At 46.0% G+C, this 57,671-nt stretch carries 52 protein-coding genes; 35 read left to right on the forward strand and 17 right to left on the reverse strand.

The window, feature by feature from the left end; translation table 11 throughout:
- The first annotated feature begins 382 nt into the window (after positions 1-382).
- The 8 genes from dnaA (at position 383) to SDE_RS00050 (ending at position 10,690) form a co-directional block, all read left to right on the forward strand.
- Complete coding sequence (gene dnaA, locus SDE_RS00015) at positions 383-1,957, forward strand: chromosomal replication initiator protein DnaA (protein WP_011466489.1); 1,575 nt, start codon at positions 383-385, stop codon at positions 1,955-1,957.
- A 187-nt stretch (positions 1,958-2,144) separates the two neighbouring features.
- Positions 2,145-3,248, forward strand: a complete 1,104-nt coding sequence (gene dnaN / locus SDE_RS00020; RefSeq protein ID WP_011466490.1) for a DNA polymerase III subunit beta — start codon at positions 2,145-2,147, stop codon at positions 3,246-3,248.
- 48 nt (positions 3,249-3,296) lie between these two features.
- A complete protein-coding gene (gene recF / locus SDE_RS00025; protein ID WP_011466491.1) occupies positions 3,297-4,400 on the forward strand; it encodes a DNA replication/repair protein RecF in 1,104 nt (367 codons plus the stop codon).
- Between the two features lie 36 nt (positions 4,401-4,436).
- On the forward strand, positions 4,437-6,863 hold the full coding sequence (gyrB, locus tag SDE_RS00030) for a DNA topoisomerase (ATP-hydrolyzing) subunit B (RefSeq protein ID WP_011466492.1): 2,427 nt from the start codon (positions 4,437-4,439) through the stop codon (positions 6,861-6,863).
- A 170-nt stretch (positions 6,864-7,033) separates the two neighbouring features.
- Positions 7,034-7,507 (forward strand): GyrI-like domain-containing protein, encoded by a 474-nt coding sequence (locus SDE_RS00035; protein WP_011466493.1) that lies wholly within the window; start codon positions 7,034-7,036, stop codon positions 7,505-7,507.
- Positions 7,508-7,723: 216 nt separating this feature from the next.
- Entirely contained in the window at positions 7,724-9,664 is a 1,941-nt protein-coding gene (locus SDE_RS00040; protein ID WP_011466494.1) for an acetoacetate--CoA ligase, read from the forward strand.
- Positions 9,665-9,714: 50 nt separating this feature from the next.
- A complete protein-coding gene (locus SDE_RS00045; protein WP_011466495.1) occupies positions 9,715-10,098 on the forward strand; it encodes a DUF4870 domain-containing protein in 384 nt (127 codons plus the stop codon).
- 76 nt (positions 10,099-10,174) lie between these two features.
- Complete coding sequence (locus SDE_RS00050) at positions 10,175-10,690, forward strand: RDD family protein (RefSeq protein ID WP_011466496.1); 516 nt, start codon at positions 10,175-10,177, stop codon at positions 10,688-10,690.
- Positions 10,691-10,760: 70 nt separating this feature from the next.
- Here the strand turns inward: SDE_RS00050 and SDE_RS00055 are convergent, their stop codons facing one another.
- The 5 genes from SDE_RS00055 to glyQ form a co-directional block, all read right to left on the reverse strand.
- Entirely contained in the window at positions 10,761-12,200 is a 1,440-nt protein-coding gene (locus SDE_RS00055; protein ID WP_011466497.1) for a two-component system sensor histidine kinase NtrB, read from the reverse strand.
- Between the two features lie 52 nt (positions 12,201-12,252).
- Positions 12,253-12,669, reverse strand: coding sequence for a DUF6524 family protein (locus tag SDE_RS00060; RefSeq protein ID WP_011466498.1), 417 nt, complete (start codon positions 12,667-12,669; stop codon positions 12,253-12,255).
- A gap of 2 nt (positions 12,670-12,671) precedes the next feature.
- On the reverse strand, positions 12,672-13,394 hold the full coding sequence (locus SDE_RS00065) for a lysophospholipid acyltransferase family protein (protein WP_011466499.1): 723 nt from the start codon (positions 13,392-13,394) through the stop codon (positions 12,672-12,674).
- A gap of 113 nt (positions 13,395-13,507) precedes the next feature.
- Positions 13,508-15,580 (reverse strand): glycine--tRNA ligase subunit beta, encoded by a 2,073-nt coding sequence (glyS, locus tag SDE_RS00070; protein WP_011466500.1) that lies wholly within the window; start codon positions 15,578-15,580, stop codon positions 13,508-13,510.
- The gene (gene glyQ / locus SDE_RS00075; RefSeq protein ID WP_011466501.1) at positions 15,577-16,533 is read right to left on the reverse strand and encodes a glycine--tRNA ligase subunit alpha; all 957 of its coding nucleotides are present in this window, start codon (positions 16,531-16,533) and stop codon (positions 15,577-15,579) included. The genes glyS and glyQ overlap by 4 nt, the downstream gene beginning before the upstream one ends.
- Positions 16,534-16,845: 312 nt before the next feature.
- On the opposite strand from glyQ, the gene SDE_RS00080 reads away from it, so the two are divergent.
- From SDE_RS00080 to SDE_RS00090, 3 genes are all read left to right on the forward strand, one after another.
- Complete coding sequence (locus SDE_RS00080) at positions 16,846-17,733, forward strand: lysophospholipid acyltransferase family protein (protein WP_011466502.1); 888 nt, start codon at positions 16,846-16,848, stop codon at positions 17,731-17,733.
- Between the two features lie 64 nt (positions 17,734-17,797).
- Complete coding sequence (locus SDE_RS00085; RefSeq protein ID WP_011466503.1) at positions 17,798-18,328, forward strand: hypothetical protein; 531 nt, start codon at positions 17,798-17,800, stop codon at positions 18,326-18,328.
- A 493-nt stretch (positions 18,329-18,821) separates the two neighbouring features.
- Complete coding sequence (locus SDE_RS00090; protein WP_011466504.1) at positions 18,822-19,310, forward strand: TIGR00645 family protein; 489 nt, start codon at positions 18,822-18,824, stop codon at positions 19,308-19,310.
- Between the two features lie 17 nt (positions 19,311-19,327).
- On the opposite strand, the gene SDE_RS00095 is transcribed toward SDE_RS00090, so the two are convergent.
- The 5 genes from SDE_RS00095 to def all read right to left on the reverse strand — a co-directional run bounded on the left by SDE_RS00095 (position 19,328) and on the right by def (position 25,214).
- Positions 19,328-20,776 carry a TrkH family potassium uptake protein gene (locus SDE_RS00095; RefSeq protein WP_011466505.1) on the reverse strand — a complete coding sequence of 483 codons (1,449 nt, stop codon included), beginning with the start codon at positions 20,774-20,776 and terminating at the stop codon, positions 19,328-19,330.
- Positions 20,777-20,814: 38 nt separating this feature from the next.
- Positions 20,815-22,248, reverse strand: coding sequence for a Trk system potassium transporter TrkA (gene trkA, locus SDE_RS00100; RefSeq protein WP_011466506.1), 1,434 nt, complete (start codon positions 22,246-22,248; stop codon positions 20,815-20,817).
- A 36-nt stretch (positions 22,249-22,284) separates the two neighbouring features.
- Positions 22,285-23,622 (reverse strand): 16S rRNA (cytosine(967)-C(5))-methyltransferase RsmB, encoded by a 1,338-nt coding sequence (gene rsmB / locus SDE_RS00105; RefSeq protein ID WP_011466507.1) that lies wholly within the window; start codon positions 23,620-23,622, stop codon positions 22,285-22,287.
- 27 nt (positions 23,623-23,649) lie between these two features.
- The gene (gene fmt, locus SDE_RS00110) at positions 23,650-24,618 is read right to left on the reverse strand and encodes a methionyl-tRNA formyltransferase (RefSeq protein WP_011466508.1); all 969 of its coding nucleotides are present in this window, start codon (positions 24,616-24,618) and stop codon (positions 23,650-23,652) included.
- A 77-nt stretch (positions 24,619-24,695) separates the two neighbouring features.
- Positions 24,696-25,214, reverse strand: a complete 519-nt coding sequence (def, locus tag SDE_RS00115; protein ID WP_011466509.1) for a peptide deformylase — start codon at positions 25,212-25,214, stop codon at positions 24,696-24,698.
- 280 nt (positions 25,215-25,494) lie between these two features.
- On the opposite strand from def, the gene SDE_RS00120 reads away from it, so the two are divergent.
- The 7 genes from SDE_RS00120 (at position 25,495) to SDE_RS00150 (ending at position 32,539) form a co-directional block, all read left to right on the forward strand.
- Positions 25,495-26,553 (forward strand): LysM peptidoglycan-binding domain-containing protein, encoded by a 1,059-nt coding sequence (locus SDE_RS00120; RefSeq protein ID WP_011466510.1) that lies wholly within the window; start codon positions 25,495-25,497, stop codon positions 26,551-26,553.
- 177 nt (positions 26,554-26,730) lie between these two features.
- Positions 26,731-27,873 carry a DNA-processing protein DprA gene (gene dprA / locus SDE_RS00125; RefSeq protein ID WP_049762746.1) on the forward strand — a complete coding sequence of 381 codons (1,143 nt, stop codon included), beginning with the start codon at positions 26,731-26,733 and terminating at the stop codon, positions 27,871-27,873.
- Positions 27,874-28,148: 275 nt separating this feature from the next.
- Positions 28,149-28,715: an L-threonylcarbamoyladenylate synthase gene (locus SDE_RS00130; protein WP_041324979.1), complete on the forward strand. Its 567-nt coding sequence runs from the start codon at positions 28,149-28,151 to the stop codon at positions 28,713-28,715.
- A gap of 41 nt (positions 28,716-28,756) precedes the next feature.
- A complete protein-coding gene (gene hemF / locus SDE_RS00135; protein WP_011466513.1) occupies positions 28,757-29,668 on the forward strand; it encodes an oxygen-dependent coproporphyrinogen oxidase in 912 nt (303 codons plus the stop codon).
- Positions 29,669-29,693: 25 nt separating this feature from the next.
- Entirely contained in the window at positions 29,694-30,530 is an 837-nt protein-coding gene (gene aroE / locus SDE_RS00140; protein WP_011466514.1) for a shikimate dehydrogenase, read from the forward strand.
- Complete coding sequence (locus tag SDE_RS00145; RefSeq protein WP_041323943.1) at positions 30,470-31,798, forward strand: retropepsin-like aspartic protease; 1,329 nt, start codon at positions 30,470-30,472, stop codon at positions 31,796-31,798. The genes aroE and SDE_RS00145 overlap by 61 nt, the downstream gene beginning before the upstream one ends.
- Before the next feature lie 96 nt (positions 31,799-31,894).
- Positions 31,895-32,539, forward strand: coding sequence for a ceramidase domain-containing protein (locus SDE_RS00150; protein ID WP_011466516.1), 645 nt, complete (start codon positions 31,895-31,897; stop codon positions 32,537-32,539).
- Between the two features lie 39 nt (positions 32,540-32,578).
- On the opposite strand, the gene SDE_RS00155 is transcribed toward SDE_RS00150, so the two are convergent.
- Both SDE_RS00155 and SDE_RS00160 read right to left on the reverse strand, forming a co-directional pair.
- Positions 32,579-33,349 carry an SIMPL domain-containing protein gene (locus SDE_RS00155; protein WP_011466517.1) on the reverse strand — a complete coding sequence of 257 codons (771 nt, stop codon included), beginning with the start codon at positions 33,347-33,349 and terminating at the stop codon, positions 32,579-32,581.
- 57 nt (positions 33,350-33,406) lie between these two features.
- On the reverse strand, positions 33,407-33,964 hold the full coding sequence (locus SDE_RS00160; RefSeq protein WP_011466518.1) for a gamma carbonic anhydrase family protein: 558 nt from the start codon (positions 33,962-33,964) through the stop codon (positions 33,407-33,409).
- Between the two features lie 143 nt (positions 33,965-34,107).
- On the opposite strand from SDE_RS00160, the gene SDE_RS00165 reads away from it, so the two are divergent.
- Together SDE_RS00165 and SDE_RS00170 are read left to right on the forward strand one after the other, a co-directional pair.
- Positions 34,108-36,165 (forward strand): M3 family metallopeptidase, encoded by a 2,058-nt coding sequence (locus SDE_RS00165; RefSeq protein WP_011466519.1) that lies wholly within the window; start codon positions 34,108-34,110, stop codon positions 36,163-36,165.
- A 5-nt stretch (positions 36,166-36,170) separates the two neighbouring features.
- Positions 36,171-36,398, forward strand: coding sequence for a YheV family putative zinc ribbon protein (locus SDE_RS00170; protein WP_041324980.1), 228 nt, complete (start codon positions 36,171-36,173; stop codon positions 36,396-36,398).
- Between the two features lie 17 nt (positions 36,399-36,415).
- On the opposite strand, the gene SDE_RS00175 is transcribed toward SDE_RS00170, so the two are convergent.
- Complete coding sequence (locus SDE_RS00175) at positions 36,416-37,093, reverse strand: hypothetical protein (RefSeq protein ID WP_011466521.1); 678 nt, start codon at positions 37,091-37,093, stop codon at positions 36,416-36,418.
- A 722-nt stretch (positions 37,094-37,815) separates the two neighbouring features.
- Here SDE_RS00175 and SDE_RS00180 point away from each other — a divergent pair.
- A complete protein-coding gene (locus SDE_RS00180; protein WP_011466522.1) occupies positions 37,816-40,122 on the forward strand; it encodes a discoidin domain-containing protein in 2,307 nt (768 codons plus the stop codon).
- A 237-nt stretch (positions 40,123-40,359) separates the two neighbouring features.
- Here the strand turns inward: SDE_RS00180 and SDE_RS00185 are convergent, their stop codons facing one another.
- The gene (locus SDE_RS00185; protein WP_011466523.1) at positions 40,360-41,910 is read right to left on the reverse strand and encodes an MATE family efflux transporter; all 1,551 of its coding nucleotides are present in this window, start codon (positions 41,908-41,910) and stop codon (positions 40,360-40,362) included.
- Between the two features lie 132 nt (positions 41,911-42,042).
- On the opposite strand from SDE_RS00185, the gene coxB reads away from it, so the two are divergent.
- Genes coxB through SDE_RS00205 form a run of 4 tightly spaced genes read left to right on the forward strand, consistent with a single transcriptional unit; the run spans position 42,043 to position 46,369 of the window.
- Positions 42,043-43,179, forward strand: coding sequence for a cytochrome c oxidase subunit II (gene coxB, locus SDE_RS00190; protein WP_011466524.1), 1,137 nt, complete (start codon positions 42,043-42,045; stop codon positions 43,177-43,179).
- Positions 43,180-43,192: 13 nt separating this feature from the next.
- The gene (ctaD, locus tag SDE_RS00195) at positions 43,193-44,743 is read left to right on the forward strand and encodes a cytochrome c oxidase subunit I (protein ID WP_011466525.1); all 1,551 of its coding nucleotides are present in this window, start codon (positions 43,193-43,195) and stop codon (positions 44,741-44,743) included.
- A gap of 57 nt (positions 44,744-44,800) precedes the next feature.
- On the forward strand, positions 44,801-45,424 hold the full coding sequence (locus tag SDE_RS00200) for a cytochrome c oxidase assembly protein (protein ID WP_011466526.1): 624 nt from the start codon (positions 44,801-44,803) through the stop codon (positions 45,422-45,424).
- A gap of 30 nt (positions 45,425-45,454) precedes the next feature.
- Positions 45,455-46,369 carry a cytochrome c oxidase subunit 3 gene (locus tag SDE_RS00205; RefSeq protein WP_011466527.1) on the forward strand — a complete coding sequence of 305 codons (915 nt, stop codon included), beginning with the start codon at positions 45,455-45,457 and terminating at the stop codon, positions 46,367-46,369.
- Between the two features lie 4 nt (positions 46,370-46,373).
- On the opposite strand, the gene SDE_RS00210 is transcribed toward SDE_RS00205, so the two are convergent.
- Positions 46,374-46,622: a DUF2909 domain-containing protein gene (locus tag SDE_RS00210; protein WP_011466528.1), complete on the reverse strand. Its 249-nt coding sequence runs from the start codon at positions 46,620-46,622 to the stop codon at positions 46,374-46,376.
- Between the two features lie 28 nt (positions 46,623-46,650).
- Between SDE_RS00210 and SDE_RS00215 the strand changes: the two genes are divergently transcribed.
- The 10 genes from SDE_RS00215 (at position 46,651) to SDE_RS00260 (ending at position 55,335) form a co-directional block, all read left to right on the forward strand.
- Positions 46,651-47,418, forward strand: a complete 768-nt coding sequence (locus tag SDE_RS00215) for an SURF1 family protein (RefSeq protein ID WP_011466529.1) — start codon at positions 46,651-46,653, stop codon at positions 47,416-47,418.
- Between the two features lie 100 nt (positions 47,419-47,518).
- Positions 47,519-48,145, forward strand: coding sequence for a hypothetical protein (locus SDE_RS00220; protein WP_011466530.1), 627 nt, complete (start codon positions 47,519-47,521; stop codon positions 48,143-48,145).
- A gap of 9 nt (positions 48,146-48,154) precedes the next feature.
- Complete coding sequence (locus tag SDE_RS00225; RefSeq protein ID WP_011466531.1) at positions 48,155-49,339, forward strand: COX15/CtaA family protein; 1,185 nt, start codon at positions 48,155-48,157, stop codon at positions 49,337-49,339.
- Between the two features lie 65 nt (positions 49,340-49,404).
- Positions 49,405-50,316 carry a heme o synthase gene (gene cyoE / locus SDE_RS00230; protein ID WP_011466532.1) on the forward strand — a complete coding sequence of 304 codons (912 nt, stop codon included), beginning with the start codon at positions 49,405-49,407 and terminating at the stop codon, positions 50,314-50,316.
- A gap of 2 nt (positions 50,317-50,318) precedes the next feature.
- Positions 50,319-50,978: an SCO family protein gene (locus SDE_RS00235; protein WP_011466533.1), complete on the forward strand. Its 660-nt coding sequence runs from the start codon at positions 50,319-50,321 to the stop codon at positions 50,976-50,978.
- 427 nt (positions 50,979-51,405) lie between these two features.
- Positions 51,406-52,116 (forward strand): hypothetical protein, encoded by a 711-nt coding sequence (locus tag SDE_RS20990; RefSeq protein ID WP_011466534.1) that lies wholly within the window; start codon positions 51,406-51,408, stop codon positions 52,114-52,116.
- A gap of 73 nt (positions 52,117-52,189) precedes the next feature.
- Entirely contained in the window at positions 52,190-52,639 is a 450-nt protein-coding gene (locus SDE_RS20995; RefSeq protein ID WP_011466535.1) for a DUF7079 family protein, read from the forward strand.
- Positions 52,640-52,827: 188 nt separating this feature from the next.
- Positions 52,828-53,202: a PaaI family thioesterase gene (locus SDE_RS00250; protein ID WP_011466536.1), complete on the forward strand. Its 375-nt coding sequence runs from the start codon at positions 52,828-52,830 to the stop codon at positions 53,200-53,202.
- A gap of 27 nt (positions 53,203-53,229) precedes the next feature.
- Positions 53,230-53,724, forward strand: a complete 495-nt coding sequence (locus SDE_RS00255) for a hypothetical protein (RefSeq protein WP_011466537.1) — start codon at positions 53,230-53,232, stop codon at positions 53,722-53,724.
- A 24-nt stretch (positions 53,725-53,748) separates the two neighbouring features.
- Positions 53,749-55,335: a hypothetical protein gene (locus SDE_RS00260; RefSeq protein WP_011466538.1), complete on the forward strand. Its 1,587-nt coding sequence runs from the start codon at positions 53,749-53,751 to the stop codon at positions 55,333-55,335.
- A 102-nt stretch (positions 55,336-55,437) separates the two neighbouring features.
- Here SDE_RS00260 and fghA read toward each other — a convergent pair whose 3' ends face one another.
- Both fghA and SDE_RS00270 read right to left on the reverse strand, forming a co-directional pair.
- Positions 55,438-56,280, reverse strand: coding sequence for an S-formylglutathione hydrolase (fghA, locus tag SDE_RS00265; RefSeq protein WP_011466539.1), 843 nt, complete (start codon positions 56,278-56,280; stop codon positions 55,438-55,440).
- An 11-nt stretch (positions 56,281-56,291) separates the two neighbouring features.
- Positions 56,292-57,422, reverse strand: coding sequence for an S-(hydroxymethyl)glutathione dehydrogenase/class III alcohol dehydrogenase (locus tag SDE_RS00270; protein WP_011466540.1), 1,131 nt, complete (start codon positions 57,420-57,422; stop codon positions 56,292-56,294).
- Positions 57,423-57,671: the final 249 nt, after the last annotated feature.

Genomic DNA, 57,671 nt, shown 5'->3' on the forward strand with positions numbered 1-57,671 from the left:
CTGCCGTGTTATTTACCGCATCGCGCCTATACTTTACAGGTGCTCTAGAGCAAAGCTTGTGTGGTGTTTTGGTTAAAAATTCAAATGGGTTGTGGATAAGTTTTGTTTAAAGCAGTAAAATGTCCGTCTTCTTTAAGGTTTTTGGCGCGTAAAATAACATTGTAGGTGTTTCACGCCAATTTATACCTTGGGTCTTCTTTTTAGCGGTCCCTTTTATCTAAGTTTCATAGTGTAGTTGGTTGTTTATTCACCATATCTAATAGGGTGTGCGCAGTTGTCTCTGCCGATATTAGTCGGGGCTGGTTGTGTTGTGCTCTTGGCTCTACAGCTTTCGCTGTAGCAATGTTTTTGTTTGTCGTTTTAAAGTTATAAGTTTGGAGTTATGGAATTGCCTGAATCTGCGTGGGAGCAATGTGTCTCTAGTTTGCAAAGTGAATTGCCGGCACAACAGTTTAATACCTGGATACGCCCCCTGCGTGTGCAGCAAGCAGAAGCCAGTAATCAGCTCCACTTAATTGCGCCTAACCGCTTTGTATTGGATTGGGTGAACGACAAGTTTAAAAGCCGTATAGATGAGCTGTTGTCCTCCGCCGATCACCATCCTATTACTAGCGTAGAAATTAGTGTTGCGCCTAGACGTTCCACTAGCTTTGAAACCAACCAAGGTGTTGCTGCACGGCAAAAAAGGCAGCAAGAGGCGCCGCGACAAAATATAGCGTCAAGCCAACCCTCAAATAGTTATAGTCGGCAACCCCAGCAGCCAGCGGTTGAAATGCCAGCCGAGTCGCAAATGGCCCAGGTTGAATTATTGCCTGCTGCACCGCCAGCGCCACTTAATAATGGCTACAACACTGAATCTTTCGCGCAACCCTATAACGATAACCCTATGGGGCAGGGCAAAGTAGATAAAGTGGATGTAGAGGGCGGTTTACAGCACAAGTCTAATCTTAACCCTACCTTTATATTCGATAACTTTGTTGTGGGTAAATCCAACCAGCTTGGCTTGGCCGCTGCCACGCAGGTAGCAGAAAACCCCGGTGGTTCGTATAACCCGCTTTTTATATATGGCGGTGTAGGTTTAGGTAAAACTCACTTAATGCACGCGGTAGGTAACGCGCTTTGTGTGCGCAAGCCCGGTGCCAAGGTGGTTTACCTGCATTCTGAGCGTTTTGTTGCCGATATGGTAAAAGCGCTGCAGTTAAACGCCATTAACGATTTTAAACGTTATTACCGCTCGGTAGATGCATTACTTATTGATGATATTCAGTTCTTCGCAGGTAAAGAACGGTCGCAGGAGGAGTTCTTCCATACGTTTAATGCGCTTTTGGAAGGCGGTCAGCAAATTATTTTAACCTGCGACAGATACCCTAAAGAAATCAATGGCTTAGAGGAGCGTCTCAAATCCCGCTTTGGCTGGGGGTTAACTGTTGCTATCGAACCGCCAGAGTTAGAAACCCGCGTGGCAATATTAAAGCGCAAAGCAGAGCAGGTGGGCGCCCCTTTACCTAACGACGCGGCATTCTTTATTGCCCAGCGTATACGCTCTAACGTGCGTGAGTTAGAAGGAGCACTAAAGCGTGTGATAGCCAATGCCCACTTTACCGGCAGAGATATTTCGGTAGAGCTTGTGCGCGAAGCACTTAAAGATTTGTTGGCCCTGCAAGACCGCCTAGTAAGTATCGATAACATTCAGCGCGTAGTAGCCGAGTATTACAAAATTAAAGTATCGGATCTGCACTCTAAAAGGCGCAGCCGTTCAGTAGCACGGCCTAGGCAAGTGGCAATGTATTTAGCGAAAGACCTAACACACCACAGTTTGCCCGAAATTGGCGAAGCGTTTGGTGGGCGAGACCACACAACGGTTTTGCACGCATGCCGTAAAATTAAAGAAATGATCGAGTCGGACGCAGATATTAGAGAAGATGTTAAGAATCTTTTGCGTACACTCACCACCTAACGCTACCTGCGCTGGGTGCCCAGTGGTATCCTACGGGTTATCAAAATATCTAATATAAATAGCAACTTATATAAATAACATCTTAGTTGTTAGAGAGCTTAACCCTTAAGGTTAACCCGTAAAAAACGTAACGAATCTATAGCAGTATTACATAGCAATTTTTCAGGACATATAAAGGGAACCTCCCATGAAATTCATTGTTTCACGTGAAACTATTCTTAAACCACTACAGTTGGTTGCCGGTGTGGTAGAGCGTCGTCAAACATTGCCCGTGTTGGCAAACGTATTGATTGTATTAGAAGGCGAGCAGTTGTCGCTTACAGGTACAGACCTTGAGGTAGAGATTGTGGGCCGCGTAACTGTCGATCAGGCAATTAGCGAAGGCGAAATTACTGTACCCGCTAAGAAGTTCCTAGATATATGTCGTGCACTACCAGACGGTTCAGTTATTGAGTTTACGCTTGATGATCAGAAAGTTACTGTAAAAAGTGGCCGCAGTCGTTTTACGCTTTCATCTTTATCTGCCAATGAATTCCCAGCGGTAGAGCAGGGCAGCAACGATATTAACTTTAGCTGCGAGCAAAAAGAGGTTAAGCGCCTTATTGATCGCACTGCGTTTGCTATGGCGCAGCAAGATGTTCGTTACTACTTAAATGGTATGTTGTGGGAAGTGCGAGCAGGAGCTTTACGTGTAGTGTCTACCGATGGCCACCGATTAGCCATGTGTACTCGCCCAATCAATATAGATGTAGCAGAGCCAGTACAGGCAATTTTGCCGCGTAAGGGTGTTATTGAATTGTCGCGCTTGCTTAACGATTCAGAAGAAAATGTTGAGCTAACTATGGGCCCTAACCATATTCGTGCTACCACTACTGAATACACCTTTACCTCCAAGCTTGTAGACGGCAAGTTCCCAGATTACGAGCGCGTATTACCTAAGGGTGGGGACAAGATTGTATTGGGTGAGCGCGCTGTACTAAAACAAGCATTTGCCCGTACAGCTATTCTTTCTAACGAGAAATACCGCGGTGTGCGTCTTCTATTAGAAACTGGCCAGCTTACTATTATTGCTAACAACCCAGAGCAAGAAGAAGCTGAGGATCAAGTAGCCGTAGAGTATGAAGGTGACTCAATTGAGGTAGGTTTTAACGTTAGCTACCTACAAGATGTAACCAACGTACTAGATACAGACAAGATTAAAATGACGCTTTCTGATTCTAATAGCAGTGCTTTGCTAGAAGAGCCAGAAAACGCCGACTCTGTATATGTAGTAATGCCAATGCGTCTATAACCTATTCCGATAGGTTATTTTCCTCCCTTTAGTTCTTAGGCCGCTTTAGTGCCCCATCTCTCGAACTTAAAAGTACAGCAGTTTCGCAATTTGGGCTTGGTAGATATAACACCAAGCCCAACGCTCAACCTTGTTTACGGTGAAAATGGCTCGGGTAAAACCAGTCTGTTAGAAGCTATAAGCGTACTTGCTCACTGTCGATCCTTTCGTACCCACAAGTACAGACGTCTGATTCAAGACACAACTACAGCATTTACTGTGTTTGCCACGGTAGAAGGTAGTGACGCATTTAAGGTAGGTGTGCAACGCGAGTGGTCTGGCAAGAGCACAGCTAAGTTGGATGGTTTAAGTGCAAAGTCATCCGCTCAGCTCGCCACCAACTTACCTGTTCAGATAATAGATGCCCATACCTTTGCTTTGTTAGAGGGTGGCTCTAAAGCTAGGCGCAAGTTCTTTGATTGGTTAGTGTTTCACGTGAAACATGAATTCAAAACAGCTTGGGCAAACTACGTTAAATGTGTAAAACAACGGAATAGTTTGCTGCGACATGATAAAATAGCCTATTCCGACCTACGCCCCTGGGATGAGCAAATCGCAGGGTTGGCGGCTACCATAGATGAATGCCGTGTTGAGTGTATAACACCGCTTATTCAGGCGTTTAAAGCGCTTATGGGTGAGTGTAAGTTTGCGGATAACGTAGATTTAACGTTGGCTTATCAGCCGGGTTGGAAAGAGGGGGAGCTAAGCTTTCCAAAACAGTTAGAGCAGGCTTTCGCGCGTGATAGAAAACTAGGCTACACCATCTTAGGCCCGCATAAATCTGATTTAAAAATTACAGCTAATGGCTCGCCTGCAGTAGAGGTTTTATCTCGCGGCCAGCAGAAGGCAGTAATTAACGCTTTGCATATAGCAGAAGCGCAAGTTTACAAAACACAAATAGGGCGCACGCCGGTGTTCCTGTTAGATGATATGCCTTCCGAGTTGGATGCAAATCATATAGCTATACTCAGTGGCTGGCTAAGTAATTTAGGTGCGCAGGTATTTGTTACAGGGGTGGACGCGAATAAGTTAGCGTCTGTATGGCCCCTACAAAAGAACGAAGCAATAAAAATGTTTCACGTGAAACAAGGTGAAGTAACGGTTTCTCAATAATATTACCCACAGTGATGTAGGTTTTAGGAAAATAATATGAGTGAAGAACAACGCAATTACGACTCCTCCAGTATTAAGGTACTTAAAGGTTTAGATGCAGTACGCAAGCGCCCAGGTATGTATATTGGCGATACCGACGACGGTACTGGCTTGCACCACATGGTGTTTGAGATTGTAGATAACTCCATCGACGAAGCTTTGGCTGGCCACTGTAACGAGATTAAAGTTGTAATTCACCCTAATGAATCGGTAACCGTGTCGGACAACGGCCGTGGTATTCCTACCGAAATGCACGAAGAGGGTGTGTCTGCAGCAGAAGTAATTATGACTGTACTGCACGCAGGCGGTAAGTTTGATGACAATACCTACAAGGTTTCCGGCGGCTTGCACGGTGTGGGTGTATCGGTTGTTAACGCACTATCTGAAGTATTAACGCTTACTATTCGTCGTGGTGGCCAAGTATTTGAGCAGGTATATCACCACGGTGTTCCTCAAGCACCGCTTACAGTTATAGGAGAGACGGAAGTATCTGGTACCCAAGTTCATTTCAAACCCTCTGCAGAAACCTTTACCAATATCGAATTCCACTTCGATCAACTAGGTAAGCGCCTACGTGAGCTATCGTTCTTGAACTCTGGCGTGCGCATTGTGTTAATTGATGAGCGCAGCGGTAAAGAAGATGTATTTGAATACGAAGGTGGATTGAAGGCCTTTGTTGGTTACTTAAACCAGAATAAAAACCCAATAAACAAAGTTATTCATTTCTCTACCTTCCGCGAAGAAGACGGTGTAGGTGTAGAAGTAGCACTACAGTGGAACGACAGCTTCCAAGAAAACATATTCTGTTACACCAACAACATTCCACAGCGCGATGGTGGTACTCACTTAGCGGGTTTCCGTGCTGCATTAACGCGTAACCTAAACAGCTACATAGAATCTGAAGGCCTGCTAAAGAAAGAGAAGGTAAATACCACTGGTGACGACGCCCGTGAAGGCTTAACGGCGATTATCTCTGTAAAAGTACCAGACCCTAAATTCTCTTCGCAAACCAAAGACAAACTCGTATCGTCTGAAGTTAAAACAGCAGTAGAGCAAGAGCTAAGTAAATCGTTTAGCGAATACCTGCTAGAAAACCCGCAAGAAGCGAAGCAAATTGTGGGCAAAATGATGGAAGCTGCACGCGCACGTGAAGCTGCCCGTAAAGCGCGCGAAATGACCCGTCGTAAAGGCGCACTGGATATAGCAGGCCTGCCAGGTAAACTGGCCGATTGCCAAGAGAAAGACCCAGCACTTTCTGAAATTTACCTAGTGGAGGGTGACTCGGCAGGCGGTTCCGCCAAACAAGGCCGAGACCGTCGCACACAAGCTATTTTGCCGCTTAAAGGTAAGATTCTTAACGTAGAAAAAGCCCGTTTTGACAAAATGCTATCCTCGCAAGAGGTGGGTACCCTTATTACAGCACTCGGTTGTGGTATTGGTGCGCAAGAATTTAACCCAGAAAAACTGCGTTACCACAGCATTATTATCATGACGGATGCTGACGTGGATGGTTCGCACATCCGCACACTGTTACTTACCTTCTTCTTCCGTCAAATGCGTGAGCTTATTGAACGCGGCCATGTTTATATTGCGCAACCACCGCTGTATAAAATTGCCAAAGGCAAGCAAGAGCAATACTTAAAAGACGATGATGCGTTAACCCAATTCTTAACTAACGCAGCTATGGAAACCTCTGCATTACATGTATCTGCAGAAGCGCCACCGCTATCTGGTGCCCAGTTAGAAGCACTGGTTATTGAATACCGTAAAGTGATGAGCACCATCGAAAAGCTATCGCGCTTGTACCCAGATCACGTGTTAGAAGAAATGATCTACTTACCCGCGCTAAACAAAGAGTCACTTACCGACAAAGCAGCGGTAGATGCGTGGTGCGAGCTACTCACTGCCAAACTAGAAGTGCTAAACGCAGCCTCTAAAACACACCGCTACGTTGTTAACACCATCGAAAACAAAGAGCGCCACACCTTTATTCCAGAGCTAACTATTGTTGCGCACGGCGTTGGCCATAAAACCCGTTTAAATGAAGATTTATTCGGCTCTGAAGATTACAAAAGCATGCATAAACTGGGCGAAACCCTTAGCGGCTTAATCGAAGAGGGTGCTTACGTTGCCAAAGGCGAGCGCAAGCAACCAGTTAGCACATTTAAAGAAGCATTAGATTGGATTATGGCCGAATCCAAAAAAGGCTACGGTATTCAGCGCTACAAAGGGTTGGGTGAGATGAACCCCGAGCAGCTATGGGAAACCACCATGGACCCAGAAACTCGCCGCATGCTACAAGTAACAGTAGAAGACGCCATCGGCGCCGACCAAATCTTTACCTGCCTAATGGGCGATAACGTAGAGCCGCGTCGCGAATTTATTGAAACGAACGCGCTTTCTGTTGCTAACTTGGATGTGTAAAAACTATTAGAAAGTAATTTTTAATAGATGATATAAAAACTAAAGCCCGCTAAGCGGGCTTTTTATTGCCCCAATAAAAAATCACTAAGCAAATATAACTGCTAAGTTATCGTTAGTAATAACAGCAACACTGCCAATATCTACCGCAAAACGAGAACCGAGTGAGAGATATGAGTAATAAATACGAGTTAGTAGGTTTACCTAGCATCAAGGCAGCCGCTCTGCATTTAACTATCCCCAGAAGCGATGTAAGTGAAGAAATGGGGCCGGCTGTGAATGCGGTGTTAGGTGCTATTACTAATGCAGGCTTGTCGCCTGTTGGCCCAATGTTCGCCTACCATCTTTCGGTGTTTGATACGCATTTTGATTTTGAAGTTGGTTTTCCAATAGCCGATGATTTAGCACCAGTTGGAAAGGTAAGAACCATTGACTTGCCCGCGGTAAGTGCATTTAAAACAACCCATATTGGCCCATACACGGGGCTTTACGAGGCGTGGACTGCTTTCGGTGCCGAGTATAAAGCTAGGTACCCGCAGCAAACCCGCAAGCAACTATTTCGGGAAATCTATCGCGTGGGGCCAGAGACTACTTTAAATGAGACTAAATGGGAGACAGATCTATTTATCCCTATTTCTCACAGCTAACAACTTACGCATATTTAAAGGTGTTGGCTCTAGTTTGAAACCGGCAAAGATAAATATGCAGCCATCTAGCCAAAGCGAATAATCTGGGTTTATACTGCAGTGCAGCAACGGTGTTTTTGTAGTCTTTCGCCTTGCTGCTCGCAAATTTAATAAGTTTCTCCGTGTTTAGTGCCTGTAATAAACCTTTATTTGTGGCCACATTGTTAGGAGGTCCCCGTGCTTTGGCAACCCAGCGAAGAGCGCAAAGCGGCATGTACCATGTCGGCGTATATTCAATACTTAAATTCTCGCTACTCTCTAGGAATAGAAACCTACCCAGAACTACATCGGTTTTCGGTGGAGCGTGCTGCCGAGTTTTGGACTAGCCTGTTCGACTTCTTCGATGTGCAATACAGCGGTTCTTTACTGCCCGCCAATACAGATTGGGGCTTTAGTGAATATGGTTGGTTCCCCAATGTTGAGCTTAACTTTGCCGAAAACCTGTTACATAAGGGCAAACCACAACAGCGCGCGCTATACGGTATTTTAGAGTCGGGCGAGGTACAAAGTATTACCTATGCCGACCTTCGCAAAAGTGTTGCTGCTTTGCAGGCAGGTATTGCCGATAGCATTAAAGAAGATGACGTGCTGGCCTGTTATATGCCCAATATACCGGCCACAACCATAAGTATGCTGGCCGCAACAGGGCTGGGTGGTGTGTTTACATCAACGAGTTGCGACTTCGGTGAAGAGGGCGTTATAGACCGTTTTGGGCAATCGGAGCCCAAAGTTTTAATCGCGGCGCTAGCCTACCAATATAACGGTAAAAGATTCGATTTAACGCAAAAAATAGCGAACATCGTTAAAAAAGTAAAAAGCATCAAAAAAGTGATATTGGTCGACTTTTTAAACGATGCCGATCAAGACGCGGCCTTAGCTGCGATTCCCAATGCTCAAATGTGGCAACAGGTTGTAAACACCACTAGCGAGTGTGAAACGCCTAAATACGTGAAGCGAAAATTCGCAGACCCGCTCTACATAATGTATTCGTCGGGCACCACTGGCCAGCCTAAATGCATTGTGCATACGGTGGGCGGTGTGTTGTTGCAGCATATTAAAGAGCTGGGTTTGCACGCAGATGTGACCGAACAAAAGAATCTATTCTTCTTTACTACCTGCGGTTGGATGATGTGGAACTGGCTGGTTAGCGGCTTATTTTTTGGCGGCACCGTTACCCTATACGAAGGTAGCCCAACCAAGCCGACTATAATCGATTACTGTGCCTTAATAGATAAACTTAATATCAATATTTTTGGTACCTCGCCAAAGTTTCTTAAAGCTTTAGAAGGCGAAACAGACGGGCTAAAAACGCTAAATTTAGCGAGCTTAGAATCAATACTTTCTACCGGCTCACCCTTATTGCCCGAGCAATACGACTTTGTTTACCAACATATAAAGCAAGATGTAGCACTGGCGAGCATTTCGGGCGGCACTGATATTTTGGGCTGCTTCTTTTTAGGTAACCCTTTGCTACCTGTGTATAAAGGTGAGTTGCAGTGCGCAGGCTTGGGTATGGCGGTAGATTGCGTGGATGAAAATGGTGCTAGAGTAGAGCGCGGTAAAGAGGGTGAGTTAATTTGCCGGCAGAGCTTTCCCTCTAGGCCGCTCGGTTTTTTAAACGACGCCGACAACCAGAAAATAAATAATGCATACTTTAACCAAGTTGCGAACGTGTGGTATCACGGAGACTTTATTGCCATAACCGAACACGGCGGGGCGGTTATCTACGGCCGCAGTGATGCCACCCTAAACCCTGGCGGGGTGCGCATAGGTACCAGTGAAATATACCGTCAAACCGAAAGCTTTGATTACATACAGGATACTGTGTGCATAGGTAAGCAAGTGGACGGCGATGTTGATTTATACCTATTTGTTAAGCCCATGCCAAACCAGACCCTTACTGACGGGCGAATAACTGAGATTAAGCAGCGTATTAAACAAAACACCACGCCAAGGCATGTACCTAAGCGGGTAATAAGCGTGGTGGATATTCCTTACACGCGCTCAGGTAAGAAGATGGAGTTAGCGGTAAGTCGAATAGTTAACGGAAAAGAAATAACTAATATAGACGCTATTGCCAACCCAGAGTGTTTAAGCGAATATGAGCTGTACCGCTAGCAGGTGCAAAACCTGCTAGTACATTAACGCTAAACAACAGGGAGTGACCTATGAGCGAGTTACCAACATCGTCGAATTCAGAATTTAAACCGTGGGGTATGGAAGAAAACGTATTTATAATGTTGATGCATTTATCTCAGCTTACTGGCTTTATTATTCCATTCGGCGGCCTAATTTTACCGATTGTTATGTGGGCAACCAATAAAGACCAAAGCGAGAATATTAATAAACACGGTAAAGTAGTGTTGAACTGGGTAATTAGTTCTACTATTTACTGCGTTGTAGCCTTTATGCTAATTGCTCTAGTAATTGGTATACCGCTTTTAATTGGTGTGTGTATTACTAGCTTGGTGTTTATTGTTATTGGCGCTATTAAAGCAAACAATGGCGAGCTTTGGCCCTACCCAATTAGCATCAAATTTTTTAAAGTGTAACAATTCTAAGTTTGCAAAAAGCCCGGATTAATTCGGGCTTTTTTATATCTAAAATAAATTAAAAACGGAAACAGTAATGTCTGATAATGATATTTATAAAGCGCCTGAATCTAAATTGTTAGATGAAAATAATGTTAGTGAAATTGAGCTTGCTGGGCGCTGGTATAGGCTGGGCGGTGCAATAGTAGATAGCATTGCTTTTATGGCGGTATATATTCCTGTGATGATTGTGCTAGGAGTATGGGAAACCATTATAAGTGGCGAGAAGCCTACCTTTTTGCTAACGCTTACCCTAACCGCAATTGGTTTGCTTATTTTTGTTTGCCTAAACGGCTACTTTCTTTATACCAACGGCCAAACTATAGGTAAAAAACTGTTGGGTACTAAAATAGTAAGTGCGAGTACCCATGAGATATTGCCCTTGGGTAAAGTAATGAGCTTTCGGGTGTTGCCTGTTCAGGTAGCGTCTATAGTGCCGTTTATTGGCCCATGGATGAGCATTGTAGATGTGCTATTTATTTTTGGTAAGAGCAAACAGTGTGTGCACGATTTAATTGCCAACACCATAGTTATTAAAGTACAGCAAGATTAATAACCACACAGCCATAAAAAAGCCCGCATAGGCTACATACCTAATGCGGGCTTTTTTTGTTCTGTAATTTTTAACGCAGCAATAATTGAATATGGAACGTGCTGCCTACATTCTCATCGGACGTAACAGCCATTTGCCCGTGATGGTGCTCGGTAATAATAAAATAAGAAAACGACAAACGATTTTCTAAGTCACAACCATTCGAGATAGCTTCGTTCTGGTAGAAGGGCTCGAATATGGTCATTTGCTCGTCGCTTGTTAAGCCACGGCCATTGTGTTGAATTTTTATCCACATGGAATCGTAGAATTCACTTACCGAAATATTGATGCTCGGCTTTTCGCTCTTCTTGGGTGATTTAACCAACGAGTAACAGGCGTGGCGCAGCAAACTTAAAAATACCTGTTGCAGTTCTGAAATATGGCAAGGTACTTGGGGTAGGTCACTAGCGTAATTGCGTTCTATTTGAATATCTTTAAACTTCAGGCCATCGGTATCGGAGAACATAGAGCCTGCAATTAATACCGAGTGATCAATAATATTAGGTATAGAAGTAAGCTGCTTCTCTTGGCTTTCGCTGTTCGAGAATTCAAGCAGGTGGCTAATAATGGCCGACGCTTGACGGCTGTTTTCTTTAGCGTCGTCTAACCAGCGCGTAAGTGTGCGCGGGCTAATTTCTTCGCCACTAATATTTTCACGCAACTCGTGAATATCGCGCACAATGGCACGCAACGGTATATTAATGTCGTGCGCCATGGCGGCTGCAAGTTCACCCATTGCAGAAAACTTATCGCGTTGAATTAGCAAATTCTCGGCTTTGCTCTGTTGGGTTACATCGTCGACCAGTACCACAAGGCCTGTTTCGCGATGGCCTTTAAGGGCATAAATAGTAATATCGAAATAATACTGGCCGCGTTGGCTGTGTTTGATGGTGACGGTTTCACCTTTTTCTAACACCTCGTTAATTTGATCGGGTGTAAGGGTAATGGTGGGGTAAGCGTCCCAAAGGTATTTGCCTACAACTTTATCTGCTGGTATACCGGTGGACTTTTCTGCCCAGTTGTTCCACTGGGTTACACCCAGGTCTTTATTCAGTCCAATAAGCATTAGCGGCATAGAGTCTAAAATGCTTTTGGTGTAAGCCTCAGACGATTGTAAAAGCGCAGTGGTTTCTTTGTGCTGGCTTATTTCGCCTTCTAGCATTTGGTTGGCGCGTTGCAATAGGCGGTTAGATTCGTCTAAGGTTGCTGTACGCTCTATTACACGCTGCTCTAAATCGTCGCGTATTAATTTAAGTTCTTTGTTAGCTTTGTGGGCGCGGCGTACGCTAAAGAACAAAAATATAGCGGTAATTAACAATAATAAAATTAAAACGCTGCTCGAAAAGTTGGCAATGTGTTGCCACTTAGTAGAGCCATCGGGGTTTTTAAAATAATGCATAAACCCCGCATGCGCTTGGCAAGCGTAGGTAAATAAAAATAACTGGCTTGCTATAAACAAATACTTCTTCATAAATTTTTTACATCTTGTATGCAGTAAAAATAGGAGCTAACGCCTAGGTGGATTAATTATCGTCTAGATCATCCGTATCTACTTGGCCCGATAAGCGCCTGCGCACATGGGACCAAGACATGCCTAATGCCAAAATAGCAGCCAGCACTATTAGTATTAACCAAGTAATGACCGATATATTTTCAAGCGATAGCCAGCCTAAATCTATAAATAGCCATATAAGGCACCCAAACAAGGCGCCGGTTAAGCCAAGGCCAATGGGGCCGAGTGAACGAAGTGTTGCGCGCACATAAACTACCCAGCCTATGGTAAGTACTATGCCGCACAGTGCCACGGCGGCTGTAATAGATGGAAATAAATTACCGAACCAATGTGCGTAGGAATAGCCGGTAGGGTTATAGGTGGCTAACACCAATACCAAGGCGAATAAGAAGCGTAACCCGAAGCCACTCCAAGTAAATTTTTGCATAGTTAAGCCTGCTTTAACGGTAAGGTTTCCATGGTGGATTCAATCCAGTTTTCCACTTCGTCTATTACTTGTTTACTGGTTTTGCCGGCAGTAGAAATAGGTTGGCCTATGTGAATATCTATCATGCCGGCTATTTTGCCTTTTTTGCGGGCTGGCCAACAGGTGCCAGCATTGTGCGCAACCGGAATCACATCGGCGCCGCAGGCCACCGCAATATCTGCACCACTGCGCGCATATTTCTTGCGCTCGCCCGGTGCCAAGCGTGTACCTTCAGGAAAAATAATTAAGTTATAGCCGTCTTCTATGCGCTTTAAGCCACCGGCTTTTACTTGCTTGAGTGCCTCGCGCGGGTTGCTTCTATCTATAGGTATTGGGTTCAAACCCAATAAACCCCAACCAAAAAAAGGTATTTTTACTAGCTCCTTTTTTAATATGGTTGAAGACGGCCAAAAAATTGTTTGCAGAAAAAACGTTTCCCATGCGCTTTGGTGTTTAGACATAACCACTACAGGCGATTGGAGGTTTTTTATATTCTCTGCACCCACTAGTTTGTGGTTTATATTGCAGCTAATTTTTAGCCACCAAATAATAAAGTTTGTCCAAGTGGATATAATTTTGTGCCTTGCACGCGTAGGTAACACATAAAGCGTTAACGAAAGTGTGCCGTAAAATATAACGCTAAGCGCATAAACAATTGTGAAAACAGTATTGCGAACAGAAGACAAAATAATGCAATCCTTTATACAACCACAGCTAAATGGGAAGCGTACTTGCTGCTACTAAAAATCAATCAATAAAATAAGTGGCAAGCCACAGGGCCTACCACTGTATTTACTAATTACGCTTTAACCGCTAACAAAGAAATATCTGCTACGTGTAAAAACAGTTCACGCAGTTTGCTTAGCAGCGCTAAGCGGTTATTTCTTACGGCTAGGTCGTCGGTCATCACCATTACATCGTCAAAAAAGCTATCTACTGCTTCGCGCAAGCCTGCCAATGTTGTTAGGGCTTGCTCGTAGTTGCGCTCGGCTAACAGCGGGGTAACCGCAGTTTGCATTTTTTGCACTTGCTTGGCCAAGGCAATTTCGGCGGCTTCGGTAAGTAATGCTGCATCTACTTCACCGGCTACTTCAGCATCGTTTTTGGCCAAAATATTCGACACACGCTTGTTGGCCGAAGCCAGTGCAGCAGCTTGCGGCAATGAGTAGAAGCTATTAACAGCGTAAACACGATTGTTAATATCTAACGGCGTAGAAAGCTGTTTTGCACTTACTGCTTGGAATACTTCAGAAGGAATATTGGCTTCTTCGTACCAAGCTTTGAAGCGCTCAAGCATGTATGCCAATACATCTTCTACTACTGAGTCTGCTTTAGGCAGGTCGCTAAATTGGCCGGCGGCTTGAGTAATTAAATCACGTAAGTCCAGCTCGTAACCCTTTTCTACCAGCAAGCGCAACGCACCCAGAGATGCACGGCGCAGGGCGAAAGGATCTTTGGAGCCTGTAGGCGTTTGGCCAATGCCGAAAATACCGGTAATGGTATCTAACCTGTCTGCTAAGGCTACAATGGTGCCTTCGTCGCTAGCTGGCAGAGTATCGCCCGCAAATTTAGGCATATATTGTTCAACAATTGCCTGCGCAACAGTTTCGTTTTCGCCGTCGTTCAGTGCGTAACTGTAACCTGCAATGCCCTGCATCTCTGGGAACTCGTACACCATATTGCTTACAAGGTCAGATTTACACAGTTGCGCAGCACGCACCGCATTGCTTGCATCAATAGATAACTTGTCGGCGATATGCTGCGATAAACCGGTAATGCGTTGAGTTTTGTCGTAAATGGTACCTAACTTCGCTTGGAACACTACCGACTTAAGCTTTTCGCGACGAGCTTCTAAGCTGCTTTTCTTATCGGTTTCAAAAAAGAAGGCGGCGTCGGCTAAGCGCGGGCGAATAACGCGCTCGTTGCCGTCAATAACCTGCGCAGGGTCGGTACTTTCAATATTGGATACAGTAATAAAGTAAGGCAACAATGCGCCTTTGCTATCTACTACGTGGAAGTACTTTTGGTGCTCTTTCATTGAAGAAATAAGTGCTTCGGCGGGTACCGATAAAAACGATTCGTCAAAACGACCACCAAGTGCAACCGGCCATTCAACCAATGCGCTTACTTCGTCTAATAGGTCGTCGCTAATTACCGCTTCGCCCCCTAGGCTTTTAGCTTGCTCGGCAACTTGTTTGGCGATGGTTGCGCGGCGGTCTTCAAAGCTGGCCACTACCTTACCTTGCTCTAACAAAGTGCTGGCGTAGCTTTGTGCATTTTGAATAGTAATGTCGGTGTTGGCGTGAAAGCGATGGCCGCGGGTAACGTTGCCTGTTGCTTTACCTAGCAAGGTTGCAGGTAAAACATCGTCGTTTAGCAACATAATAGCCCAGTGCACAGGGCGAACAAATTCCGCTCGGCTGGCGCCCCAGCGCATGCGCTTGCTAATGGGCAAGGCCGCTAGGGATGCATTAACAATACCTTCTAGTAAGTCGGCTGCAGCTTCACCACCAGCTTTAGCATTTACTACCAACTTATCCGCTTTTCCGTCATTTTCGGTAGCAAGTTCGCTAACTTCGACGCCGTTTTTCTTGGCAAAGGCTTCGGCAGCTTTGGTGGGGGCGCCATCTTTAAAGGCTATAGCGGCGGGTGGGCCCCAAACTTTTAAATCTTCTACTGGTGTGCTTTGCGCTAAATCTTTTACCCATACAGCCAAGCGGCGAGGGGTAGCGTAGCTTTCTACTGCGCTATAGCTTAGTTTGGCGCTATCTAAACCGTTGCAAATACCTTGGGTAAACGCGTTAGATAAGGTTTTTAATGCCGTAGGTGGCAGCTCTTCGGTGCCAAGTTCTACTAAAAATTCATAACTCATGCTTTTTTCTCCATCTCAGCTTCCACTCGGGCTATTACTTCGTCGCGCAGTTTTGGGTCTGCTAACGGGAAGCCAAGTTTTAGGCGGGCATCGAAATAAGCTTGGGCAACATCGCGGGCCAAGGTGCGCACGCGCAAAATAAAGCGCTGGCGCTCGGTAACCGAAATAGCCTGACGCGCATCTAGCAAATTAAAAGCGTGAGAGGCTTTCATAACCATTTCGTAAGCGGGCAGGGGCAGGCCTTTTTCTATAAGCCGGCGCGATTCGGCTTCGCACACGTCGAAGGTTTGAAATAAAAACTCAACGTTGGCTTCCGAAAAGTTGAAGTGTGACATTTCTACTTCGTTTTGGTGGAATACATCGCCGTAGGTCACAATGCCGCCGTCTGGGCGCTTGGTCCATACTAGGTCGTAAATAGAGTTTACGTCCTGCAGGTACATGGCTATACGCTCAAGCCCATAGGTAATTTCGCCGGTAACGGGGTAGCACTCTAAACCGCCAACCTGTTGGAAGTAAGTAAACTGGGTAACTTCCATACCGTTAAGCCACACTTCCCAGCCCAAGCCCCAGGCGCCAAGCGTTGGCGATTCCCAGTTATCTTCCACAAAGCGAATATCGTGAATATTGGTATCTAGGCCCAAGTGTGCCAACGAACCCAAGTAAAGCTCTTGGATATTATCGGGCGAGGGTTTTAACGCAACTTGGAATTGGTAGTAGTGCTGCAACCGGTTTGGGTTTTCGCCGTAGCGGCCATCGGTAGGGCGACGGCAGGGCTGTACATAGGCAGTGTTCCAAGTTTCTGGGCCTATGGCGCGCAGGAAAGTAGCGGGGTGAAATGTACCTGCGCCTACTTCCATATCTAAGGGTTGTAGAACAACACAGCCTTGTTTAGCCCAGTACTCTTGCAGGGCCAGAATCAAACCTTGAAAGGTTGATACATCCGGTTTTGACACGTTAAATACTCCCAATCGGGTAAATTTTTGTCTTTAACAAGCGCGAAGTAACAGCGCGAAGACTTAAAGTGGGCACAGCCCTCAGAAAACCCGCGATTATAGCCTTTCAAGGCCTACTTCTACTATCCTCAATTCAATATAAGTAGTAAGTACTAACTACCTAGTTGTTGTTAACTGTGGCTTAGCCAATACTGAAAAAAGCCCTATGTGATGGCTCGCAAACCATGTTTTTTAAGTTTTTAAAATGAATAACGGTTTAAGCGGCGGGGGATAGCTGGCAAAATTGCGCAAATTTAATGTAACGCACAACTAATGACCCAGCTAAAAACCAAGCTTGTTGAAGCCACCGTAGCAGTATTAGGCAGCTTACCCCTTAGCGTTGCGCGCGGTATGGGGGCGGGCTTTGCGAAATTGTGCCTATTATTTAACGATCGCAATTCACGAGTAACGGCGCGCAATATTGCGTTGTGTTTTCCGCAATTAAGTAAGCAAGAGCAACGCGCCTTAGTGCGAGCAAGTATGTTGCAAACTGGCCGTTTGGCGTTCGAGATATTTTCTGTGTGGCGCTCCAACGAGCAGTGGCGCAATAAGCGCACGCTAGCCGTTTACGGCTTAGACAAGCTGCACGCCGCGTTGGATGAAGGCAAAGGCGTGATTGTTTTGGCGCCCCATATTGGCAACTGGGAAGTATTGGGTGCGTCGTTGCCAAGCATCGCGCCCGCGACTTGTATGTACCAACCGCCTAAACAGACATATTTAGAGCGCGTTATTGTTCGCAGTCGTGAAAATACCGGTATGACCCTAGTGCCCACCAACGCAAAAGGGGTAGCCAAGCTGCTAAAAGCGCTTAAAAGCGGCGAAATGGTAGGTATATTGCCCGATCAATGCCCAGATATGGGCGGCGAGTTCGCAGACTTTTTTGGCCACCCAGCCTATACCATGACGCTACTGCACGGCCTAATTCAACGCACACAGTGCAAAGTCGTTACTGGCTTGGCTAAGCGCGTAAACGGTGGGTTTGAAATTCACTACCTAGACCCCGACCCAGCTATCTACGACCCCGACTTAGCCGCAAGCTTAAACGGCTTAAATAGCTGTGTAGAAACCTGTGTTGACCTGTGCCCAGAGCAATACCAATGGGAATACAAACGCTTTAGAAAAACCCCGCCCAGTGGGCAGAAGTTTTATAAAAACATCTAATCTAGCGGCTATAATCACCGAAAATAGACTTTTATTTAAGAAAAATTACAAGCAGGGAGCACATATGCATATTCTAATTGGTTTAATCACGGCAATTGCAGGATTAGTTTGGGCGTTGCACAGCCTGCAGAACGCAGGTGTAAACCTTAATGGTTTTAACCCTTTCTATTGGATGCGCAGGCGCAAATGGGAAAAAAGCTTAGGCACCAAGCCAATACATCGCTTAACAGACCCAATGGAAGCAGCGGCACTACTGGTAACGGCAGTAGCGTTAAAAGAAGGGGAGTTATCGCGAGATGCTAAGGCCGATTTAATTAATTTGTTTGCTACAGAATTTAGAATAACAACTGATCAAGCAACCGAGTTATACGGTGCATCGTGCTATTTGCTAAAAGATGTAATGGATATAGATGCAGAAGTTAAAGCAGTACTCAGCCCAAGCATTGAGCAGTTTCAATCTCATCATAAAACAAGCTTTTTGAGCATGCTAAATAGCGCCGCAAACTTCGAAGGCCAGCCTAACGCAAATCAAAAAGTACTTATCGAAAAGATTATCGCCCAAATTGAAGGGCCTGTTGACGGTAAGTCTTGGTAACAACCCACTAAGCTCTAATTAAACTCAAGGGTGGGCACCGCCCACTAATCCCGTCCCGCCTAGTAATTTACTGCGCGCGATAACTGTTGTTTCCATCAAATTTGCTAGATCTAAAACCTCGTGTACGTTAAGGAAAACTAACGCATGAGGGAGGCAAAATGGTCGCTGAATTGGTGGAGTTACTATCTGTAGTGGAAGGGTTGGACCCGATGTTTGTTATCGCATTTATGTTGTGTTTGCATTTGCTACTAAGTAAACACCGTGGCTGAGCGTCAATACAAGCGAACCGGTGAAATTAGTGTTGAATACCGCCATGGTAGGCAGTGCTTAACCCTACGTTGGCGTGGTTTTGAGAGGTGGTTTGGCTGATAGACGTAGTTGTAGTGACACCTATGTGCTGTAGGTTTATTATCGCGCGTTATTAAATAAAGTAGTGTTGGGCTGCGGCAGTGGTTTAACGACTTATTATTGGCAATATATATAGAGGTAAAACGTGGAAAAGTTTATTGAAGTAACAATGTACCGTTCGCGCTGGTTACTGGCGCCTATATATTTGGGCTTGAGCTTGGCGGTACTGGCGTTGGCCATTAAGTTTTTTCAGGAGCTAATACACCTACTTTTGCATGTGATAGACCTTAAAGAAGCCGATATGATTTTGGTGGTGTTGAGTATGATCGACATTGCCATGGTAGGCGGGTTGCTAGTTATGGTGATGATGAGTGGCTATGAAAACTTCGTTTCACAGCTAAATATTAGTGAAGATGAAGAAAAGCTAAGCTGGTTGGGCAAAATGGATTCTTCATCACTTAAAGCCAAAATTGCCGCAAGTATTGTGGCTATTTCGTCTATCCACCTGCTTAAAGTATTTATGGCGGCGCAAACAATTCCAAACGATAAGTTGCTTTGGTATGTGGTTATACACTTAACTTTTGTAGCGTCCGCGTTTGCTATGGGGTTTTTAGATACTATTACTAAAAAATAAAAAGGCTTTAAAATCGCCTATCTTCGCCAAAACATCGGGGTAAATAACACTAAAAGGGTGAAAACCTCTAAACGCCCCAACAGCATGGCAAAACACAACACCCACTTGGCGGCAGAGTTTAAGTCGCCATAGTGGGAAGCCACACTGCCCAAGCCCGGGCCTAAGTTGTTCAAGCATGCACCCACAGCCGTAAATGCGGTTACGAAGTCTAGATCTGTTGCCAATAACACAATGGTCATTGTGAGGTAGGCTATTACGTAAATTGCAAAGAAACCCCAAACCGCCTCTACGACTCTGTCTGAAACACTTTTGGTGCCTATTTTTATGGGAATAACCGCGTTCGGGTGGATCAACCGGTGAATTTCGCGCACCCCTTGTTTCATAATGAGCAGTACCCTCATCATTTTGATGCCCCCACCCGTAGAGCCTGCGCAGCCGCCCATAAAAGCAAACATAAAAATTAAAAAAGGTAAGAAGGTGGGCCACAGAGAGAAATCCGCAACGCCAAAACCGGTGGTGGTTAGCACCGAGATTAGCTCGAAGCTGCCTTTTATGGCGCTTTCGCTAAGGCCGTAGGTACCTTTGCCAAATAGATAGCTCACAGTAATAAACACGCCTAGCAAAATCATGGATGCGTAAAATTTGAATTCGGGGTCTTGCAGGTAATGGCGTATGGTTTGCGCCTGCCACGCGTAAAAGTGCAGCGCGAAGTTAACCCCAGAGAGCACCATAAATACCATGCAAATAAGCATAATAAGTGGGCTGTCGAAATAGCCAATGCTTAAATCGTGGGTGGAAAAGCCACCAATTGCGACGGTGGCAAAAGCGTGGCCTATGGCGTCGAACAAGCTCATACCGGCGGCCCAATAGGCGAATAAGCAGGCGAGGGTAAGGCTTACATAGATAAAGAACAGCGCCTTGGCGGTTTCGGTGATGCGCGGGGTGAGTTTGCTGTCTTTTACTGGGCCTGGGGTTTCGGCGCGGTACAACTGCATACCACCAATACCTAGCATAGGCAGTACCGCCACGGCGATAACAATAATACCTATGCCCCCCAACCACTGCAGTTGCTGGCGGTAGTAGAGAATAGATTTAGGTAAAAAGTCTAAGCCGGTAAGTACTGTGGCCCCAGTGGTAGTGAGGCCAGAAAGAGATTCAAACACCGCGTCGACGGCGGTTAGTTGGGTGGCCTCGGCCAATATAAACGGCAGCGAACCGAATATGCCCAGTACCGACCAAAATAGAGAGGTAATTAAAAAGCCGTCGCGGGTGCGCAAATCCTGTCGCACGCGGTAGACGGGCAACCACGCCAAGCCGCCGGTACTAAAGGTAATGGCAAAAGCCATAATAAAGCTGAGGTAGGCGCCATCTTTATAAAACAATGAAACAAATATGGGCGGCACCATGGTTAAGCTAAATAGCATTAATAGTATGCCAAGTACCTTAGAAATGATGGCGTAGTGCATGGTTAAGCCCGTGTTTAAAAAGCGAAGCGCTTATAAAGCTAAAAGAAAGTAAAGCCCACTTGGAACAAGCGTTCAATATCGCGGGTGTAGCGTTTATCTACCAAGAACACAATGACGTGATCGCCGGTTTCTATCACAACGTCGTCGTGGGCAATCACCACATCGTGGCGAATAATAGCGCCGGTGTTGGTGGGTTCGCCCTGTTCGTTGGTGGTGGGCTCGCGCACTTCGCGCACAATAGCCCCAATGGTTGCGCCCTCTGGCAGGTCTATATCTTCTACTGCTCGGCCAACCACCTTAGAGGTTTTTTCGTCACCGTGGGCAATCACTTCAATTGCCTCTGCGGCCCCGCGGCGAAGTGAGTGCACATTAACTATATCGCCACGGCGCACGTGGGTAAGCAAGCTGCCAATGGTGGCCTGCTGGGGGGAGATAGCAATGTCTATTTCGCCACCCTGTACTAAATCCACGTAAGCGGGGTTGCTAATAAGTGTGAGTACCTTGCGCGCACCCATACGCTTAGCCAGCATAGACGACATAATATTGGCTTCGTCGGAGTTGGTTACAGCTAAAAACACATCGGTGTCTTCTATGTTTTCTTCTAGCAGTAGTTCTTGGTCGGACGAGCTGCCGTTAAGCACAATAGAGTGCGAAAGGTTTTCGGTTAGGAAGTTACAGCGCGATTTGCTGTATTCAATCACTTTAACGGAATATTGTTTTTCTAATGCCTTGGCCAAACGCAGGCCGATATTGCCGCCACCGGCAATAATAATGCGTTTATAAGGGCGATCTAGGCGGCGCAACTCGCTCATTACCGAGCGAATATCGGCCTTGTCGGCAATAAAAAAGACTTCGTCGTCGGCTTCAATTACGGTGGAGCCGTCGGGGGTAATTGGGCGATTGCGACGGTAAATGGCTGCTACGCGGGTATCTACGTTGGGCATGTGTTTGCGCAGGTAGCGCAATTCTTGCCCTACCAGCGGGCCGCCGTAATAGGCTTTTACTGCCACCAATTGCGCTTGGCCGTCGGCAAAATCCAATACTTGTAGGGCGCCGGGTTGTTCTATTAAGCGGCAAATGTAGTCAGATACCAATTGCTCGGGGCTAATAATAACGTCCACGGGTACGGCTTCGCTGCGAAATAGGCCTTCGTAGCCGGCGTATTCCTGCGAGCGTATTCGAGCAATTTTGGTGGGAGTGCGAAACAAGCTGTGAGCAATTTGGCAGGCAACCATGTTGATTTCATCAATACCGGTAACGGCAATCAACATGTCGGCATCTTCAATGCCGGCCTGTAGCAATACATCTGGGTGCGAGGCATGGCCAACAACAACGCGAATATCTATGCGGTCGCGCAGTTCACGCAGGTATAGCTCGTTGCTATCCACTACGGTTATGTCGTTAGCTTCGCTCGACAGGTTTGCGGCCAGTGTGCCACCCACCCGTCCGGCACCCAGAATAATAATCTTCATGTGTTTCTAGCCTAAGGCTTTATAACAGTAATAGTTTTAGTCGCGGGTTTTTTCTAGTAACGCGTAATAAAACCCGTCGTGCCCGTTTTCCTGTGGGAACAGTTGTCGGCCAAATGGACGTTCAACTCCCCAGGTTACGGGTTGATTGTTATCGAGAGGGATATGTCGCGCATCATTTTGTTCGCTTACAAAATGGCTAACGATGTTTTCGTTCTCTTGCTTTAGCACCGAACATGTGGCGTAAAGCAGTTTGCCCCCAGGCGCTAAGGTACGCCATACGCTGCGCAAGATCTGCGCTTGTAATTGGGCAAGCTTAGCAAGATCAGAAGGGCGGCGCAGTAGTTTTATATCTGGGTGGCGACGGATAACCCCTGTGGCGGAGCAGGGGGCATCCAATAGAATGCGATCGAAGGGCACGCCATCCCACCAACTATCCACCTCGTTGGCATCTTCTACTATTAATTTAGCCGTGTGGCCGAGGCGGGCAAGGTTTTGCTCAACCCTTGGCATGCGGCTGGCATCAGACTCTAAACAGGTTAAATCTATGTTGTTTGCCTGCTCACATATGTGGCCTGCTTTGCCGCCGGGCGCGGAGCAGCAATCGAGCACTCGCTGGTTGGCTTGAAGATCTAGCAAGCTGGCAGAAAGCTGGGCGGCTTCATCTTGCACGCTAAAGTGGCCTTCATTAAAGCCGGGCAGGGCGGGGATATCTGACGCGCCTTCCAAGGTTATTCCATCGCGAGAATACTCACATAAGTGAGCGCCAACTTCGGCCTTGTGCAGCGCTTCTAAAAGTGTTTTTTGATCGCAGTGACGTTTATTGGCGCGCAATGTTATTGGTGGCTGTTGGTTGTTAGCTGCCAAAATAGCTTGCCAATCTTGCGGCCAGTCGGCGCGCACTAAATCGATAAACCACTGTGGGTGGGCGTGTTGAAAAGCCATGCTGCCGTTTAGCTTGTGTTGCAGGGCCACTTTCTCGCGCTGGTAATTGCGCAGCACACCATTAATAAGCTTGCTGGCCCAAGGCTTGTTTAGCGCTTTGGCGGCTTCTACTGTTTCGCCAATGGCCGCGTGGTCGGGGGTGCGCAGGTAATCCATTTGGTAAATACCCAGCACAATTAGCGCATATACGTCGTTATCGCGACTTTTAAATGGTTTTTGCAGTAACTTTCGCGCAATTAGGTCAATTTTAGGGAATACACGCAAGCTGCCTAAGCACAGTGTTTGCATTAGCGGCCTTTCTTTTGGCTCTACTGCATCCAAGGCTTTATCTAAAATGGTCGAGAGCGAGCGGCTGCCGCTAATAACCGGTGCTAAGGTCATAGCGGCAAGGGCGCGAAGGTTGGTAATGCGTTTGTTAGGCGATTTTGCCAAGGGGAATCCTAATGGTTAAAGGTGCGATTACAGTGTGCCAAAGCGAGCGGGCGGGTTTACCAAATGGCCAAAGCCGTTTAAAAACGATGCCGCATCCATTGGTTTTTTGCCGGGCAATTGCAGGCTGGTGATAACAATCGAGCCGCTACCGCAGGCCACTTCGATGCCCGCTTTGTTGGCGTTTAGTATTGCGCCCGGTGCGCCCTTGCCATTGGCTAACTGCGCTTGATAAATTTTTACCACCATTGGCTCGGCATCGGCTGGCTGCAATTCGCTATTACATATAGGGAACGGGTTAAACGCGCGTATGCGACGGTGTATTTCGCTGGCGTCTATTTGCCAATTAATTGCGGCTTCGGGTTTGAGCAATTTGTGGGCGTAGGTTGCGAGGCTGTTATCTTGCGCTTCTGGCTCGGCGGTATCGGAAGCCAGCATATGCAGGGCCGATAACAATGCGGGTGGGCCCATTTCAGCAAGCTTGTCGTGCAAAGTGGCCGCGGTTTCGTCAGCTTTAATATCACACACGGTTTTTAACAACATATCGCCTGTGTCTAGGCCTGCGTCCATTTGCATAATGGTAATGCCGGTTTCGGTGTCGCCCGCCTCAATACAACGCTGAATAGGCGCCGCGCCGCGCCACCTTGGCAACAAAGAGCCGTGCACATTAATGCAGCCTAAAGTAGGTGTATCGAGTACTACTTGCGGTAACAACAAGCCGTAGGCTACCACTACCATAATGTCGGGTTTTAATGCCGCCAGTGCAGCTTGATCTTCTTCGCTTTTAAAATTGATTGGTTGGTACACCGGTACGCCAGCGGCTTGGGCAACGTCTTTAACTGGGCTGGCGGTAAGTTTTTTACCGCGCCCTTTGGGTCGGTCTGGCTGGGTATAAGCTGCCACTATATTGTGGGGGCTTTGCAGTAGGGCTTCTAAATGGCGGGCGGCAAACTCAGGGGTGCCGGCAAAAACAATGTTAAGCGAATGGTGTTGGGGCATATCTAACTGGCTCTGGGTGGTGCGCGGCTTGCGCTAACAGCGCGCCCAGTTAGAGCGCGCAGTGGAGACTGTGCGAACTAGCCGACAGATTGCGCAGCTTGGCGGTGCTGCTTTTCTAGTTTTTTGCGAATGCGCTGGCGCTTGATATTGGATACATAATCTACAAATAGCTTGCCGTTCAAATGATCCATTTCGTGTTGCACACACACTGCCAGCAGGCCTTCAGGTTCGATCACAAATTCCTTGCCGTCGCGGTCTAACGCGGTAACTCGAATATGCTTGGGGCGAGAAACCTGTTCGTAAAACCCCGGCACCGATAAACAGCCTTCTTCGTATTCGTAGTGTTCTTGGTCTAGAATTTCGATAGAGGGGTTAATAAATACCATAGGCTCTTTGGTTTCTTCGCCTAAATCTATCACTAAAACCTGTTCGTGCACATTCACCTGGGTGGCAGCCAACCCAATACCCGGTGCGTCGTACATTGTTTCGAACATATCGTCGATAAGTGTTCGAATGCGTTGGTCTACTTTTGCTACTGGCTTGGCAATTGTACGCAAGCGCGGGTCGGGAAACTCTAAAATTGGGAGTAAAGCCATGGTTTAAGCCATATACAGTTGTTGATTACGTGACAAACTTCTAGTAACTAGCTAAGTTTCGCTGCTAACATTATGATCAAACAGGAGTTATACTGTTTTGGCATGCTGTGAGCGCTGGTGTTTCAGCCAATATGATCGGCTCTGCTAGGCTAGTAACGATGCATTAATTTTAGTGCAACATTCATGTTGCTAATCGGTTCATTATACTGGTCTGCCAGTTGTGGAACCAATGATTATAACGCTCCTTAGCGTCAGCGCCGAATTTAACAGGAACAATGAGATGAAAAAATACTTGCTTGGCGTGCTTTCTGCCATCGCCTTATCTGCGCAAGTCGCCACTCAAGCCTACGCGGAACAGCCTCAACTTCGCGATGAGATCCCAGCGACCCATACAGTAGTTAAAGGGGACACGCTGTGGGATATTTCCGCGACCTTCCTTAAGAATCCTTGGATGTGGCCAGAAATTTGGCATGTAAATGCCCAAATTGAAAACCCGCACCTTATCTACCCTGGCGACGTAATTCGCTTGATCTATGTAGATGGCAAACCACGTTTAACGCTCGATACCAGCGGCCGCGTTTATAAAATGTCGCCTCAGGCGCGCGTTTTATCTGCTGAAGAGGCCATTGAAACGATCCCGCTCGAAAAAATTAACAGCTTTTTGTCACGCAGCCGCGTGGTTGGCGAAAACGATTTTGTAGGCGCGCCCTATGTGCTTTCTGGTTTAGATCAGCACTTATTGGTAGGCGCTGGCGATAAAATCTACGGTCGCGGCAATTTTGCCGAGCGCGGCACGGTGTACGGTATTTACCGTCAGGGTGAAATCTTTAAAGACCCAGAAACCAAAGAGATTTTGGGTGTACAGGCGCTCGATATCGCTACTGCATCATTAATGCGTGTAGAAGACGATAACGATGCAAAAGACGATATTGAAATTGGCACCTTAAGTGTTTCTCGCACCACAGAAGAAGTGCGTATCGGCGACCGCTTCTTGCGCCAAGAAGAACGCCCCATCGACTCGACTTTCTTCCCATCGGCCCCTAACACCGAAACCGAAGGTGTCATTTTGGCGGTTGAAGGCGGTTTAACCCAAGTGGGTAAAATGGACGTTGTTGTTATAAACCGCGGCGAGCGCGAAGGCATGACAGCAGGCACGGTACTTGCCGTTTACAAGCGTGGCGGTGTTATACGCGACCGAGTGAGTAAAGATAGAGTAACTTTGCCCGATGAGCGTGCCGGTGTTTTGATGATTTTCCGCACCTTCGAGAAAGTAAGCTTTGGCTTAATATTAGAAGCGGAGCGCGGCATTTCGGTAAAAGATAAAGTACGCAACCCATAAGTAGTTGTCATACAAATAAAAACGCCAGCGAAAGCTGGCGTTTTTATTTGTACTTTAGGCGTAAAAAAGGCACTAGGGCCGCCAAAATGCTCGAAGCATAATGACAATAAAGGGTAAGCGTTGGTAACCTTAATAAAAGGTATTCTCAACGGCTGTAAACCAATCACGGATGAAAATATGCTTAGTTCAATTGAAGAGCTCATACTGTTTACTCGCCTACCAGGTGTAGGTGCGGCCACATACTGGCAGTTGTTAGATCGCTTTCCTAGCATACACTCTGCGCTGCAAGCCTCACCCGAAGCACTTAAACCATTTCTCTCGCAAGAAGCCCTCGATACCCTAGCGTTGGTACGCAGCCAAAAATCTGCCTCTATGGCTGTGCAGCAGGTGCAGCGGGATATGGATTGGCTGCAAAAAAACGACATTACCCTAGTAGATACTGACCACACCGCCTACCCAGAGTTACTGCGCGAAATAAAACGTACGCCGCCATTGCTGTACGTCAAAGGTTGCCCGGCGAGTTTAAACTTTCCTCAGGTGGCCATTGTGGGCAGCCGCAAGCCCACGCCTGCTGGCCGCGACACTGCTCAGGCCTTTGGCTCCGATTTGGCAAAATCGGGTTTTACCATTACCAGTGGCTTGGCTATGGGTATTGATGCCGCCGCGCACGAGGGCGCCGTTAAAGTTAAAGGCCGTACCATTGCAGTAATTGGTACCGGCATAGATAGCGTTTACCCCCAGCGCAATAGCGCATTAGCTAGCGAAATTATTGCTAACGGTGGTGCAATAGTAAGTGAGTTCCCCTTGGGTACCGACCCACAACCGCAAAACTTTCCACAGCGAAACCGTATAGTTAGCGGTTTAAGTTTTGGTGTGGTGGTGGTCGAAGCGGCGGTAAAAAGTGGCTCTCTTATCTCTGCGCGCTATGCATTGCAGCAAAACAGAGAGTTGTTTGCGGTGCCTGGCTCCATCCACAACCCTTTAAGTCGTGGTTGCCACGCATTAATAAAAGAAGGCGCCAAGTTGGTAGAAACCTCGCAAGATATTGTCGATGAGCTAGGCGGCTTCTTATCGCGCCAGCGCGATTTATTAGATATTTACAAGCAGCCCGCAGAAAATAGTTTGCCAAAACACGACGAGCTTATAGCTAACGATTTAGAAGACGATGTACTGGCAAAACTAGATTACAGCCCAACCCCCATCGACGCTTTAGCCGAGCGCACCAAAAAGCCCATTGGCGAAGTTATGTCTTGTTTGCTCACCATGGAGCTAAAAGGCTTAGTGGCCAACTTGGGTGCAGGCTATATGCGGTTGCGCTAGTGGCCAATCGCTTATACTTCGCTAGCTAGCACCCTTGTTCTTAGCCCCCATTTAGCGTATTTTTGCCGACTTTCTAAGCATGTTCCTAATACTTCGCCTGTAAGCTAGCTGTTAGTGAGTTTACCTTTACAGCTTTTCCTATAGGGTTGTAAAAGGCGGTTGTATAAGGGTAACAGGCACATTCTTACTTTTTGCACACAAACAGATTGGCCAAACTGAATTGGCATACTGCGTCGTGCCCTAATACAAATGACGACTACAAATTAATGGTACCTATGAATAATTGGCGAGCTGTACCCAAGTTGACTCAGTGTGTACGCACCTTGTTGCAAGGTGGTGTAATTGCTTACCCAACAGAAGCGGTATGGGGCTTGGGTTGCGACCCAGACAACGACCATGCTGTAGAAAAAATCTTACGCCTTAAAAAACGCCCAGTTCACAAAGGCCTTATATTGGTGGCGGCATCTATTGAGCAGCTGGATTTTTTGCTGCACGACCTAGAGCCAGAATACTACCAAAAGCTTGAAGCCAGCTGGCCGGGTGCCAACACCTGGCTTATACCGCATAAAGGGCGCGTATCGCCCATGGTTACAGGCAAGCACGCCACTGTCGCCGTAAGAGTGAGTAATCACCCAATTGTTAAAGCCCTGTGCGAAGGTTTTGGTGGGCCCATTGTGTCTACTTCGGCCAACCCTATGGGGCTAAGTGCCGCTAAAAGCCAAATGCAGGTGCGTCGCTATTTTGCAAAAGAAGCTTTATCCTACGCGACTGGCGTGGTGGGCGGGCGCAGCACGCCATCGGTAATACGCGATTTGTATACAGACGCGATTATACGCGCCTAGGTATATCACCCGAAATCAATACATAAAAATAAGCGCAAATTATGACTGCATCCAATAAGCAAGCCGTTAAAGCCTACCTATTAAACCTGCAGGACAAAATCTGCCAAGTCTTGGCTGCGGTGGACGGCAAAGAAACTTTTGTTGAAGATTCTTGGCAAAGGCCAGAAGGCGGCGGCGGTCGCTCTAGGGTGCTCACCAATGGCGCCGTAATAGAAAAAGGTGGGGTAAACTTTTCCCACGTGCACGGCTCCTCAATGCCTGCATCGGCTACTGCGCACAGGCCAGAGCTTGCCGGCCGCAGTTTCGAAGCAATGGGGGTATCGCTGGTTATTCACCCCAATAACCCACATGTACCAACCAGCCACGCCAATGTACGGTTTTTTATCGCCGAAAAAGAGGGCGCCGAGCCTGTTTGGTGGTTTGGTGGTGGTTATGATTTAACCCCTTATTACGGCAACGATGAAGACTGTCGCCACTGGCACAATACGGCCAAGGCCGCTTGCGCGCCTTTTGGTGAAGATAAATACCCGCGCTACAAAAAATGGTGTGATGAATACTTTTACTTGAAACACCGCGATGAGCCGCGCGGTGTGGGTGGTTTATTTTTTGACGACCTGAATGAGCTGGGCTTTGACCAGAGCTTTGCTTTTATGCAGGCTGTGGGCGACAGCTACACCCAAGCCTATGTGCCCATTGTAGAGCGCAGAAAAGACGAGCCCTATAACCAAGCGCAACGGGATTTTCAGCTCTACCGTCGCGGTCGTTATGTGGAATTTAATTTGGTGTACGATCGCGGTACGCTATTCGGCTTACAAACCGGTGGTCGCACAGAGTCTATTCTTATGAGCTTACCGCCCCTTGTGCGCTGGGAATACGATTGGCAACCACAGCCCAATACACCAGAAGCGCGTTTATACGAACATTATTTGCAGCCGCAAGACTGGGCTGAATAGCCCACATTATTTAACGAGAAACGACATGGATACCTATATGGTTGTGGGCAACCCTATTGCCCAATCAAAATCGCCCCTTATTCACACCATGTTTGCCGCCCAAACCGAGCAGCAGCTGGAATACAGCCGCCAATTATTAGAGCCGGGTGAGTTTGATGCAGCGGCCAAGACTTTTTTTGCAGGCCAGGGCAAAGGCATAAATATCACCATGCCGTTCAAACAAGATGCCTACAATTTTGCCGATGAGTTAAGCCCAAGAGCGCTTTCTGCCGGTGCAGTAAATACCCTAATAAAACGCGAAGATGGCAGCATTTTAGGCGAAAATACCGACGGTGTAGGCTTAATTAACGACATTACAGATAACCTAAACTGGACCTTAAGCGGCCGCAAAGTGCTAATTGTAGGTGCCGGTGGTGCCGTAGGTGGCATACTGCTACCGTTAATGGAACAAAACCCAGCCGAGGTGCTCATAGTTAATCGCACGGCTAGCAAAGCCGAAGAGCTGGCGGCGCGCTTTGCGAGTATGGGTAATATACGCGGTGCCGGTTACGGGGAACTTAGCGCAGCAGAGGGCGGAAGCTGCTCGGCGTTTGATGTGATTATTAACGGTACGTCCACCAGTTTGACCGGTGATTTACCCCCTATACCGCCAGCAGTAATTACAAACACTAGCTGCGTGTACGACATGGTTTATGGCGCAGAACCAACGCCCTTTATGGTATGGGCACAAAACCATGGCGCCGCAGCAACCGCAGATGGCCTAGGCATGCTAGTTGGCCAGGCAGCAGAGAGTTTCTATCTATGGCGAGGCATAAGGCCCGATATAGCGCCAGTGATGGCGGCATTGCGTCAAAGTCAGTAAACGGCGGCTGGTGGACCCATCGCTACGCGCGCGACTTTTGCGCGCTGAGTGTGGGTGTTGCCATTGGTTGGTGGGTAACTACATCGTTTATTCCCACAGCGCCACACCCCTCAACCATATCGCAGCGCGCGCCTAACCCCGCTGTTAACCCTCATCCTGCGGCCGATGCCGGCACCAGTCAGCCCGATCTTGTACTGCAATTTCCTTCCGCGCAAGAACCCAAGCTCGCAGCTAGCTCAAGCGGCGAAAATGAGTTTGTGCAGAACGACACGCGCCTAGAAGCTTTTATTGAGCTAATTAACAAACGCAAATACAGCGAAGCGCTAGAGGTATACATAGAGGTTGAAACCTTTTACCCCGAAGATCTCGCCATTTTTCGCTCCACCTTACTCGATCAACTCAAAATGTATTTGGCATCTAACAATACCAATGCCTTTACCGGGCTGAGCGATGCGGTACTACAGGCTTACTACAGCGATATTGAAGTCTTGGTGTTGGTGGCCGATTTTCACGCTAAGCAAAACGAGTTGGGTGAAGCGCTTACGGTATTTCAACTGGCAAAAAGCTATGCCGAAGGGGTGGGTAAAGGCCAATTAGTGCAAGAAAGGCTGTCGCGTTTTGTTGAGCACACCGTAAGTTACCTAAGCAACAAGGGCCGCTGGGCTCAAGTGCAAATGTTTTTGGAAGACCTACTCGACCGCGATCTCGCCACACCAAAGCAGCAAATACTGTTAGCCGAAATCTACTTTCATAATGGGTTTCCCGATATTGCCAAAACCCTATTGGCAAAACATAGAAACACACCGGGTGTAAGCAACAAGGTTGCCCGCCTTTATGCTGCCCATGAGAAGGGCGAAAAAATAACCCCCGAAATTACAGGTTTTGATGCCATAGTTAACCTCGCCCAGCACGGTGCCCACTATTTGGTGCCCTTGCGCTTAGGTGGGCAGGTAGATGTAAACCTGCTATTGGATACAGGTGCTAGTATTACTACAGTCTCACCCGAAAAATTACAAACATTGCACAATCGTACGCGGGTGCGCTACAAAGGCCGGCGCCACTTTAACACCGCTAACGGTATTACCAGTGCATCCACCTATGAAGTGGAAGAAATTAGAATTGGGCCCTACACCTTAAACAATGTAGAAGTAGCAGAGATGACACTTAGCAACGATGTGGACGGGTTGTTAGGCATGAATATTCTCGGCCATTTCCACTTTCAGTTAGATCAAGTGCAAGGTGATTTGTTGTTAACGCCGCGAGACTAACCTGTCTGGCATGTATATCATCCGATATAATGCAACAATCAATCATATAAACTAGCGCCACCCAGCTCATAAAGCGTTAGTCCAAAAGGCACAGTTTTGATAGATCATTACTGCGAACGAACAGCACAAGGCTTACTTAACGAGCCAATTAACGCGCTTACCAACCTGTTTTTTGTGGTGGCGGCAGTGTGCTTTTGGCGCCATGCACAAAAGTTAAGTCGCGACTCTATCGGCTTAGGTAACGGTGTGCTTGCTGTACTTATGGTGTGCATTGCTATTGGCAGCACGGTGTTTCACACCTTTGCTACGCCGTTCGCGCAGTCGCTAGATGTGCTGCCAATTATGACGTTGCAGCTAGTATGGCTGTGGTTATATTTAAAGCGCATTATGCGGGTGAGACCTGCCGTGCGTTTTGTGCTTACCTTGGGTTACCTGTTTTTATCGGTGGTATTTTCTATGCTGCCTGACCCTACGCCCGGCTCTATGGGGTACTTGGGCCCGCTTTTAGTGATTACTCTGCTTGGTATCTACCACAAAGACCACGCACCCCGTGAACCGCAATTACTGTATTTGATGGCGGGGCTATTTTTTGTGAGTTTAATTTTTAGAAGTGTCGACCTTGCGTCTTGCCAGTTTGTACCGTTCGGCACGCACTTTGTGTGGCACATACTTAACGCCATAGTCCTTTACGGCGTTTGTCGTACAGTTGTGCTGGATAACAAAACCAATGCGAATCGCTAAATACTGATCGTTAATAACTAATCAACAAGCCCTAAGCAATTACTTACTTTCGCTCGCTACCACATATTGCACATAGATATTGGCGTGGTATTTAACCTCGTCAAAACCCGTACTCTGTGCGGGTGCTGCGGTATCGTGTTCGGCAAGGCTTTGCAGTTTAACTTTTGCCGGTGCCATGGCGCGCTCTTGGCGCATGCCGGTAAAACCCACATCGCCGTCGTTAAATGCAATGGCCACCAATTTTACGTTTAAGCTTTTTTCGTAAAAGGCTTTTTGCTCTAGAATCTTATCCATTGCCATTTTGCGCACTTCGTTTTTAAGCTCGTCTTTCTTGGTATGTTCGAAGCGCGTATTAACGACGTTAATTTCTTTTTGCGCATCGGCCAACTTAGACACCAACAAAAAGTGCGCCTCGCTGGTTACCCCTACCGATACGCGGTTATTCACCTCAAAGCTATCTGGCTTACTGCCAAACCAGCCATACTGTGGCGACGAAGAAAACTTAGCGTTGTTTATTTCATCGGCAGCAATACCGCCTGCTATTAACGCTTTAACCAGTGTTTGCCTTACTGCATTGTTATCTTCAATAGATTTAGAAAGGGTTTTACTCTCGGTAGTAACCATTAATTCAATAATGGCTTTATCACTATAGGCCGTTTTTTCAGCCTGCCCGGTAAGCGAAACTGTATTGTCGCGCGGGTGTAAAAACTGGCGCAGCTCTTCAGGCGAGCCTTTAATCTCGGGCTGTGCAACAACCCCCATACCACTAAACGCAGCAACAAAAACCAACCCATACAAAGGCTTAAACATAAAAAACTCCTAGTGCTATAAAATTCAACTCCACAATTACGGGTAATCTGTAATCTGTTAGCTATCCCCTAAATATTCATCTTTCAACTTCACATAATTTTGCGCTGAGTAGGCGAAAAAGGCTTTTTCAGAATCTTTAAGTGGACGAGCTTGCTTGACGGGACTGCCCACATACAGGAAGCCACTTTGTAAGCGCTTGCCGGGTGGCACTAAGCTGCCTGCGCCGATAATGACTTCATCTTCCACAATGGCGCCGTCTAATACCGTTGCACCAATACCTACCAGCACTTTATTGCCAACTGTACACCCATGTAGACACGCGCCGTGGCCAATCGTTACATCGTCGCCAATAATTAGCGGCCAGCCGTCGGGGTTAAAGCTGCTGGCGTGGGTAATATGCAAAATGGCGTTATCTTGCACGCTGGTGCGCGCGCCCACACGAATACGGTGCATATCACCGCGTATTACCGCACAGGGCCAAACCGAAGCGTCTTCACCTAAATGCACATCGCCGATAACCACAGCAGCTGGGTCGACAAACACTCGCTCACCAAGGCTGGGGGTAATATTTTTAAAAGTGCGTACTGGGTTGGAATTTGCCACTGTGGCCTCCATATTTGGGTTATCTAATCAGCTAAACGGTCATTATCGCGCTTGGCATTTACTAGGCCAATGCGTCGCAACACAAAGCTGCTAAAATTCTTGCATGCACCTAAGGCATAGTTAGTATGCCGCACCCTATAAGGAAACCCTAAGGTATGTCTAACCCTTTGTTAAATCATCAGAACTTGCCAGCATTTTCTACTGTTAAGCCTGAACATGTGGTGAATGCAGTAGAAACAATTATTAAAGAAAATGAGCAAACTTTAGCCGAAGTGCTTGCGCAAGAGGGTACGCCAACCTGGGAAACCCTAGTGGCACCCTTAGATGAAAAAAGCGATAAGTTAGACAAGGCTTGGGCGGTAGTGAGCCATCTAAACTCAGTAGCTAACAGTGATGAGTTGCGCGAAGCTTACGAGGCGGGGGAGCAATTGCTTACCCAGTACTATGCCAAAATAGGTCAAAACAAAGCGCTTTATCAAGCCTACGAGGCGCTGGCCCAAGAGCCATATTTTAGCAGCCTCAGCCAAGCCCAAAAGCAAACTGTAGAAAATGCGCTGCGCAATTTTCGCTTAGCGGGTGTTGCTCTAGAGGCCGAACAGCAAGCGCGTTTTACCGAAATTCAATCTGAGCTATCTAGCCTAACTACACAGTTTGCCAACAACGTGATGGATGCAACGCAAGGTTGGTACAAACAGGTAACCGACGAAGCACACTTAGCAGGTATTCCTGCAATGGCGAAAGAAGCTGCGGCCAATGCAGCCAAAAAGAAAGATGTGCAAGGCTGGGTATTCACACTTGATATCCCGTCTTACTTGGCAGTAATAACTCACGCCGATAACCGAGCGCTGCGCGAAGAAATGTACCGCGCGTTTGCCACCCGCGCCTCGAGCGAAAGCCCAGTAGCGGATGAGCAAAAAGCAAAATGGGACAACACCCCGCTGATAGAAAAAATTCTTGCTCTGCGCTTAGAAAAAGCGCAACTGTTAGGGTTTAATAATTATGCCGAAGTATCTATTGCTCCCAAAATGGCAGAGAGCACCGAGCAAGTAATTGGCTTTTTAGAAGACCTAGCCGCAAAGGCCAAACCACAAGCCGCAAAAGAGAAAGCTACACTTGAGCAGTTTGCTAAAACCGAACTCGGCCTAGATGAATTAAACGCATGGGATGTGGCTTACGCGTCGGAAAAACTAAAAGAAAAAACCTTTAACGTTTCACAAGAAGCATTGCGTGAATATTTTCCGCTACAAAAAGTACAGGCGGGTATGTTTACGTTGGTAGAGAAACTATTTGATGTGCGTATTCAAGAAAATACCGAATCAGACACCTACCACCCAGATGTAAGTTATTTCGATATTTATCGCAACGATACGTTAATTGCCAGTTTTTACTGGGATTTATTCGCCCGCGAGAAAAAACGCGGTGGCGCGTGGATGGCCGATGGCCGCATTCGTCGCAAAACGGCAGAGGGCTTGCAAAAACCGGTTGCATTTTTAACCTGTAATTTTAATGGCCCCGTTGGCGATAAGCCTGCGTTATTAACCCACGACGAAGTGACCACATTATTCCATGAGTTTGGTCACGGCTTGCACCACATGCTTACCCAAATAGATATCCCAGCAGTAAGCGGCATTAATGGCGTAGCGTGGGATGCCGTTGAGTTGCCCAGTCAATTTATGGAAAACTTCTGCTGGGAAAAAGAAGTACTGCCGTTAATTTCTGGCCACTACGCCACCAACGAACCTTTGCCAGAAGACATGCTTAATAACATGATTGCCGGCCGTAACTTTCAATCGGCTATGCAAATGGTACGTCAGTTAGAGTTTTCTTTATTTGATTTTGTGTTGCATAAAGATTTTGGCACTGAACAATTTAGCGATGTGCAAAGTGTGTTAGATACTATTCGCGATAAAGTTTCGGTAATTGTTCCACCCAGCTTTAATAAATTCCAAAACAGTTTTACACATATTTTTGCCGGTGGTTATGCGGCGGGTTATTACAGCTATAAGTGGGCAGAGGTGTTATCGGCCGATGCGTTCGCGGCGTTTGAAGAAGAAGGTGTACTTAACGAAGCAACCGGCAAGCGCTTTTTGCACAGTATATTAGAGCAGGGCGGTTCACAGCAGGCGATGGTATTGTTTGAGAATTTCCGCGGTAGAAAACCCAGTGTGGACCCGCTTTTGCGCCATTCTGGCATTGTAGAGGTAGCAGCGTGACAGAAATTAAAAAACGTTTTATAGCCGGCGCGGTGTGTCCGCGCTGTGCAAAAATGGATAAAACCGTTATGTACAAAAAAGACGGTGTAGATATACGCGAGTGCATTAGTTGTGGTTTTAGCGATGAAATGCACTTTAAGCCGGTGCAGCGCGAATTAACAACTCGGGTAAATGTCACCGAAGAAGAAGTACAATCGCAGGTTCAAATATTGGATTTTCCGCCCAAAAAATAGGCTGAAGTTGGCGCAGTTTAATGAACAGCTGCGCCGGCGTAGTCATCACTCATGTTTAGCCTAATAGCAGAATCGCCCGCTAAGCATGGCCAGTCTTTAATCGTTGTTTCCCATCCCGCCTTGCGAAATTTGGCAATATAGTTTTTAAATGACTCTTCGTTAAAGAAATTGTCGGTCTGGAATAGGGCTTCGATGGAGTAGTGCACAGCTAAGTCGAGTTGGTTTGCAAATTCATCGCCTAATAGCTCGTGTATAACCAAATTTGACAGCGTCATATCCATGGGGGCCAACGGCATGCCACAGGCCATCATTACTCTATCGTTTACCTCTTCGAGAAGCCTGTGGGCTAAATAAGCTTCATCTATTAATTGGTGCAACCCAGAGTGTTCGCCAACTAATTCTGGTGGCCGAATAAAATAGTCTTCTGCAATAGTTAAAAACGATTGTGTGTATTCGTAAATACCCGCTTCTTTGGTAAGTGCTGTTAAGGCCTCAATGAAGTCTGGTACATGCTCTATGTATCGAGTCACAAATTCGAGAAGGGCGCTTTCGGGGTTTTCTTCAGGCAAAGCTATTGCGCGGTGCAGCATAGGAATTTTACTGACCAAGTATCGCTCTAAAGTATGCTTTTCGCTTTCAATTTTTCGAGCTACAGCAATAGATTCTCGAATATGCAAAATTCTTGACTCGCTCATAATAGTTTTAGTTCTTTAGCAACTGCTAGGCGTGCTGTTGTCCGGTTGAGTCCTTAGGTTAATGAAGTGACATCCGCGAGGGATGCAGTTGCATACTATAAAAATAACCTACTTTATTGGTTTTACAAGCGCATAGATTACTAAAGACTAAGGCGCCACTTTTTTAAAAGCATTTTCAATTCTGTAGTTACTTTTACCGCTTACTCTCTTTATTGGGGTATCGGTTTGTTCCTTTACGAATACCTTGCGCAACCTATCTAAGATACTCCATGTGGCGGAATGTTACAAAATGAGTGGTAGTATATTTGGTTAACCAATAGTGCGTTTTTTAACTTGGTTTTTACCCAATATTAGAAGCTTTTTTATACGCACAAAGTATGAAATTAGAGTGTATCTGTCACAAATTACTGGTTAAGCTTTGGTGTTGGCTAAAGCCGTGTGCTACTCTAAAAGCTCGTTGGTACGGTTGTTGTAGTCCACAAAACCCTAATAAATAAAGGCTAAAACCTATTTTTGGCCTCGCGATGTAGATTTACCTTTCAACGAAATGCCTGGCATTGTGGGCATTTTCAATTACAAAAACACACATGGAATTGGTTTAAGCTATTTTGTAATTAATTTATATACCAAATGTGCGTCCGGCTGTCGGTTTCGCTTACAAAAGTGGAATTTTCGGCCCGCTGGCGTGTGCGCGAAAAATAATAATAAGCAGGAACGAGACAATGAGCACAAAACTAACCCAGTCGATCAAGTGGTTGGCACCCATGTTAATGGCCATGCAGGTATCAACGGCGTATGCAGCAGACCCAGTTTCTGTTGAAGCGTCCACCGATGATGGCAATGGGCCTAGCAACACATTAGATAATGATTTATCCACGCGTTGGTCTGCCAATGGTAGCGGCCAGTGGATTCGCTACAACCTTGGCACTAGCTACAATATTGAATCTTTAGATATTGCGTTTTACAAAGGCGATCAGCGCAACGCGAGCTTTGACGTTTTAACATCAGGAGATGGCCAAAACTGGAATACCGTATTCAGCGGTACGCAGCCAAGCAGTACGGCAGATCAACAAACTATCTCCCTATCTGACTCGATAGGTCAGTACGTACAAATTGTTGGTTACGGCAATTCATCTAACAGCTGGAACAGTATCACCGAAGTTGATATAGATACTTCAGTGGTTGATGACGGCAATACCGGTGGCGGTAGTTTAAGTGCAAGCGCCAGTGCCGATGATGGCAATGTGGCCGGTAACGTACTTGATGGCGACCTAAACACCCGTTGGTCCGCCAATGGCAATGGCCAGTGGTTGCGCTTAGATCTTGGTGCTACGCAAGTGGTTGGCACTGTAAATATTGCTTTCTTTAAAGGTAATCAACGCAGTGCTAATTTTGATATAGAAGCCAGTACCGATGGTTCGAACTGGACCCGTGTAGTGGCTGGTGCACACAGTTCAGGTTCTTCTGTAAGCTTGGAGCCTTTTTCATTCTCACCTGTTAACGCGCGCTACATTCGCTACGTTGGTTATGGCAACAGTGCCAACAGCTGGAACTCAATCACCGAGATGAGTGTTGCAGCTAGTGGTGGTTCTAGTAGTTCGAGCAGTTCTTCAAGCAGCTCATCGAGTTCATCTAGCTCAACCAGTTCATCTAGTTCAAGCAGCTCTTCAAGTTCCTCGTCTAGCTCTTCTAGCAGTTCGTCTAGTTCTAGTAGCTCAAGCAGTTCTTCAAGTTCTAGCTCGTCGAATGGCGGTGTACCAGGTAATACTTATACCGCAACACCCGATTCGCTAAACGATGTATTGGCGACGGTGTCTGGTGGCGACGAAATTGTGGTTACTGGCTCCGGTGAAATATCGATAAAAAATATTAGCTTTAATTCACCTGTGTTAATTCGCGCAAACTCTATTGGCGGCACCACGTTAACCAATGCAACCCTTACTAACTGTAATAACATTAGTTTGCAGGGTTTTGTGTTTGGTCCTAACGACGAGAGCACGCTGTTAAAGATTGTGAACTCCACCAACATCAAAATATTGCGCAACTTGTTTGATCACAAAAACGTTACCGAAAGCCAAACGTCTTTAGTGATGACTCAAGCCAGCCAATATATTGAAATTGCTTACAACGAGTTCCGCGATAAAAATTTAGGTGACCGCAGTGGTACCAAAATTACGGGTAGCTACATTAAAACCCAGTTCGACGACCCGTTGATGAGTAAAAATATTCACATCCATCACAACCACTTTAAAAACATTGCGCCATACCTTGTGGACGGTGTACCAGCGGGTGATTCGGATCGTGAAGTAATTGCAATGGGTATTGCCGATTCGCAAGACGTAGTAACCAACAATATTGTTGAGTACAACCTTTTCGAGAACTGCGATGGCGAAAACGAAATTGTTACAGTTAAAACCTCTAACAATATTTTCCGCTACAACACCTTCAAAAACTCCATGGGTTCCTTGTCGTTCCGTTTAGGTTCGAACAACCAAGCTTATGGCAACTATTTTTACGGTGTAGGTTCTGGTGCGTCGGTTGCTAATGATAACTATGAAACAGGCGGTGTGCGCGTGTACGGCGCGGGTCATACTATTCACAACAACTATATGGAAGGCCTAACAGGGCTTAGCTGGAGACGCCCAATTTTAGTGGATTCGGGTGATACCTCAGAAAGCTCGGGTAACGATAGCCACGAAGTGTCTACTAATGTGCAGGTTTACGATAACGTTATTGTTAATAGTTTAGGTGGCGGCATTCATGTAGGCGGCGACAAGTACAGCAAAATGCCCACCAATATCACCATTACTAACAACGTAGTTAGCGGTAGTGACGGTATATTATTTAACAATCACGCTAATCAATCTTCTAACACTTGGTCGGGCAACCAGGCTTACGCAACAGGTTCTGCTGTAGCGGTTGCTGGCGGTTCATTAGGTGCTTCGGAAGTTGTTGTGTTATCTAGCGAGCCAACTATTAATAAGCCAACACCGCTTACCGCAAGTGATGTAGGCCCAAGTGCGCCTTAAGTAATAACGGCGTACATTAATGGTAGGTAATATAAACCTCGTTTAACACATTAAGCGAGGTTGTTTTGAGGGATTGTAGTTAAGGTTTAAACGAAGGAATGTTAAAGAGGGGTTGATTGTTCAACCCCTCTACTATTTTTGCGAAGAACTTGATCATTCTAAGAATTTACTCGCTGTGTTACTTTGGGCAAGTTTGTCATCTGTCTGAAGGGGGGATCGAACAACCCCATTTTGTTTTCAACAAGCGTCCACATTGCTAGAGGTAGCAAACCAACTATTGCGCACAGTGCAGCGATAATATTCGTAGCCTAGGCTAATGCTGCGAGCAATATGAAATACCACAAATGCTATCCACAGGCCGTGATTGGCAAGCGGTTGCAGTAGCCACCAGCTGGGTAAAAATACCAGCAATACGGCTGCAAGCATCCAATTGCGCAGCGCGCGCGTTTTTCCCGCACCAATAAAAATACCGTCAAACAAATAGCACCACACGGCCACGATGGGCATTATGCATAGCCAAATATAATACTGGGCCACTGCCTGTTTTACTTCGTGGATGTCTGTCATAAGCCAAATAAAAAACGGCTGACCAAACCAAAACACAACGGCCATAAATACCGCAATAAACCCTGCTGTACTGCAAGCGGCAATGCTAGTGTTGTGCAGTTTGTGTAGGTTTTTGGCGCCTATGGCATTGGCGGCAAGGGTTTCTGCTGCGTGGGCGTAGCCATCTAGGGCGTAGGTGCTTAAAAACATAAGCTGAATAAGAATGGCGTTGGCGGCGAGCGTGGTTTGCCCTAGGTCGCCACCTTGTGCGGTAAAAAAGTTAAACACAAACAGCAGTATGGCAGTGCGAATAAATAAATCGCGGTTTATACCCATAAGCTTGCGCCAATTGCCTTGCCGCAGCGCGCTTAGCCACCGCCAATTTGGGGCGCGCTTAAATAGCTGTATTTGCTTGGCGCTGTAGTAAAAACAAAACAGGGCAATTACAAAGCCTAAGTAATCTGCGCATACCGAGGCCGCAGCGGCACCTTGGCTACCCCAGTTAAATTTAAGAATAAACACGTAATCTAAGGCTATATTTATTGTGTTTATCGCCACAGTAATAATTAACGTGTAAACCGGTTTTTGTAAGCCAAGTAGCCAACCGCTAAGCACATAGGTACCCAGCACCGCTGGGGCGGCGTAAATACGTATAGAGGCATATTGTGCCGCTAGCTCGGCCACTTGCGGGTCGGCGGCTACCCAGCTAATTGCGAGGGGCAAGGTAAAAGGGTGGGTAATAATAAGTAGTGCTGCTAGGCCAAATGCTAACGCCGCACTTTGCGCGAGCTGATCAAAAGCGGTAGTGGGGTTGTTTGCTCCCAGCGCTTGGCCCACCACCGAGGTGGTCCCCATACGCAAAAAGGCCATCATCCAAAACATAAAGGCAAATATGTTGGCGCCAACCGCAACTGCACCTACAAACGCTGCATCGTCCAAGTGGCCCAGCATGGCTGTATCCGCTAAACCCATCAAAGGTACGGAAATATTGGCCAAAATCATAGGCCCAGCTAGGGCAAAGGTTTGCTTGTGGGGCAGCTCGAGCCAGCGAGAAGACCAATTTTTGATCATTAATTGTACTCTTTGGGTGTCGGCATCGCATTCTACGCGAGGACCATAGCGATATTCATTGGGTTTTTTATTAAAAAAGGATCTAGTATTGGATACGGTACTTACTTTATTGCCTAAGGTGCCGTTATAATCGGGCGGTGCGGTTAAATGTCGCACACTTCGAGGGTGCATTCTGCCATCCCGGCTGTCTCTCGAATATATTGGCGGGTACTGAATAGGCTTGCGCCTATTTTTTTGTGCGCCAAAGCTCGATGAATAAAAATTAATAATAACCAGTCAATTCATTAATATGGAGATGGGGCGATGTTAAGTATTAACAAGCGGTCGCTCGCTCTGTTGTTCTCTGGGGTATCTCTAACGTTGCTATCAGCGTTAGCGGGGGCCGGCGAATGGCAGCTCAATATGACCGAGGGTGTCACTTCTATCAGTAAAGAAGTGTATGGCCTACACATGCTGATCTTTTACATTTGCTGCGCTATTGGCGTACTTGTATTTGGTGCAATGTTTATCAGTATGTATTTGCACAGAAAATCGAGGGGCGCTGAGGCATCCCACTTCCATGAGAGTGTCAAACTCGAGCTTTTATGGACAATAGTTCCCGCCTTAATTCTTATTGGTATGGCGTTTCCAGCCACCAAAACTCTCACCAAAATCTACGATACCGACAACGCCGACCTAGATATCCTTGTTACGGGTTATCAATGGAAGTGGAAATACGAGTATATAGGTCAAGATGTGAGTTTCTTCGCCAACTTAAGTGATGCCTCTAAGGCAGAAATCTTTAACGGTGAAGCAAAATCTGAACACTACCTGCTAGATACCGACAAGGTATTGATGATTCCTACCGGCAAAAAAGTACGCTTTTTGGTGACCTCTGCCGATGTAATCCACAGCTGGTGGGTAGCCGATCTAGCCGTTAAGCGCGATGCAATTCCCGGCTATATCAACGAATCATGGACGCGAGTAGACGAACCCGGTTTATTCCGCGGTCAGTGTGCTGAGCTGTGCGGTAAAGATCACGGCTTTATGCCTATTGTGGTTAAAGCTGTTACCCCAGAAGAGTTCGACGCTTGGCTAGCTCAAAAACGCGAAGAAGCGGCGGCCATTGCCGAAGCGGCTAAGCAAACTCTTAGCTTCGATGAGCTATATGCTCAGGGCGAGGCGGTTTACAACAGCCAGTGTTCTGCTTGTCACCAACCAGATGGTAAAGGTATAGCGGGTACATTCCCTGCTATTGCGGGCAGCCCGCTAGCCATGGGTGATGTTGTGGGCCACTTAGATCGCGTTATTAACGGCGGTCAGGGTATGCCACCGTTTGGCGAACAGCTAACACCTGTTGAAGCGGCAGCAGTTATTACCTTTCAGCGAAACGCGTTTGGCAACAATATGGGCGATCAAGTCCAGCCAATCGACGTTGTGAACTTTAAGCAAGGCCAATAGGGGGAAACACACTATGGCACATGGTCCTGCGAAAGGTCTGAGTCGTTGGTTTTTTACAACCAACCATAAAGATATCGGTAGCATGTATTTGTGGTTCAGTTTCGCCATGTTCTTTCTTGGCGGTATTTTCGCGTTAGTTATTCGTGCGGAACTGTTCCAACCCGGCCTACAAATTGTAGAGCCAAACTTCTTTAACCAAATGACCACCATGCACGGCTTGGTGATGGTGTTTGGTGCGGTAATGCCCGCGTTTGTGGGCTTGGCCAACTGGATGATACCAATGATGATTGGTGCACCCGATATGGCCCTGCCGCGTATGAACAACTGGAGCTTCTGGATTCTTCCATTTGCGTTCGCCCTGTTGGCGTCCACGTTGTTTATGGCTGGCGGCGCGCCCAACTTCGGTTGGACATTCTACGCACCGCTTTCTACTACCTATGCCCCAGCGTCGGTGACGTTCTTTATCTTCGCCGTACACATTATGGGTGCAAGCTCTATCATGGGTTCCATCAACATCATCGCCACTATTCTTAACATGCGTGCCCCAGGCATGACGTTAATGAAAATGCCGCTGTTTGTATGGACATGGTTAATTACCGCTTACTTGCTTATTGCAGTAATGCCCGTATTGGCAGGCGTAGTAACCATGATGCTTATGGATATCCACTTCGGTACCAGCTTCTTTGATGCAGCCGGTGGTGGTGACCCCGTATTATTCCAGCACGTGTTCTGGTTCTTCGGGCATCCAGAGGTTTACATCATGATTCTGCCAGCGTTTGGTGTGGTTTCGGCCATTATCCCAACGTTTGCGCGCAAGCCGCTGTTTGGTTATTCATCCATGGTGTACGCCACCGCATCCATTGCTTTCTTAAGTTTTATTGTATGGGCGCACCACATGTTTACCGTAGGTATACCGCTGTTGGGTGAGTTGGTGTTTATGTATGCCACCATGCTTATTGCAGTCCCTACAGGTGTGAAGGTGTTCAACTGGGTGACCACAATGTGGAAAGGCTCCATGACCTTTGAAACCCCCATGTTGTTCTCTATTGCCTTCGTAATATTGTTCACCATTGGCGGCTTTTCTGGCTTGATGCTGGCAATTGCACCGGTGGATTTCCAATATCACGATACCTACTTTGTTGTTGCTCACTTCCACTACGTACTCGTACCCGGCGCGATATTCTCTATTACCGCAGCTGTTTACTACTGGTTGCCTAAGTGGTGCGGCAAAATGTACGACGAGACAATGGGTAAAGCGCATTTCTGGTTGGCATTTATTGGCTTGAACGTAACGTTCTTCCCAATGCACTTCTCGGGCTTGGCAGGCATGCCGCGTCGTATTCCAGACTACAACCCACTGTGGGCAGACTGGAACATGATCTCTTCTATTGGTGCATTCCTATTTGGTGCGGCACAGGTATTGTTCCTGTACATCATCATTCGCACCATTATTAGCGGCAAAAAAGCGACCGACCGCGTATGGGAAGGTTCGCATGGTTTGGAATGGACAGTGCCATCACCTGCGCCATACCACACTTTTAGCACGCCGCCAGAAGTGAAGTAATTGTAGTCGCAGTAAGCTAAGTAATCGTTTCAGCTAAGTGTAAAGTGGTAGAAGCAGATGTCACAAAGCGAAGATAAAAAGGCAGTCACACTCACCAGTTTTAAACTGGTTATCTTCGCTATTGCTATGTTTGCATTTTGTATGTGGGTATTACCCCCGCTTTACACATTGTTTTGTGAAGTGACTGGACTAAACGGTAAAACTAAAGGCCAGTATCAAGTGACAGAGGTGCAAGTCGATACCAGTCGTTTGGTTAAGGTGCAGTTTGTGGCCACTAAAAACGAAAACATGCCGTGGGCGTTTGCGCCGGCAGAGCGTATTTTAGAGGTACACCCAGGGCAAGCGGTTACTACGCATTTTGTAGCTAGCAACCCCACGGAAAACATCATGGTCGGGCAGGCTGTGCCAAGCATGGTGCCACACAACGCTACCGACTTTTTTCACAAAACAGAGTGTTTTTGTTTTAACCAACAAGCGTTGGCGGCCGGCGAAACGGCTGAATTGGGCCTACAGTTTATAGTGGACCAGGAAATTCCTAAGGGTGTGAACACAATAATACTGTCGTACACACTTTTTGATGTAACGGAAAATTCGAAAGATATTGTTGAGCAAAAACGGCAGGAGCTAACCACTGCAACGCAAGCTGCAGCAGAGCTAATAACGAATAACATAAAACTCTAACCGCAAAGACAGCATTAGCGGGGTAAAATTATGGAACAGCAACAACACGAAAATTACTACGTACCCGAGCAAAGTAAACTTCCCTTGTTTGCTTCAATCGGCTTGTTCGTAACCGTATTCGGTTTGGGCAATTGGTTAAATGATATGACTGCAGGTAAAAGCGGCAGCGGCGCCACCATTTTTGGCGTGGGTTTGTTGTTTTTCTGCTTTATTCTTTTTCGCTGGTTTTCTATTGTTATAGACGAAAACCGTCGCGGTATGAATAGCGCACAGCTTAAGCGATCCTACGTTTGGGGTATGGGCTGGTTTATATTCAGTGAAGTAATGTTCTTCTCTGCCTTTTTCGGTGCGCTTTGGTATATACGCAACTTGGCGTTACCTTGGTTATCGGAAGGGCCTACAGCAGAATTGTTGTGGAACGACTTCCAAGCCCAATGGCCACTTATGCAAACACCTAGCGATGTTGCAGAGCTAGGTAAAGTGTCTGGCCCAGGCGAGAACATGGCTTTCCCAGGCTTTGGCGCAATGTTTGGCTGGTTGCCCTTGTGGAACACCATTATCCTTCTCAGTTCTTCGGTAACGGTGCATTTTGCTCATACGGGCCTAAAGAAAGATAACAAAAAGCAATTCAACTGGTGGTTAGGTATTACTGTATTGCTTGGCATTATCTTCCTTTGCCTACAGGTTGCAGAGTATTCACACGCCTACCATGTAAACCTAACGCTAGATGCAGGCGTATACGGCAATACCTTCTTTATGCTTACCGGCTTCCACGGTTTACACGTAACAATGGGTACCTTTATGTTGTTAGTGCAGTGGTTGCGTTCGGTAACTAAAGGCCACTTTAGCCATAACGACTGTTTTGGTTTCGAGGCCTCTAGCTGGTACTGGCACTTTGTTGATGTAGTGTGGGTAGGGTTGTTTATTTTTGTTTATATCATGTAATAGGCTAGTTTGATTCCTGTGGGGTTATGCGTTCGGCGTAATCCCACGGTGCCTTACTTTGAAGTTTTCCGCTGTAAAAGCCAAATGCAATAGTAGCCAATAACGCTACAGCAATGGTTACCCTTACGCCCAGCGCGTAAAGTGTTCGTTTAGAGCTTGGCTCATCAAAATCTTTACGTAAAAATGTAAAGCTCGTAAATAAGCTTGCCACCATGGCAACAAATAGCGCACCAATAATAAATTTTATAATCATAGTGTTTTACCAAAAGATGTAACGATGTATGAACACAGCTCGCTTTCGCTTTCACCTAAATTGGAAAATTACACTTTTTACAGCTGTGCTCTTTCCGTTTTTAGTGTACTTAGGTGTATGGCAATTGGGCCGTGCCGAGCAAAAGCAAACCATACTGCAAGAATGGCAGCAACAGCAAGCAAAGCCGCCAGTAGAATTTTCCCCCACATTAAATTCCAACGACCAGTTTCGCCGCGTATGGCTTAACGGTACTATTAACCAAGACAAATACTGGCTAATAGAAAATAAAACCATGTACGGCCGCCTGGGGGCCCATGTTGTGGTAGCGGTTAATGTTAACAGCGGTGCAACAGATAAAAAAAACACTACCATAGTGCCCGTTAATTTGGGCTGGGTAGAGCTGCCACCTTTGCGCGAAGTGTTTCCAGATATTACATTGCCAACAGGGCAAATTCGTATAACCGGTATGCTGGCCGCGGCAACGCATTCGCCGCTTATAAACGAAGCGGAAAACACCCAGCTAAGATGGCCGCACAAAATGTTAGAAATAGATTTAACACAAATGCAGCAACAGTTTGGCCAACCCTTGTATCCATTGGTGTTACAAGTCGAACCAGATTCGGCTGCAGCTTTTGATGTAGATTGGCAAGCTGTGAATATGACAAGCAGCCAGCACAAAGGGTATGCCGTTCAATGGTTTACCATGGCGGGCGTACTCTTTATATTATGGTTGTTGGCTTGCAGTAATATAGCGACGTTATTTAAGCGTGCAAATAGTGATCAAGCTGAAAACTAGAAAAAGTTCTAAAAAAACATAAAAAACTAACGCCAAAAAAATAAACAAATACGCTAACCAAGCAAGTTAACCAAATAAGCTAACTAAAAAAGAACGCCACATGACAACACTAGACGAAGCCCAGCAGCCCCCAGCAAAGCGCAATAACAAGCCGCTTATTGCGATACTTCTAATTAGTATTTTCCCAATACTCGCTGCCTATACGATGTTTTTTACCGGTGTGGGTGTACCCGCAGATACTAAAAACAAAGGCTACCTAATTACCCCTGCGGTGAATGTTTCAGTATTACTCGAAGGCGACAACGCTAGCGTATTAAACGATTGGCAAACGCATAAAAAATGGCGATTGCTTATTCCTGTGCAAGCGCCTTGTAATCAAGCTTGCCAAGATGACCTATACACAAGTCGTCAGGTGCATATACGTTTGGGTGAAAAAAGCACCCGAGTACAGCGAATTGCTGTTAGCTTAAATGGTGCGCAAAGCGACCAATACTTAGCAGATATTGCAAAGGACCATCCGCAACTAAAAAATATAAGTGTTGATCCAAATGATTGGAATGCTTGGTTAGCGCAAACCAACTTACCAACGGAATTGGATGCCGAGCATTTTTATATACTGGTGGATCAAGAAGGCTACGCCATGATGTGGTACACACCGGCCATACACGGTAACGATTTACTTAAAGATTTGAAGCACGCATTAAAATTTTCAATCGATTACGAATAAAAGCACAGTATGAAAAATAAAAAGCTCGTGTACCGTCTTTCTTGCTTGGCCTTTGCGGTTGCCGCAGTAGTGGTATTGTTGGGTGCATTTACACGCTTGGTGGATGCGGGTTTAGGCTGCCCAGATTGGCCTACGTGTTACGGCCATGTATGGGTGCCCACCAGCGAAGCCGATATTGCAAAAGCTAACGAAAACTTTAGTCATGCACCGGTAGAAACCCACAAAACCTGGCCAGAGCAAATTCACAGAATATTTGCCTCAAGCTTAGGGCTAATAATTTTGGGTATTTTCGCTGTAGCACTGGTTGGTAGAAATGAAAAAACGCCGTGGCGCTCGGTAGTATTGCTCTTAGGTGTATTGGTAGCAGGTACGGTGGGTAGAGTAATAATAGGCGATAAGCTCGACCCACTTTTACTGTTATTTGTTGCGTGTTATTTTTTAAACCTGTGCCGCCTAAATTGGATGCAACCTACAGCGAGCAACACCTCTAGCATGCCTTTTAAATTACCGGCACTGCTCGCGGGGCTGGTTATATTACAGGGCCTGTTTGGTATGTGGACGGTAACCCTCAATCTTTGGCCACAAGTTGTAACGGCGCACCTATTGGGTGGCTTCACTACTCTGGCATTCATTTGGCTGCTTATTCAGCGTTGCGGCAATTACACTTGGCAGCTTAACAGCGCGGTATTAAGTGAATTAAACACCATTAAGGTATTGGCTTTAATAGGTTTGGTTGTTGTGGCATTGCAAATAGCGCTAGGTGGTTGGACAACCTCAAACTATGCGGCGCTAGCCTGTGCGGACTTTCCCAAGTGCCATAACACTTGGTTACCCGAAACTGACTTCGCCCAAGGCTTTAATTTTTTACAGCATGTAGGGCCAAACTATTTAGGTGGCGTAATGGACAATGCCGCTCGCACGGCGATCCATTTTAGCCATAGGTTAGGCGCCCTGTTAACGTTTGTGGTTATGGCCTTATTAGCCTTTAGATTATTTCGGGTAGAGTCACCACTGGCTAAGCGATGGGCTGTAATAGTCATTTCGGGTACGCTTTTACAAGTAGCGTTGGGCATAAGTAACGTTGTTTTTGCGCTACCACTAGCCATCGCCGTCGCCCATAACGCAGGTGGTGCAGCTTTACTGCTAATACTGGTAACCTTGAACCACAGGTTGCGCACGGCGAAGGCCAGCTAAAAATATTGCAACGCAAACGGCGAAGAGTAAGTTGGCTGCGTTAACAAACTAAAAAGAGTGTAGTTATGACAGAACAAGCAAGCATTTCGAATCACGATGTGGCAGGATGGCGCGACTACCTAGAGTTAACTAAACCTAATGTAGTTGCACTTATGTTACTTACCTCTTTAATTGGCATGTTGCTCGCAGTGCCGGGTATGGTACCAATCGATATTCTTATTTTAGGCAACTTAGGCATAGCGCTATGTGCTGGCTCTGCCGCAGCGGTAAACCATTTAGTAGATAGAAAAGTCGATTTGAAAATGGCGCGCACATTTAATCGCCCCATTGCCAAGGGCAGAATTGATCCAACTAAAGCGATACTTTTCGCCGCGATATTAGGTTTGGCGGGCATGGCCATTTTAATGGTTTGGGTAAACCACTTAACCGCTTGGTTAACGCTGGCTTCGCTAGTTGGCTACGCTTTTATCTATACTTTTTGGCTTAAACGCGCGACCCCGCAAAACATTGTTATAGGCGGCCTTGCAGGTGCGGCGCCACCATTATTAGGTTGGGTTGCGGTAACGGGTGAAGTGCACGGCCACGCACTGTTACTAGTGCTAATAATATTTGCTTGGACACCGCCACACTTCTGGGCGCTAGCCGTTCACCGCAAAGAAGAATACGCCAACGCAAAAATACCTATGTTGCCCGTTACCCACGGTGAGGCCTACACAAAAATCCAAATACTGCTGTATACCTTTATTCTTATTGCTGTAACGCTATTGCCCTATGCAACGCATATGTTAAACGAGTTGTATTTGTTAGGTGCGGTGGTATTGGGTATTGGTTTTTTATATTACGCCGTAGCCATGATGCGCAACAAAAATAAAAATGCGGGTATGGACGCATTTAAATATTCGATTGTTTACCTAATGGCACTTTTTGTGGTTATGCTGTTAGACCATTATTTACTACCCACAAACATTGTGAGCTAAGCGTGACTGAACAAACCAACAAGCAGCAAAAAGGCATTAAATACACTGTTATAGCCGCCGTGGCGTTTATGGTAATAGTGTTAAGTTTGTTTATGAACAAAATTTTGCAGCCGCGCATACTAAGCGATCAACAATTGCGGGCCAATGGCGCCATAGAATTTGATACCGCTAGAATTATTCGCGACTTTAATTTGGTTGATCAAAACAACCAACCCTATACCTTAGAAGCCCTAAAGGGTAAATGGACATTAATCTACTTTGGCTTTACCCACTGCCCAGACATTTGCCCAACTACGCTTATGCAACTTAGCAAAGTGGTAAATTCATTAGAGCCAGAAATAAAAGCCAATACCCAGGTACTAATGGTAACGGCCGACCCAGCGCGCGATACACCAGAAAAATTAAAAATATATATAGAGCACTTTAATAAAGACTTTAATGCAATTACCGGCGAATTTTTAGCAGTAAAACGTTTGGCTGGCGATTTAAACGTAGCTTTTAATAAAGTAATGCTAGATAACGGCGACTACACCATAGATCACTCAGGCAACTTAATTCTTATCAACCCGCACGGGCACTACCACGGTTTCTTTAAGCCTCCTTTTGAGCTGGCTAAATTAAAACTTACTTACCAGTCTATTGTCTCTAGTGCAGAGCTTTAAGAACTTATCACCTATAAGTGCATAGCTCGATTATAAAACGTAACTCAATTATAAATCGTACGTTTACCCATTCAGACAGTGTCATTCGTTAACTACCGTTATTATTGGAAGTTGACGAATGGCCACCAACATTTAGCAAAGCACCTATCAACCAGCTTCTATATACTCAAACAAGCATTTGTATCTCTAGCGCTTATTCCATGTTTTACAATCTGACCGCCAAAGCCAATAGCTCTATATACGGCATGGCTTGCTAGGTAAGGCCGAATTAAGGTAGGTTAGCTTATCGCTTTAAATTAGTATGTTTATAAAACTTCTGTACGATAAATTAAGGTCTAGAATAGAAAGCTATGGTGGTTGCTACGTATTTATGGCACCCAAGTCGCCTTTTTGGGCAATATATAGCCAATAGCATTGGGAGAATAGTGTGAAACTCGTTCTATTACCTGGAATGGATGGCACAGGTGAATTATTTAATCCGCTTTTGCAGTATTTGCAAAGCGATACAACCGTACTGCCATTACCTGAACGCGGCGAGCAAAGCTACACTCAAATTGCTACAGCAATTGCTCCGCGTTTACCGAAGCAAGATTACATATTACTGGCGGAATCGTTCTCTAGCGGTTTAGTGCGCTACATTGTAGAACAAGATGATAAACACTTATTAGGTGTCGTCATTGTATCGGGTTTTGTAAGCGCGCCGAATCGCGCTTTATTGCGATTGGCAAAATCATTGCCACTGCACATACTCGCGAATATGCCTGGGTTCGATACAGTTTGTAGAAAGTACTTTTTGGGCGAGGCTGCCACTAACGACGCAATAGTTATGCTAAAAGACGTACTAAAAAGTGTGCCGCCAGAAGTGCTAAAAGCACGCATGGCAGCTATTTTAGATATGCCCAAAGAGACTGCATTTAAATGTGCAATACCCTGTGTGTGTATTGTTCCCACCGAAGATAAATTGGTAGATAGCAGCAAAACAAAAGAGTTAGCCAACACCTTTAGCAATGTTGCTATATCACCAATTAGCGGCCCTCATTTTATTTTACAATCCAATCCGTTACTGGCCGCGAAAAGTGTGCAGTGCGCAATGAATTATATTCATATAACTGCGCAGCAAAGTAGGCAGTTGCATTGATTGCCGGCGCTTGTTACGCATAAATGTTAGCACAAGAAAATATAGCTCATAAAATTCTGTAAGTTTTAAAACTATGCTATCAAATGAAGAGATCGATAAGAGATTCCCTGTTTGGAAAGCCATGTCCGACCTCTTTTTGGACACAGACCTCCAAGAAAGTGATTACAAATTTATAGCGAATACAGTTTTAAAAAGCGGATATAGCCCACGAGAAATTAATAGTATTTTGTGGCAAGAAGTATTACTTGGAGTAGGTGATAACCTGCGTTGTATTGCGGGGGAGTGGGCTGGGTTTAACCCAGTCTGGCTTAAACACAGAATGTTAGATGTGTTAGCTTGCGAGCAAAAAACGCTAGGTGCGGGCGGTATACTGTCTGCTGCAACTTTAGTAGAAATCACCCAAAAAGAGTGGTTAAAGGTGTGCAGGTTTTTGCCAAAGGAACACGCTGAGGCTATGCAACCACCGCCTATTTATAGTGAATCAGGCCTAAAGCGTCTGTGGAAATGTTGGTTCAGTGTGTGATAGGTTTTGTTGCAGTTTTAGCTTTTGGCTGGGTTGTTTGTAAATTACTTCTAAGCTAAGGCGCTATTATCCATTACATCATTAAAGTTAAAGAAACTTTCTATATAGTACATTTTAGCTCACATAAACTACGCTATTTAGCATCCTTTACAAATTTAAGTTCTTCTAATAAACCAAGGTAACTAATCATGGAAGTGACTGGCGAAATAAAATTTACCCTTTTAAGCCAAACCGATACCGAAGTAACCGCGGAAATGCCAGTACAAAAGGGTATACTTAACCCCTTTGGCATAGTGCATGCCGGTGCAATGCTGTGGTTTGCCGACGTAGCGGCTTCTGTATTGGTTATTGGCAAAACTATGCCTACAGAAGGTATGCAGGGCTTTCCATTAGCGATCAATCTAAATGCAAATTTCACCGGCAATAATAAAACGGGTAAGTTTCTAGCAAAGAGTGAATTTATTAAAAAAGGTAAAACGGTAAGCGTAGTGCGCACCCAAGTAACCGATACAGATGGCAAAATAATAGCAGATGTAACCACTAATCATTTGCTGTCTAGCTAACGATATTTAAATACAGCAAGAGTTTCTATGAGTAACAATATATACGAACCACCACAATCAAACGTCACGCCGCCTACTGGCCCAGGCAAAGGCAATAGTGGTCGCGCTATACCGCTAACGTTAATATTCGATTATGGCGTTACCCATTTACTTACGTTTATTGTGGCTGCTTTTATTACATCTTTCTATATGTCGCAGGGTAAAAGCCTAGAAGACATCACCGCAATATTCGAAGCTGCCGGTCTTTTCTCTTCTATAAATATTCTATTTTTAGCGGTGGGCCTAAGCGTAAGCTTTGTATCTGGCTATATGTGCGCAAAGTGGTCGGTAAAAAATGTATGGCGCGATATAGTTATAGTAATGGTTATATCCCAAGTAATAGAAACTTTTTTATATTGGGATAGATTAAGTTTTGGAGAGTACATGTTTCTAACCGCACTAGATACCACTGCAATGGTATTGGGTGTAAACCGTTGGATTAAACAGCACAAAAGATATTGGAATAAACCAGATATACATTAGAGAAGTGACAGCAAGGAGAAGGAAGTGAAGTATCAATTTTTGACAGTTGGGATTGTTGCTAGTTTATTGGCTGCGTGTGGTGGGGGATCTGAAAAAACACCCGAGGTCGATATAATTCCAGATGGATTCGTACTGGCAAATATAGAAGGTTCAGAAAAGAACTATGTACACCAAACTGGTTCTTTCAGCGTAGCTGGTGTAGACCAAGCGGTGAGTATTACAGTAGATGGTTGTGGATATAGTATTAATGGTAATGATCAGTTTGTAACTGATGCTACTCAAGTTAGTAACGGGGATACGCTACGTTTTCAAATTATTGCTCCTGCCGAATATAGCTCTATTGCACATTGCAATATCATGGTTGGCGGATACAGCACGAGTTTTTCTATTAGCACCAAGGATATACTAGATACCGTACATGTATTTTATCAGGGTGAAAGATTTTATCGCCCATCGGAAGGCGCGCGCCCCGCAACAATAACTGGCGTCTATCTGCATAATGCTTATGGCGGTGAAGTGCTTGAGTACAGCAACTTTAGTGAAAACGAAATAATTTTTGTAGATGAAATGCCCGAGGCTTATACGGCATCGACAGTAGATACGATTAACAATGAGTTGTTTTTTAATTATTGGACCGTAATTAACCCTCAGTTAGAAAGTGCCGTGTACTTGGACACGAGCCCTATCCAATTTAGTTCAGCGCCGCGCTACTTAGATGAATCATGTAAGGGAATTACCTTTAGTAATACAAATACCACAGAGGAGTCAGGTTCGTTATCTATAGAGCTCAGCGGTTCGGGTAGCTGTGATCATTATTGGGTTTATGGTGGCTTTTTCGAAACCTACACAAGATATTATCACCCTGAAGTAAACCAAACCAATAATGTACTTGTAGCTGAAGTAGCAGATAACCGTAATATTCAAAGTTATGGTTTTTTTAGCACAGATGATTTTGTCGATGGCGAAGTAGTAAATGTAAGTAACACACAAACTGATTTCTTAACCGCTGTTATTGAAAATATATTAAAGGAAGAGGCTCATTTTTTTATATGGGGCTTTGATGGCCAAGATAATATATCTACGTTTAAGCTCGGAGGGTATTACACTAATAATAATGAAAACAATGCAATTATGAATGTAGTGGATGTGCCGGTAGACGAGTATTTATTGACTAAGGTTAAATTTATAGAACGTGGATATCCATATCGCGTGCAGTTTCAATACGCATATGAGGTGCTAGACGAAATACCCACTACGATATCACGAACGGCTGAGCCAGGGTTGTTTAGTAGTCTTGAAATAAATTTTGGTCGCGATCTAAATTTAATTTGGACAGGTGAAGGGCTTGAAAATTACGAATACGTTAAGCTTCAGCTAGAAGGTGATACGGCTTCTGGAGATAAATTTCGCTGGATAGTAACAGCTCCGAATACAGGTGAATTACACGTGCCCTATTTTTCTGACTTAGAACCTCCCAATTTTGAAGGGGATATCTATTTTCAACTGGCTTTATTTAATGAGAGCGAAGATGAAAATTCATATTCAGAGATTTATACTGGAAGTACCTTACATTGTTATTCTGATGAATGTACCGATCAACGGACTTTCTAATTTCTTAGTGCTAGTAGCTGAAATACCTCTATAAGTCAGCTGACATTGTGTTAGCTGACTTATAAATAGCTTAGGTAATAGGCTAGAAAATTCCTACAGCCATCACCCAAACCTCTGTGCATGAAACGCCAAATGCTCATCGATAAAACTACTAATAAAAAAGTAGCTGTGGTCGTAACCGGCTTGCATGCGTAATGTAAGTGGATAACCGCTTTGTTTGGCTGCTTGCTGTAGGTGTTCGGGTTTTAATTGTTGTTGTAAAAAATTATCGGCGTCGCCTTGGTCGACTAGGGCGGCGGGGCCGGTGGATTTATTTTGCATTAGCAGTGTGCTGTCATACTGCGTCCATATTTTTTTATCTTCGCCTAAGTACCCTGTAAATGCTTTTACACCCCAGGGGCATTCTGTGGGGTGTGCTATTGGGCTGAATGCGGTAACAGAGCTAAATAAACTGGGGTTGCGCAGGGCAATCATTAGCGCGCCGTGGCCGCCCATGGAATGGCCGCTTATTGCGCGTTGGCTAGTAACCGGAAAGTTGGCTTCTATAAGCGCCGGTAACTCTTCTACTACATAGGTGTACATTTGGTAGTGTTTAGCAAAGGGTTGTTGGGTGGCGTTTACGTAAAAGCCTGCGCCTAAACCAAAGTCGTAACTGCCTTCTGGGTCGTCTGCTACGCCGTCGCCGCGCGGGCTAGTGTCGGGGGCAACAATGGCTAACCCCAACTCGGCGGCTTTTTTAAATGCGCCGGCTTTTTGCATAAAGTTTTCATCGGTGCAGGTTAAACCAGAAAGCCAATACACCACCGGCACTGGGTTATTTGGGCCGGCTTGCGGCGGTAAAAAAATGGCAAACCGCATAGCGCAGGCAGTGCTTGTAGCGCTATGGCTAAATTGTTGGTGCCAGCCACCGGCTACTTTTGCGCTGCTTACTTTTGTTAATGTCATACCCGCACCTTCTATTTGTTGAAATGAATTACCGAGCGAATACTTTTGCCGTGATGCATTAAATCGAAAGCGGTATTAATATCTTCTAGGCCCATGGTGTGGGTAATAAAGTCGTCTAATTTAAAGTCGCCCGCCAAATATTGCTCTACTATGCCCGGTAATTCTGAGCGGCCTTTCACACCGCCAAAGGCTGTGCCCCGCCATACGCGCCCAGTAACGAGTTGGAAAGGGCGGGTAGAAATTTCTTGCCCAGCACCGGCTACCCCAATAATGATCGATTCGCCCCAGCCCTTATGGCAGCACTCAAGTGCAGAGCGCATTACGTTCACGTTGCCTATACACTCAAACGAAAAATCCACGCCGCCATCGGTAAGCTCTACTATTACATCTTGTATGGGCTTGTCGTAAAGCTTGGGGTTTATGCAATCTGTGGCGCCCAGCTTTTTGGCTAGCTCAAATTTACTCTCGTTAATATCAATGGCGATAATACGGCTGGCCTTGGCCATGGTTGCGCCAATAACGGCGGATAGGCCAATACCCCCTAAACCGAAAATGGCTACGGTATCGCCTTCTTTTACTTTGGCAGTATTCATTACTGCGCCCATACCGGTTGTTACGCCACAGCCGAGTAAACAAACCTCTTCTAGCGGTGCTTTTTGGTTTACTTTGGCTAGGGATATTTCTGGTAATACGGTGTATTCAGAGAAAGTAGAGGTGCCCATATAGTGGTAAATGGGCTGGCCATCTTTATAAAAGCGGGTAGTGCCATCTGGCATTAAGCCTTTACCTTGGGTGGCGCGAATTTTTTGGCACAGGTTAGTTTTGCCAGATAAACAAAACTTACACTCGCCACATTCAGGGGTATACAGGGGGATAACATGGTCGCCCACCGCAACGCTGGTTACCCCTTCGCCTAGGGCTTCTACTATACCGCCGCCTTCGTGGCCTAATATGGCAGGGAATATACCCTCTGGGTCCTCGCCAGATAGGGTGAACGCATCTGTGTGGCATACGCCTGTAGCAACAATTTTAACCAGCACTTCGCCGGCCTTGGGCATCATTACATCTACTTCTTCTATGGATAATGGTTCGCCTGCGGCCCACGCGACCGCGGCCCTAGATTTTATAAATGTATCAGTCATAGTGTGCCTATATGGAATGGGGTTGCTGGTTGATAGATATGCTTGCAGCCAAATATTTGTTTAAAAAGTCAAAATAAAGGCAAGTTTCGGTCATTCTAACATGTGAACTAAGCAGAGGAATGTGTAAATAAAGCGTAAAAATAGCACATTGCATGCTAAATAATAGGGTTTTGCTTGTGCGCCACTCGTTTTAATTTGGCTACAAAGTATGGGGGAATACCCCCGCAATGTATCATTTTGTGCATGTAC

The sequence above is a fragment of the Saccharophagus degradans 2-40 genome, from assembly GCF_000013665.1.
Taxonomy (GTDB): domain Bacteria; phylum Pseudomonadota; class Gammaproteobacteria; order Pseudomonadales; family Cellvibrionaceae; genus Saccharophagus; species Saccharophagus degradans.

Excerpts from the sequence above, each read along its gene's own strand:
- SDE_RS00185 (WP_011466523.1), bottom strand. The coding sequence starts at position 41,910 with ATGCACCCTCGAAGTGTGCGACATTTAACCGCACCGCCCGATTATAAC.
- SDE_RS00045 (WP_011466495.1), top strand. The coding sequence starts at position 9,715 with ATGAGCGAGTTACCAACATCGTCGAATTCAGAATTTAAACCGTGGGGT.
- SDE_RS00160 (WP_011466518.1), bottom strand. The coding sequence starts at position 33,964 with ATGGAGGCCACAGTGGCAAATTCCAACCCAGTACGCACTTTTAAAAAT.
- hemF (WP_011466513.1), top strand. The coding sequence starts at position 28,757 with ATGACTGCATCCAATAAGCAAGCCGTTAAAGCCTACCTATTAAACCTG.
- trkA (WP_011466506.1), bottom strand. The coding sequence starts at position 22,248 with ATGAAGATTATTATTCTGGGTGCCGGACGGGTGGGTGGCACACTGGCC.
- def (WP_011466509.1), bottom strand. The coding sequence starts at position 25,214 with ATGGCTTTACTCCCAATTTTAGAGTTTCCCGACCCGCGCTTGCGTACA.
- SDE_RS00165 (WP_011466519.1), top strand. The coding sequence starts at position 34,108 with ATGTCTAACCCTTTGTTAAATCATCAGAACTTGCCAGCATTTTCTACT.
- SDE_RS00215 (WP_011466529.1), top strand. The coding sequence starts at position 46,651 with ATGAACACAGCTCGCTTTCGCTTTCACCTAAATTGGAAAATTACACTT.
- fmt (WP_011466508.1), bottom strand. The coding sequence starts at position 24,618 with ATGCCCCAACACCATTCGCTTAACATTGTTTTTGCCGGCACCCCTGAG.
- coxB (WP_011466524.1), top strand. The coding sequence starts at position 42,043 with ATGTTAAGTATTAACAAGCGGTCGCTCGCTCTGTTGTTCTCTGGGGTA.
- SDE_RS00130 (WP_041324979.1), top strand. The coding sequence starts at position 28,149 with ATGAATAATTGGCGAGCTGTACCCAAGTTGACTCAGTGTGTACGCACC.
- glyS (WP_011466500.1), bottom strand. The coding sequence starts at position 15,580 with ATGAGTTATGAATTTTTAGTAGAACTTGGCACCGAAGAGCTGCCACCT.
- aroE (WP_011466514.1), top strand. The coding sequence starts at position 29,694 with ATGGATACCTATATGGTTGTGGGCAACCCTATTGCCCAATCAAAATCG.
- SDE_RS00270 (WP_011466540.1), bottom strand. The coding sequence starts at position 57,422 with ATGACTGATACATTTATAAAATCTAGGGCCGCGGTCGCGTGGGCCGCA.
- SDE_RS00155 (WP_011466517.1), bottom strand. The coding sequence starts at position 33,349 with ATGTTTAAGCCTTTGTATGGGTTGGTTTTTGTTGCTGCGTTTAGTGGT.
- gyrB (WP_011466492.1), top strand. The coding sequence starts at position 4,437 with ATGAGTGAAGAACAACGCAATTACGACTCCTCCAGTATTAAGGTACTT.
- SDE_RS00200 (WP_011466526.1), top strand. The coding sequence starts at position 44,801 with ATGTCACAAAGCGAAGATAAAAAGGCAGTCACACTCACCAGTTTTAAA.
- SDE_RS00095 (WP_011466505.1), bottom strand. The coding sequence starts at position 20,776 with ATGCACTACGCCATCATTTCTAAGGTACTTGGCATACTATTAATGCTA.
- dprA (WP_049762746.1), top strand. The coding sequence starts at position 26,731 with ATGCTTAGTTCAATTGAAGAGCTCATACTGTTTACTCGCCTACCAGGT.
- SDE_RS00085 (WP_011466503.1), top strand. The coding sequence starts at position 17,798 with ATGCATATTCTAATTGGTTTAATCACGGCAATTGCAGGATTAGTTTGG.
- SDE_RS00205 (WP_011466527.1), top strand. The coding sequence starts at position 45,455 with ATGGAACAGCAACAACACGAAAATTACTACGTACCCGAGCAAAGTAAA.
- SDE_RS20995 (WP_011466535.1), top strand. The coding sequence starts at position 52,190 with ATGCTATCAAATGAAGAGATCGATAAGAGATTCCCTGTTTGGAAAGCC.
- SDE_RS00035 (WP_011466493.1), top strand. The coding sequence starts at position 7,034 with ATGAGTAATAAATACGAGTTAGTAGGTTTACCTAGCATCAAGGCAGCC.
- SDE_RS00055 (WP_011466497.1), bottom strand. The coding sequence starts at position 12,200 with ATGAAGAAGTATTTGTTTATAGCAAGCCAGTTATTTTTATTTACCTAC.
- dnaN (WP_011466490.1), top strand. The coding sequence starts at position 2,145 with ATGAAATTCATTGTTTCACGTGAAACTATTCTTAAACCACTACAGTTG.
- SDE_RS00060 (WP_011466498.1), bottom strand. The coding sequence starts at position 12,669 with ATGCAAAAATTTACTTGGAGTGGCTTCGGGTTACGCTTCTTATTCGCC.
- SDE_RS00080 (WP_011466502.1), top strand. The coding sequence starts at position 16,846 with ATGACCCAGCTAAAAACCAAGCTTGTTGAAGCCACCGTAGCAGTATTA.
- SDE_RS00220 (WP_011466530.1), top strand. The coding sequence starts at position 47,519 with ATGACAACACTAGACGAAGCCCAGCAGCCCCCAGCAAAGCGCAATAAC.
- ctaD (WP_011466525.1), top strand. The coding sequence starts at position 43,193 with ATGGCACATGGTCCTGCGAAAGGTCTGAGTCGTTGGTTTTTTACAACC.
- SDE_RS00225 (WP_011466531.1), top strand. The coding sequence starts at position 48,155 with ATGAAAAATAAAAAGCTCGTGTACCGTCTTTCTTGCTTGGCCTTTGCG.
- fghA (WP_011466539.1), bottom strand. The coding sequence starts at position 56,280 with ATGACATTAACAAAAGTAAGCAGCGCAAAAGTAGCCGGTGGCTGGCAC.
- SDE_RS00210 (WP_011466528.1), bottom strand. The coding sequence starts at position 46,622 with ATGATTATAAAATTTATTATTGGTGCGCTATTTGTTGCCATGGTGGCA.
- SDE_RS00175 (WP_011466521.1), bottom strand. The coding sequence starts at position 37,093 with ATGAGCGAGTCAAGAATTTTGCATATTCGAGAATCTATTGCTGTAGCT.
- SDE_RS00145 (WP_041323943.1), top strand. The coding sequence starts at position 30,470 with ATGGCGAGGCATAAGGCCCGATATAGCGCCAGTGATGGCGGCATTGCG.
- SDE_RS00250 (WP_011466536.1), top strand. The coding sequence starts at position 52,828 with ATGGAAGTGACTGGCGAAATAAAATTTACCCTTTTAAGCCAAACCGAT.
- SDE_RS00255 (WP_011466537.1), top strand. The coding sequence starts at position 53,230 with ATGAGTAACAATATATACGAACCACCACAATCAAACGTCACGCCGCCT.
- SDE_RS00180 (WP_011466522.1), top strand. The coding sequence starts at position 37,816 with ATGAGCACAAAACTAACCCAGTCGATCAAGTGGTTGGCACCCATGTTA.
- dnaA (WP_011466489.1), top strand. The coding sequence starts at position 383 with ATGGAATTGCCTGAATCTGCGTGGGAGCAATGTGTCTCTAGTTTGCAA.
- SDE_RS00050 (WP_011466496.1), top strand. The coding sequence starts at position 10,175 with ATGTCTGATAATGATATTTATAAAGCGCCTGAATCTAAATTGTTAGAT.
- SDE_RS00120 (WP_011466510.1), top strand. The coding sequence starts at position 25,495 with ATGAAAAAATACTTGCTTGGCGTGCTTTCTGCCATCGCCTTATCTGCG.
- cyoE (WP_011466532.1), top strand. The coding sequence starts at position 49,405 with ATGACAGAACAAGCAAGCATTTCGAATCACGATGTGGCAGGATGGCGC.